Annotated in this window: 50 protein-coding genes and 1 pseudogene (2 of these 51 cut by a window edge); 24 read left to right on the top strand and 27 right to left on the bottom strand. The window is 70.9% G+C overall.

Features of this window, described 5'->3' with window-relative positions:
- Positions 1-877: the 5' portion of a LacI family DNA-binding transcriptional regulator gene (locus tag ABIC70_RS23775; RefSeq protein WP_043347788.1), read on the bottom strand. It extends 131 nt beyond the left edge of the window; only the first 877 of its 1,008 coding nucleotides appear in the window; its start codon is at positions 875-877; the stop codon falls past the left edge of the window.
- A 354-nt stretch (positions 878-1,231) separates the two neighbouring features.
- Between ABIC70_RS23775 and ABIC70_RS23770 the strand changes: the two genes are divergently transcribed.
- The 5 genes from ABIC70_RS23770 to denD all read left to right on the top strand — a co-directional run bounded on the left by ABIC70_RS23770 (position 1,232) and on the right by denD (position 6,960).
- Complete coding sequence (locus ABIC70_RS23770; RefSeq protein ID WP_053609192.1) at positions 1,232-2,554, top strand: MFS transporter; 1,323 nt, start codon at positions 1,232-1,234, stop codon at positions 2,552-2,554.
- A 270-nt stretch (positions 2,555-2,824) separates the two neighbouring features.
- A complete protein-coding gene (gene ltnD, locus ABIC70_RS23765) occupies positions 2,825-3,733 on the top strand; it encodes an L-threonate dehydrogenase (protein ID WP_354441419.1) in 909 nt (302 codons plus the stop codon).
- Between the two features lie 167 nt (positions 3,734-3,900).
- Positions 3,901-4,683, top strand: coding sequence for a 2-oxo-tetronate isomerase (otnI, locus tag ABIC70_RS23760; RefSeq protein ID WP_354441417.1), 783 nt, complete (start codon positions 3,901-3,903; stop codon positions 4,681-4,683).
- Complete coding sequence (gene otnK / locus ABIC70_RS23755; protein ID WP_354441415.1) at positions 4,680-5,954, top strand: 3-oxo-tetronate kinase; 1,275 nt, start codon at positions 4,680-4,682, stop codon at positions 5,952-5,954. Before otnI ends, otnK begins: the two co-directional genes overlap by 4 nt.
- Before the next feature lie 28 nt (positions 5,955-5,982).
- Positions 5,983-6,960: a D-erythronate dehydrogenase gene (gene denD / locus ABIC70_RS23750; protein ID WP_354441413.1), complete on the top strand. Its 978-nt coding sequence runs from the start codon at positions 5,983-5,985 to the stop codon at positions 6,958-6,960.
- Positions 6,961-6,964: 4 nt separating this feature from the next.
- On the opposite strand, the gene ABIC70_RS23745 is transcribed toward denD, so the two are convergent.
- Together ABIC70_RS23745 and ABIC70_RS23740 are read right to left on the bottom strand one after the other, a co-directional pair.
- Positions 6,965-7,303 carry a type II toxin-antitoxin system VapC family toxin gene (locus ABIC70_RS23745; protein ID WP_354441411.1) on the bottom strand — a complete coding sequence of 113 codons (339 nt, stop codon included), beginning with the start codon at positions 7,301-7,303 and terminating at the stop codon, positions 6,965-6,967.
- A gap of 61 nt (positions 7,304-7,364) precedes the next feature.
- Positions 7,365-7,604 (bottom strand): type II toxin-antitoxin system VapB family antitoxin, encoded by a 240-nt coding sequence (locus ABIC70_RS23740; protein WP_053609188.1) that lies wholly within the window; start codon positions 7,602-7,604, stop codon positions 7,365-7,367.
- Between the two features lie 83 nt (positions 7,605-7,687).
- Here ABIC70_RS23740 and recQ point away from each other — a divergent pair, with 83 nt between their 5' ends.
- From recQ to grxD, 5 genes are all read left to right on the top strand, one after another.
- A complete protein-coding gene (recQ, locus tag ABIC70_RS23735; RefSeq protein WP_179698415.1) occupies positions 7,688-9,529 on the top strand; it encodes a DNA helicase RecQ in 1,842 nt (613 codons plus the stop codon).
- A 155-nt stretch (positions 9,530-9,684) separates the two neighbouring features.
- Entirely contained in the window at positions 9,685-11,910 is a 2,226-nt protein-coding gene (purL, locus tag ABIC70_RS23730; protein ID WP_345821148.1) for a phosphoribosylformylglycinamidine synthase subunit PurL, read from the top strand.
- Between the two features lie 26 nt (positions 11,911-11,936).
- Positions 11,937-12,173, top strand: coding sequence for a BolA family protein (locus tag ABIC70_RS23725; protein WP_007568343.1), 237 nt, complete (start codon positions 11,937-11,939; stop codon positions 12,171-12,173).
- A 23-nt stretch (positions 12,174-12,196) separates the two neighbouring features.
- The gene (locus tag ABIC70_RS23720; protein ID WP_083935986.1) at positions 12,197-12,700 is read left to right on the top strand and encodes a DUF29 domain-containing protein; all 504 of its coding nucleotides are present in this window, start codon (positions 12,197-12,199) and stop codon (positions 12,698-12,700) included.
- Positions 12,701-12,746: 46 nt separating this feature from the next.
- Entirely contained in the window at positions 12,747-13,085 is a 339-nt protein-coding gene (gene grxD / locus ABIC70_RS23715; RefSeq protein ID WP_043347809.1) for a Grx4 family monothiol glutaredoxin, read from the top strand.
- Positions 13,086-13,157: 72 nt separating this feature from the next.
- Here grxD and ABIC70_RS23710 read toward each other — a convergent pair whose 3' ends face one another.
- The gene (locus ABIC70_RS23710; RefSeq protein WP_354441408.1) at positions 13,158-13,814 is read right to left on the bottom strand and encodes a class I SAM-dependent methyltransferase; all 657 of its coding nucleotides are present in this window, start codon (positions 13,812-13,814) and stop codon (positions 13,158-13,160) included.
- 99 nt (positions 13,815-13,913) lie between these two features.
- Between ABIC70_RS23710 and rlmN the strand changes: the two genes are divergently transcribed.
- Complete coding sequence (gene rlmN, locus ABIC70_RS23705) at positions 13,914-15,188, top strand: dual-specificity RNA methyltransferase RlmN (protein WP_043347814.1); 1,275 nt, start codon at positions 13,914-13,916, stop codon at positions 15,186-15,188.
- A 181-nt stretch (positions 15,189-15,369) separates the two neighbouring features.
- On the opposite strand, the gene ABIC70_RS23700 is transcribed toward rlmN, so the two are convergent.
- The 4 genes and pseudogenes from ABIC70_RS23700 to ABIC70_RS23685 form a co-directional block, all read right to left on the bottom strand.
- On the bottom strand, positions 15,370-16,494 hold the full coding sequence (locus tag ABIC70_RS23700; protein ID WP_274928997.1) for a mechanosensitive ion channel family protein: 1,125 nt from the start codon (positions 16,492-16,494) through the stop codon (positions 15,370-15,372).
- Positions 16,495-16,773: 279 nt separating this feature from the next.
- Positions 16,774-22,062: an alpha-2-macroglobulin family protein gene (locus ABIC70_RS23695; protein ID WP_354441405.1), complete on the bottom strand. Its 5,289-nt coding sequence runs from the start codon at positions 22,060-22,062 to the stop codon at positions 16,774-16,776.
- A 146-nt stretch (positions 22,063-22,208) separates the two neighbouring features.
- Positions 22,209-22,508: an antibiotic biosynthesis monooxygenase family protein gene (locus tag ABIC70_RS23690; protein ID WP_043347845.1), complete on the bottom strand. Its 300-nt coding sequence runs from the start codon at positions 22,506-22,508 to the stop codon at positions 22,209-22,211.
- A gap of 17 nt (positions 22,509-22,525) precedes the next feature.
- A pseudogene (locus ABIC70_RS23685) lies at positions 22,526-22,927 on the bottom strand (Kdo hydroxylase family protein); the annotation flags it as partial.
- Between the two features lie 277 nt (positions 22,928-23,204).
- On the opposite strand from ABIC70_RS23685, the gene ABIC70_RS23680 reads away from it, so the two are divergent.
- Complete coding sequence (locus ABIC70_RS23680; protein ID WP_043347847.1) at positions 23,205-23,654, top strand: DNA-directed RNA polymerase sigma-70 factor; 450 nt, start codon at positions 23,205-23,207, stop codon at positions 23,652-23,654.
- A 188-nt stretch (positions 23,655-23,842) separates the two neighbouring features.
- Here the strand turns inward: ABIC70_RS23680 and olsB are convergent, their stop codons facing one another.
- Both olsB and ABIC70_RS23670 read right to left on the bottom strand, forming a co-directional pair.
- Complete coding sequence (gene olsB / locus ABIC70_RS23675) at positions 23,843-24,841, bottom strand: l-ornithine N(alpha)-acyltransferase (protein WP_179698982.1); 999 nt, start codon at positions 24,839-24,841, stop codon at positions 23,843-23,845.
- A gap of 150 nt (positions 24,842-24,991) precedes the next feature.
- A complete protein-coding gene (locus ABIC70_RS23670) occupies positions 24,992-25,474 on the bottom strand; it encodes an Hsp20 family protein (protein WP_043347852.1) in 483 nt (160 codons plus the stop codon).
- 205 nt (positions 25,475-25,679) lie between these two features.
- Here ABIC70_RS23670 and ABIC70_RS23665 point away from each other — a divergent pair, with 205 nt between their 5' ends.
- Positions 25,680-26,714, top strand: coding sequence for an alpha/beta fold hydrolase (locus ABIC70_RS23665; RefSeq protein ID WP_051044692.1), 1,035 nt, complete (start codon positions 25,680-25,682; stop codon positions 26,712-26,714).
- Between the two features lie 4 nt (positions 26,715-26,718).
- On the opposite strand, the gene ABIC70_RS23660 is transcribed toward ABIC70_RS23665, so the two are convergent.
- Entirely contained in the window at positions 26,719-27,243 is a 525-nt protein-coding gene (locus tag ABIC70_RS23660; protein WP_354441402.1) for a SixA phosphatase family protein, read from the bottom strand.
- 230 nt (positions 27,244-27,473) lie between these two features.
- Between ABIC70_RS23660 and ABIC70_RS23655 the strand changes: the two genes are divergently transcribed.
- Positions 27,474-28,397, top strand: coding sequence for a class I fructose-bisphosphate aldolase (locus tag ABIC70_RS23655; protein ID WP_354441400.1), 924 nt, complete (start codon positions 27,474-27,476; stop codon positions 28,395-28,397).
- Positions 28,398-28,412: 15 nt separating this feature from the next.
- On the opposite strand, the gene ABIC70_RS23650 is transcribed toward ABIC70_RS23655, so the two are convergent.
- The 4 genes from ABIC70_RS23650 to ABIC70_RS23635 form a co-directional block, all read right to left on the bottom strand.
- The gene (locus tag ABIC70_RS23650) at positions 28,413-29,348 is read right to left on the bottom strand and encodes an NAD-dependent epimerase/dehydratase family protein (RefSeq protein ID WP_274929001.1); all 936 of its coding nucleotides are present in this window, start codon (positions 29,346-29,348) and stop codon (positions 28,413-28,415) included.
- On the bottom strand, positions 29,345-30,382 hold the full coding sequence (locus ABIC70_RS23645; protein WP_354441398.1) for an MraY family glycosyltransferase: 1,038 nt from the start codon (positions 30,380-30,382) through the stop codon (positions 29,345-29,347). Before ABIC70_RS23645 ends, ABIC70_RS23650 begins: the two co-directional genes overlap by 4 nt.
- Before the next feature lie 81 nt (positions 30,383-30,463).
- On the bottom strand, positions 30,464-32,149 hold the full coding sequence (locus ABIC70_RS23640) for a methyl-accepting chemotaxis protein (protein ID WP_354441396.1): 1,686 nt from the start codon (positions 32,147-32,149) through the stop codon (positions 30,464-30,466).
- A 110-nt stretch (positions 32,150-32,259) separates the two neighbouring features.
- On the bottom strand, positions 32,260-34,302 hold the full coding sequence (locus ABIC70_RS23635) for an ethylmalonyl-CoA mutase (RefSeq protein WP_043383488.1): 2,043 nt from the start codon (positions 34,300-34,302) through the stop codon (positions 32,260-32,262).
- 613 nt (positions 34,303-34,915) lie between these two features.
- On the opposite strand from ABIC70_RS23635, the gene ccrA reads away from it, so the two are divergent.
- Together ccrA and ABIC70_RS23625 are read left to right on the top strand one after the other, a co-directional pair.
- Positions 34,916-36,202 (top strand): crotonyl-CoA carboxylase/reductase, encoded by a 1,287-nt coding sequence (ccrA, locus tag ABIC70_RS23630; RefSeq protein WP_043347875.1) that lies wholly within the window; start codon positions 34,916-34,918, stop codon positions 36,200-36,202.
- 171 nt (positions 36,203-36,373) lie between these two features.
- Complete coding sequence (locus ABIC70_RS23625; RefSeq protein WP_043347877.1) at positions 36,374-36,670, top strand: alkylphosphonate utilization protein; 297 nt, start codon at positions 36,374-36,376, stop codon at positions 36,668-36,670.
- A gap of 127 nt (positions 36,671-36,797) precedes the next feature.
- On the opposite strand, the gene ABIC70_RS23620 is transcribed toward ABIC70_RS23625, so the two are convergent.
- On the bottom strand, positions 36,798-36,974 hold the full coding sequence (locus ABIC70_RS23620; protein WP_167380409.1) for a hypothetical protein: 177 nt from the start codon (positions 36,972-36,974) through the stop codon (positions 36,798-36,800).
- Between the two features lie 194 nt (positions 36,975-37,168).
- Between ABIC70_RS23620 and ABIC70_RS23615 the strand changes: the two genes are divergently transcribed.
- Positions 37,169-38,650: a S1 family peptidase gene (locus tag ABIC70_RS23615; RefSeq protein WP_502916037.1), complete on the top strand. Its 1,482-nt coding sequence runs from the start codon at positions 37,169-37,171 to the stop codon at positions 38,648-38,650.
- Between the two features lie 117 nt (positions 38,651-38,767).
- Here the strand turns inward: ABIC70_RS23615 and ABIC70_RS23610 are convergent, their stop codons facing one another.
- The 7 genes from ABIC70_RS23610 to ABIC70_RS23580 all read right to left on the bottom strand — a co-directional run bounded on the left by ABIC70_RS23610 (position 38,768) and on the right by ABIC70_RS23580 (position 44,540).
- Complete coding sequence (locus tag ABIC70_RS23610; RefSeq protein WP_085987623.1) at positions 38,768-38,923, bottom strand: DUF3309 domain-containing protein; 156 nt, start codon at positions 38,921-38,923, stop codon at positions 38,768-38,770.
- A gap of 122 nt (positions 38,924-39,045) precedes the next feature.
- Positions 39,046-40,095, bottom strand: a complete 1,050-nt coding sequence (locus ABIC70_RS23605; RefSeq protein ID WP_354441391.1) for a cysteine synthase A — start codon at positions 40,093-40,095, stop codon at positions 39,046-39,048.
- Positions 40,096-40,134: 39 nt separating this feature from the next.
- Positions 40,135-41,118, bottom strand: coding sequence for a sulfate/molybdate ABC transporter ATP-binding protein (locus ABIC70_RS23600; RefSeq protein ID WP_043347886.1), 984 nt, complete (start codon positions 41,116-41,118; stop codon positions 40,135-40,137).
- Between the two features lie 58 nt (positions 41,119-41,176).
- Positions 41,177-42,058, bottom strand: a complete 882-nt coding sequence (gene cysW / locus ABIC70_RS23595) for a sulfate ABC transporter permease subunit CysW (RefSeq protein ID WP_043347889.1) — start codon at positions 42,056-42,058, stop codon at positions 41,177-41,179.
- The gene (gene cysT / locus ABIC70_RS23590; RefSeq protein WP_043347891.1) at positions 42,051-42,905 is read right to left on the bottom strand and encodes a sulfate ABC transporter permease subunit CysT; all 855 of its coding nucleotides are present in this window, start codon (positions 42,903-42,905) and stop codon (positions 42,051-42,053) included. Before cysT ends, cysW begins: the two co-directional genes overlap by 8 nt.
- A gap of 10 nt (positions 42,906-42,915) precedes the next feature.
- On the bottom strand, positions 42,916-43,953 hold the full coding sequence (locus ABIC70_RS23585; protein ID WP_043347916.1) for a sulfate ABC transporter substrate-binding protein: 1,038 nt from the start codon (positions 43,951-43,953) through the stop codon (positions 42,916-42,918).
- Positions 43,954-44,354: 401 nt separating this feature from the next.
- On the bottom strand, positions 44,355-44,540 hold the full coding sequence (locus ABIC70_RS23580; RefSeq protein WP_043347894.1) for a NepR family anti-sigma factor: 186 nt from the start codon (positions 44,538-44,540) through the stop codon (positions 44,355-44,357).
- 191 nt (positions 44,541-44,731) lie between these two features.
- On the opposite strand from ABIC70_RS23580, the gene ABIC70_RS23575 reads away from it, so the two are divergent.
- The 5 genes from ABIC70_RS23575 (at position 44,732) to fdhE (ending at position 51,296) form a co-directional block, all read left to right on the top strand.
- The gene (locus ABIC70_RS23575; RefSeq protein WP_053609177.1) at positions 44,732-45,073 is read left to right on the top strand and encodes a hypothetical protein; all 342 of its coding nucleotides are present in this window, start codon (positions 44,732-44,734) and stop codon (positions 45,071-45,073) included.
- Between the two features lie 156 nt (positions 45,074-45,229).
- Complete coding sequence (gene fdnG / locus ABIC70_RS23570) at positions 45,230-48,310, top strand: formate dehydrogenase-N subunit alpha (RefSeq protein WP_078947084.1); 3,081 nt, start codon at positions 45,230-45,232, stop codon at positions 48,308-48,310.
- Between the two features lie 13 nt (positions 48,311-48,323).
- Positions 48,324-49,259, top strand: coding sequence for a formate dehydrogenase subunit beta (fdxH, locus tag ABIC70_RS23565; protein ID WP_043756175.1), 936 nt, complete (start codon positions 48,324-48,326; stop codon positions 49,257-49,259).
- 315 nt (positions 49,260-49,574) lie between these two features.
- The gene (locus ABIC70_RS23560; protein ID WP_075379820.1) at positions 49,575-50,297 is read left to right on the top strand and encodes a formate dehydrogenase subunit gamma; all 723 of its coding nucleotides are present in this window, start codon (positions 49,575-49,577) and stop codon (positions 50,295-50,297) included.
- 3 nt (positions 50,298-50,300) lie between these two features.
- Positions 50,301-51,296 carry a formate dehydrogenase accessory protein FdhE gene (gene fdhE, locus ABIC70_RS23555; RefSeq protein WP_354441386.1) on the top strand — a complete coding sequence of 332 codons (996 nt, stop codon included), beginning with the start codon at positions 50,301-50,303 and terminating at the stop codon, positions 51,294-51,296.
- 255 nt (positions 51,297-51,551) lie between these two features.
- Here the strand turns inward: fdhE and ABIC70_RS23550 are convergent, their stop codons facing one another.
- From ABIC70_RS23550 to ABIC70_RS23535, 4 genes are all read right to left on the bottom strand, one after another.
- Positions 51,552-51,896 (bottom strand): hypothetical protein, encoded by a 345-nt coding sequence (locus ABIC70_RS23550; protein WP_081948680.1) that lies wholly within the window; start codon positions 51,894-51,896, stop codon positions 51,552-51,554.
- A 197-nt stretch (positions 51,897-52,093) separates the two neighbouring features.
- Positions 52,094-52,579, bottom strand: coding sequence for an SRPBCC family protein (locus ABIC70_RS23545; RefSeq protein ID WP_043347923.1), 486 nt, complete (start codon positions 52,577-52,579; stop codon positions 52,094-52,096).
- A gap of 152 nt (positions 52,580-52,731) precedes the next feature.
- Positions 52,732-53,367, bottom strand: a complete 636-nt coding sequence (locus ABIC70_RS23540; RefSeq protein WP_354441383.1) for a L,D-transpeptidase — start codon at positions 53,365-53,367, stop codon at positions 52,732-52,734.
- Positions 53,368-53,477: 110 nt separating this feature from the next.
- On the bottom strand, positions 53,478-54,461 hold the full coding sequence (locus ABIC70_RS23535) for an NAD(P)H-dependent flavin oxidoreductase (RefSeq protein WP_075379819.1): 984 nt from the start codon (positions 54,459-54,461) through the stop codon (positions 53,478-53,480).
- Between the two features lie 136 nt (positions 54,462-54,597).
- On the opposite strand from ABIC70_RS23535, the gene ABIC70_RS23530 reads away from it, so the two are divergent.
- Both ABIC70_RS23530 and ABIC70_RS23525 read left to right on the top strand, forming a co-directional pair.
- Positions 54,598-55,482 (top strand): LysR family transcriptional regulator, encoded by an 885-nt coding sequence (locus ABIC70_RS23530; RefSeq protein ID WP_043383468.1) that lies wholly within the window; start codon positions 54,598-54,600, stop codon positions 55,480-55,482.
- An 86-nt stretch (positions 55,483-55,568) separates the two neighbouring features.
- Positions 55,569-56,631, top strand: partial view of an ArgE/DapE family deacylase gene (locus tag ABIC70_RS23525; RefSeq protein WP_043347915.1) — the 5' portion only. It continues 230 nt past the right edge of the window; only the first 1,063 of its 1,293 coding nucleotides appear in the window; its start codon is at positions 55,569-55,571; its stop codon lies off the right edge, out of view.

The following is a 56,631-nucleotide window of genomic DNA, read 5'->3' as shown; positions in this document are numbered from 1 at the left end:
TCGCCGCCGCGAAGTCGAGCCCGTTGAAGCCGAACAGCGCGATCCGTCCCGGGACCGCGAGCCCCGCCGCCAGGCAGGCGAAGTAGCCGCCGAGCGCCATGTCGTCGTTGGAGAAGTAGACGGCATCGAGATCCGGGTGGCGCGCCAGCAGCGCCTCCAGCCCCGCCCGCCCCGAGGCCGGCGAGGACGGCCCCGACCGGATCTCCTGGGCCTGGAGCGCCAGCCCGGCCTCCGCCAGGGCTTCCTCGAACCCGGCCAGCCGCTTGCCCGCCCGCACGTCTATGCGCAAGTCGTGGCCGAGATAGGCGATGCGGCGGTAGCCTCGCGCGACGAGGTGGCGGGCGCTCGCCGCCCCCACGGCCCGGTTGGAGAACCCGACCACCGTGTCGATCCCGTCGCCATCCGTGTCGATCATCTCGACGACGCGCACGCCCCCGGCCCTGGCGAGGGCCACCGTCCCGGGATTGTGCTCCAGCCCGGTGAGCAGCAGCGCCGCCGGCCGCCAGGACAGGAGCGCGGCGGCCAGCGCCTCCTCCCGGTCCGGATCGTACTCGCTCACCCCGATCACGCAGGGGATGCCCTCGGCGTCGAGCGCCGATGTCAGGCCGCGCAGCAGGTCGGGGAAGACCACGTTGGCGAGCGACGGGATGACGACGCCCACGAGCCGCGCGCTCGCGCCCTGGCCGGCGAGGCTGCCGGCGAGGCGGTTCGGCACGTAGCCGAGCCGGGCCACCGCCTCAGCCACCCGCGCGCCGGCGCGCTTGGAATAGGAGCCGTGGTTGCGCAGGACCCGCGAGACCGTGCTCTCGCCGACCCCGGCCTCACGGGCCACGTCGGTGAGCGTCACGAGCCGCCCCGGCGGCTGGAATTCGTCCATGGCCCCGCTTCTCCCGGCGCGGTCTCTGATGACGTCCGTCGCATCGCCCATCCGCACCCTCATCGCGCGATGCCCGCGCGACCGGGCCCCGAAGGAGAAGGTCTCCAGAGGGCGCTGCGATCCCTGGAGGGCTCCTTCGAGACCTCCGCTGCGCTGCGCCACCGCGGGATGAGGGTGCAATTGGGAAGACCGTCCTCAGCGATCCGGCCCCTGACATAGCGGCCTGCATTATGTCGCACAACCGGATTGGCAGCGCTGCCAAAAGGCGATATGGCACCGCCCCAGCGCCGCCCGACGAGCGGTGAAGACCATGATCCGCCCATCCGCGCGAGCGTATGGGCGAGGGAGAACGCCATGCCGGTCCAAGCCGCTCCGCTGGGGGGCGCCACCGCGCCCGCGGACGAAAAGTCCTTCGCCGACCGCACCTACGCGAAGGTGTTCTGGCGCCTCGTGCCGTTCCTGATGCTCTGCTACGTGGTGGCGTATCTCGACCGGGTGAATGTCGGCTTCGCCAAGCTCCAGATGTCCCAGGAGCTGAAGTTCTCCGAGACGGTCTATGGCCTCGGTGCCGGGATCTTCTTCCTCGGCTACTTCCTGTTCGAGGTGCCCTCGAACGTGATCCTGCACCGGGTCGGCGCGCGGGTGTGGATCGCCCGGATCATGATCACCTGGGGAATCATCTCCGGCGCGTTCCTGTTCGTGAACTCCGAGTGGAGCTTCTACGGGATGCGCTTCCTGCTCGGGCTGGCCGAGGCCGGCTTCTATCCGGGCGTGATCCTCTACACGACGTCGTGGTTCCCGGCCCATCGCCGCGCCAAGGTGATCGCGGTGTTCATGGCGGCGATCCCGATCTCGGGGATCTTCGGCAACCCGCTCTCCGGCTGGATCATGGACGCGTTCAACGGCGCCCAGGGCCTGTCCGGCTGGCAGTGGATGTTCCTGATCGAGGCGGTGCCGGCGGTGCTCATCGGACTCGCCGTGTTCTTCTACCTCGACAACCGCCCGGCCGAGGCGAAGTGGCTGAGCGACGCCGAGAAGCAGCTCCTGGAGCGCGACATCGCCGCCGACAACCGGGGCAAGGAATCGAGCCCGCACTCCATCGCCACCGTGTTCCGCAACGGCCGCGTGTGGTTCATGAGCCTGATCTACTTCGCCTTCGTGACCGGGCAGTACGGCCTCACCTTCTGGATGCCCACGATCGTCAAGGCGTCGGGCGTGCAGGGCAATCTCAACATCGGCCTGATCAGCGCGATCCCGTTCCTGTGCGCGGCCATCGTGATGGTTCTGTTCGGGCTCAGCGCCGACCGGATGCGCGAGCGCCGCTGGCACCTGATCGTCCCGGCCCTGCTCGGCGCCGTCGGCTTCGTGGTCTCGGCGAGCGCGGGCTCGACCACCATCGCGGTGGCGGCCCTCTCGGTGGCGGCGGCCGGCGTGCTGACCTGCTCGCCCCTGTTCTGGTCGTTGCCCACGGCGTTCCTCAGCGGCGCCGGCGCGGCGGCCGGCATCGCCCTGATCAACTCGGTGGGCAATCTTGCCGGCTTCGTCAGCCCCTACGTGATCGGGGCGCTGCGCGACGCCACCGGCAGCACCGCCGCCGGCATGTACGCGCTCGCCGCGATGCTGGTGGTCGGCTCGGTCTGCGTGTTCGTCACGCCGGCCCGGATGGTCAACCGCTGAGGCTTCGAGCCGAGCGCTCCGGTCTCCCTCCCCCCTCTGCGGGGGAGGGTGGCCCCTGCGTCAGCAGGGGTCGGGAGAGGGGAGCCCGGTTTCAGGAAAGGGTGCGACCTCCACGGAGGCTGACGCTCCCTTCTGCACTGTCGCTCCCCTCTCCCGACCCCCTTCGGGGGCCACCCTCCCCCGCAGAGGGGGGAGGGAGACGCGCGGCTCCGGATGCACCCTACGCGACGTAACGAACCCCCTTCCCAGTCCATGCAGGAGCCGCCCCCAATGACCAAAGCAACACACCGCGCCGCGGTGATCGGCCTGGGCTCCATGGGCTCCGGCATGGCCGGCTCGCTCCTGCGGGCGGGCTTCTCGGTCGCCGCCTGCGACGTGAACCCGGAGGCGGTGGCGCGCTTCGCCGCCGCCGGCGGCCGGGGCGCCGCGAACCCCGCCGAGGCGGCGCGGGATGCCGACGTGGTGGTGAGCGTGGTGGTCAACGCCGCCCAGACCGAGGCGGTGCTGTTCGGCGAGAACGGGTCTGCCGCCGCGATGCCGGAGGGCGCGGTGTTCGTCTCCTCCGCCACCATGGATCCGGCCGTCGCGCGCGCGCTCGCCGCCCGGCTGGAGGCCACCGGCCGCCACTATCTCGACGCCCCGATGAGCGGGGGCGCCGCCCGCGCGGCCGACGGCGGCCTGACCTTCCTGGCCTCGGGCTCGGCGGCGGCCTTCGCGAAGGCGCGGCCCGCCCTCGATGCCATGGCGGGCACGCTCTACGAGCTCGGCGACGCGGCCGGCCAGGGCGCGGCCTTCAAGATGATCAACCAGCTGCTGGCCGGGGTGCATATCGCCGCCGCCTGCGAGGCGATGGCCTTCGCGGCCAAGCAGGGCCTCGATCTCCGGCGCGTCTACGAGGTGATCACCAAGTCGGCCGGCAATTCCTGGATGTTCGAGAACCGGGTGCCCCACATCCTCGACGCGGATTACAGCCCGAAGAGCGCGGTCGACATCTTCGTCAAGGATCTCGGCATCGTGCAGGACATGGCCCGGGCGGAGAAGTACCCGGTCCCGGTGGCGGCCGCGGCGCTCCAGATGTTCCTGATGGCGTCCGGCGCCGGCATGGGCCGCGACGACGACGCCTCCGTGGCGCGGCTCTACGCGCAGGTCTCGGGGGCGAAGCTGCCGGGGACGGCCTGAGGAGGCCTGATCCCACCCGCTTCCTCATCCTGAGGTGCCCGCGCCAGCGGGCCGCCTTCGCGGCCTCCGCTGCGCTCCGGCACCTCAGGATGCGGGGATTGGGTTGGATCGTGGTCCGCTGAGCGGATCGTCGCGTTTCTAAGGATCGGGCAGGGAGTCCCAAAAGAATGCCGCGCTTTGCCGCCAACCTCAGCCTGATGTTCAACGAGGTGCCGTTCCTCGACCGGTTCGAGGCTGCGGCCCGCGCCGGGTTCGACGCCGTGGAGTTCCTGTTCCCCTACGAGCATCCGCCCGAGGCCATCGGCGCGCGGCTCCGGGCGAATGGCCTGACCCAGGCGCTGTTCAACCTGCCGCCGGGCGACTTCGCCGGGGGCGAGCGCGGGATCGCCGCCTTCCCCGAGCGGTTCGACGAGCTGAAGGCGGGTGTCGAGACGGCGCTCCGCTACGCCGAGGCGACGGGCGTGGGCCGGCTTCACCTCATGGCGGGCCTCGCCCCCTGGGACGATCCCGAGGCCGCCGAATCCTATCGCCGGGCCGTGACCTGGACGGCCGAGCGGCTTGCCCACGCCGGCCTCGACCTCGTCCTGGAGCCGATCAACGGCCGGAACATGCCGGGCTACTTCCTCAACGATTTCGGCCGCGCCGCGGACCTGATCCGTGAGCTGGCTTTGCCGAACCTGAAGCTGCAGTTCGACCTCTACCATTGCCAGATCCTGCACGGCGACGTGACCATGCGGCTGCGCGCCCTGATGCCGATCATCGGCCACGTCCAGACGGCGAGCGTGCCCGAGCGCCACGAACCCGGTACCGGCGAGATGAACGACTTCTTCCTGTTCGACGAGCTGGACCGGCTCGGCTACCGCGGCTTCGTCGGCTGCGAGTACATCCCGGCCGCCGACACCGTCGCGGGCCTCGGCTGGCTCGCCGCCTACAAGGGGAGCGCCCGATGAGCCTCGCGCTGGGATGCGTCGCCGACGACTATACGGGCGCCTCGGACCTCGCCAACACCCTGACCAAGGCGGGCCTGCGCACGATCCAGACCATCGGGGTGCCTGAGGAGGGCCGCGCCCTGCCGGAGGCCGACGCGGTGGTGGTGGCGCTGAAAAGCCGCTCGATCCCGGCCGACCAGGCCGTGGCCCGCTCCCGCGAGGCGGAAGCCTGGCTGCGGGCCCGGGGCGCGGCCCACGTGATGTTCAAGGTCTGCTCGACCTTCGATTCGACGGATGCGGGCAATATCGGCCCGGTGATGGACGCCCTTCGGGCCGAGGCCGGCGCGGCCATCGCGCTCGTGACCCCGGCGTTCCCGGAGACGGGCCGGAGCGTCTACCAGGGCAACCTGTTCGTCGGATCCGTGCCGCTGAACGAGAGTCCCCTGAAGGACCATCCGCTCAACCCGATGCGCGACGCCAACCTCGTGCGCGTGCTGGGGCGCCAGAGCGCCAGCCCGGTCGGCTTGGTCGACACCGCCACGGTGGCCCGGGGTGCGGAGGCCGTGGCGGCCCGCCTCCAGGCCCTGGCGGCCGAGGGCAAGGGCGCCGCCATCGCGGACGCGATCTTCGACAGCGACCTCGAAACCCTCGGGCGGGCGATCATCGCCGAGAAATTCTCCGTGGGGGCGTCCGGCCTCGGGCTCGGGCTCGCCCGGGCGCTGGTGGCCGACGGGCGCGGCACGCAGGATGCCGCCGGGGCCGCCGTGGGCGAGCCGGTGGGCGGGGCCGCCGCCTGCCTCGCCGGCAGTTGCTCGCAGGCGACCCTCCAGCAGGTCGCCGCGGCGGAGAAGATCATGCCGGTGATGCGCCTCGACCCGGCCCGGCTGCTCGCCGGCGCCGACGTGGTGGCCGAGGCCCTGGCCTTCGCGGCGGAACGGCTCGCCGCAGGCCCGGTGCTGATCGCGTCCTCGGCGCCCCCCGAGGCGGTGCGCGCCCTCCAGGCCGAACACGGGGTCGACGCGACCGGCCATGCCATCGAGGCGGCGCTGGCCGCCATCGCCGAGGGCCTCGTCGCCCGCGGCGTGCGCCGGCTCGTGGTCGCCGGCGGCGAAACCTCGGGGTCGGTGGTCGACCGGCTGGGCCTCACCGCCTTCCTGCTCGGGCCGGAGATCGCCGCGGGCGTACCGGTGCTGCGGACCGCAGGGCGATCGGAGCCGATGCTACTCGCCCTCAAATCCGGCAATTTCGGCGGCCCGGACTTCTTCGGCCGCGCCCTCGACATGATGGCCTGAGGCCGCATACTCCGACGAGAGGTTTCCCATGCACGCCCTGATTCTCGGTGCCGCCGGCATGATCGGCCGCCGCCTCGTGGACGCCCTGGTGAAGGACGGCCAGGTCGGCGGGCAGACGCTCAGCGCCCTCACCCTGCTCGACGTGATTCCGCCCGCGGCGCCGGAAGGCTTCTCCGGCCCGGTGCGGGCCGAGGCCGCCGACCTGACGGCCCCGGGTGCCGCCGAGGCCGCCATCGCCGGGCGGCCGGGGGTGATCTTCCACCTCGCCGCGGTGGTCTCCGGCGAGGCCGAGGCCAACCTGGAACTCGGCTACCGGGTCAATCTCGACGGCACCCGCCTGCTCCTCGACGCGATCCGGGCGGCCAACGCGGCGGACGGCTACCGGCCGAAGCTCGTCTTCACCTCCTCCCTCGCGGTGTTCGGGCCGCCCTTCCCCAAGGTGATCCCGGACGACCACATCCTGCGCCCAGCCTCCTCGTACGGGGTGCAGAAGGCCATGGGCGAGCTGATGCTCGCCGACTACGCACGCCGCGGCTTCCTCGACGGGATCGGTCTGCGCCTGCCGACCATCTGCGTGCGGCCGGGCAAGCCCAACAAGGCGGCCTCGGGCTTCTTCTCCGGCATCATCCGCGAGCCGCTGGCCGGCCAGGAGGCGATCCTGCCGGTGCCCGACACGGTGCAGCACTGGTTCGCCAGCCCCGCCGCGGCGGTCGGCTTCCTCGTCCACGCCGCCGGGCTCGACCTCGCGGCGATCGGCCCCCGGATCAGCCTGACCATGCCGGGCGTCTCCGCCACGGTCGCCGAGGAGATCGAGGCCCTGCGCCGCGCGGCGGGCGACAAGGCCGTGGCGCTGATCCGGCGCGCGCCGGACCCGACCATCGCGCGGATCGTCGGCTCCTGGCCGGAGGCCTTCGAGCCGGAGGCGGCCCTGGCTCTGGGCTTCCGGGCGGATGAATCCTTCGACGCGATCGTGGCCCAGCACGTGGCCGAGTTCCACGGCGGCTGAGGCGTCAGGCCAGGGCGGAGCGGATGTCGGTCTGCGGAAAGGCGTCGCCGACGTAGAGCAGCGGCACGCCGTGCATCCGCGCGCAGGCACAGGCGAAGCAGTCGCCGAGGTTCAGGCGCGCCGGGTGGCGGCCCTTGCCGTGGCGGGCGTGGGCCGCGAGGGCGAGTCGCGTCTCCGCTTCGGCGATCGGGACCCGCGTGACGCCTGTGGCGGCCAGAAAATCGTCCACGATCTCTTCGGCGACTTCGGGCGGGACGGCCTTGAGCCGGGTGATGGCGAGCACCGCCTCATACACGGCAACGCCGCTCGTGAGCCGCACGGGACTGTCGCGCAACCGATCCATCAGCGCAGAATGTCCCGGCTCGCCGGCGACGATCGCATGATGGCGGACGCGTCGACGAACATCACGCGTCGTTCAGGCTGTCGTAGAAGGCCTTATCCGCCTTGAGGCCCGTCGACGGGTTGGATGCCAACCTGTCCTGGATCGGCTTGACCTGCTCCAGGAAAGTCTCGCGCTCCGCGTTCTGCCGCGCCAGTCCGTTCTTGAGCGCGGGTCGCACCGCCTCGGTCTTGCTCACGCCCGTCCGCGATGCCAGCTTCTCGGCGCGCTGATTCACCTCTTCGCTGCGGATGTTGAGCGGCATGGCAGCCCCCGTGTAGACGCACGGAAGCCAGTGTCTAAACACCCCTGCCGCAAGGGCGGCCAGAACCCCGATCAAGGATCCCGATGACCCGCCTCGACGAGGCCCGCGCCGCGCTCAAGAAGACCTTCGGCTACGAGGATTTCCGGCCCGGGCAGGACGAGGTGATCGGCGCGGTGCTGGACGGCGCCGACGTGTTCGCCGTGATGCCCACCGGCTCCGGCAAGTCGATGACCTACCAGCTCCCCGCCCTGGTCGAGCCCGGTCTGACAGTCGTGGTCTCGCCGCTGATCGCGCTGATGCACGATCAGGTGCAGCAGATGAAGAGCGTCGGCATCGAGGCCGCCACACTCAACTCGACGGTGGCGGAGACGGAGTCCCGCGAGACCTGGCGGTCCCTGCGCTCGGGCGACCTCCGTCTCCTGTTCGTGTCCCCCGAGCGCCTGCTGATGGAGGGCTGCATCGAGGCCCTGCGCGGGGCCGGGGTCCGGCGGCTCGCGGTGGACGAGGCGCACTGCGTCTCGCAATGGGGCCACGATTTCCGGCCCGAGTACCGGGAGATCGCCCGGGCCCGGGTGGCGCTGGGCAACATCCAGACCCTGGCGCTCACCGCCACCGCCGATGCCGCGACCCGCGCGGAGATCGCCGAGCGGCTGTTCCCGCAGGACCGGCCCCCGAAGATCTTCGTCCACTCCTTCGACCGGCCGAACATCCGGCTGACCTTCCAGCCCAAGGACAACCCGGCCCGGCAGATCGAGCGGTTCCTGAAGCATCGGCGGGCGGAGAGCGGGATCATCTACTGCTCGTCGCGCAAGCGCGTCGAGCAACTGGCCGAGACCCTGAGGAAGGACGGGTTCGACGCCCTGCCCTACCATGCCGGCCTCGACCAGGGCACGCGCATGCGCAACCAGGACCGGTTCCTGCAGGAGGACGGGGTGGTGATGACCGCCACCATCGCCTTCGGCATGGGCATCAACAAGCCCGACGTGCGCTTCGTCTGCCACGCCGACATGCCCAACAACGTCGAGGGCTACTACCAGGAGATCGGCCGCGCCGGCCGCGACGGGCTGCCGGCCGACACGCTGACCCTCTACGGCCTCGACGACATGGCGCTCCGCCGCCGCCAGATCGACGAGAAGGAGATCTCCGACGAGCGCCGCCGGGTCGAGCGGCGCAAGCTCGAGGCGATGATCACCCTGTGCGAGGGCGCCACCTGCCGCCGCCAGTCGCTGCTCGCCTATTTCGGCGAGGCGAGCGGCCCTTGCGGCCGCTGCGACCTGTGCCGCGGCGGCGTCACCCTCGTGGACGGGACGGTCTCGGCGCAGAAGATCCTCTCGGCCGTCGTGCGCACCGGCCAGCGCTTCGGCGCGGCCTATATCTGCGACGTGGTCCACGGGAAGGAGAGCGAGCAGATCCGCCGCAACGGCCACGCGAGCCTCAAGACCTTCGGGGTCGGCGCCGACAAGCCGGTGGCCGCGTGGCGGGCGATCCTGCGCCAGCTCTTCGCGGCCGGGGCGATCGCCGAGAACGCCGACGGCTTCGGCGGCCTGTCCATGACCGAGAAGGGCGAGGCGATCCTGTTCGGCCGGGAGCCGGTCCAACTCCGGCCCGATCCGGAGCCGAAGGCCGAATCCCGCGAGCGACGCCGGCCTGCATCCCGCGAGGACGGCGAGATCGCCCTCTCGGAGGCCGACGAGGCGCTGTTCCAGCACCTGCGCGGCCTGCGCGCCACGTTGGCCCGGGCCGAGGGCATCGCGGCCTTCATGGTCTTCCCCGATCGAACGCTGATCGAGATGGCCCGCCAGAAGCCCGTCGACCTCTGGGCTCTACGCACGGTCCACGGGGTCGGCGAGCGCAAGCGCGAGGCCTACGGCGACAAGTTCGTGGCGGCGATCGCCGATTTCCTGGCCCATCCGCCGGCCGCGTGACCGGGCTTCATCCACGGTGGCGTCAGACGGCGTATTGCAACGCGGTGGGAGAACGCACTAATCCGTCACCGTCGCCGCACGCTGCCCGGTTCGGGTCGCTTATCGGGTCGGGGGTCCTGTCGGGGCTCCCGGACCGCCCTCGTCGAGGCTGCCCCATGTTCCGCAACGACGTTCCGATCACCCCCGACCTCGTGGCCCAGCACGGCCTGACGCCGGACGAGTACGAGCGCTTTCGCGGCTTGATCGGGCGCGACCCGACGCTGACCGAACTCGGCATCGTCTCGGCCATGTGGAACGAGCACTGTTCCTACAAGTCCTCCCGCAAGCACCTGCGCGGGCTGCCGACCTCGGCGCCGTGGGTGATCCAGGGACCGGGCGAGAACGCCGGCGTGATCGACATCGGCGACGGGCTCGCCTGCGTGTTCAAGATGGAGAGCCACAACCACCCGAGCTACATCGAGCCCTATCAGGGCGCGGCGACCGGTGTCGGCGGCATCCTGCGCGACGTGTTCACCATGGGCGCTCGGCCGATCGCGGCGCTCAACGCCCTGCGCTTCGGCTCCCCCGACCATCCGCGCACCCGCAGCCTCGTCTCCGGCGTGGTCGCGGGCGTGGGCGGCTACGGCAACTCCTTCGGCGTGCCCACCGTCGGCGGCCTGACCGGTTTCCACAAGCGCTACGACGGCAACATCCTGGTCAACGCCATGGCGGTGGGCCTCGCCCGCACCGACGGGATCTTCTACGCGGCCGCCGCCGGAATCGGGAACCCGATCGTCTATCTCGGCTCCAAGACCGGCCGCGACGGCATCCACGGCGCCACCATGGCCTCGGCCGAGTTCGACGAGGCCTCCGAGTCGAAGCGTCCGACCGTGCAGGTCGGCGATCCCTTCGCCGAGAAGCTGCTGCTCGAAGCCTGCCTGGAGCTGATGGCCTCGGGGGCGGTGATCGCCATCCAGGACATGGGCGCCGCCGGCCTCACCTGCTCGGCCGTTGAGATGGGCGCCAAGGGCGACCTCGGCGTCGAACTCGACATCGACAAGGTGCCGGCCCGCGAAGAGGGTATGACCCCCTACGAGATGATGCTCTCCGAGAGCCAGGAGCGCATGCTCATGGTGCTCAAGCCCGGCATGGAGGCGGAGGCGGAAGCCATCTTCGTGAAGTGGGGGCTCGACTTCGCGGTGATCGGCCGGACCACCGACACGCTGCGCTTCGTGATCAAGTGGCACGGGGAGACCGTGGCCGACCTGCCGATCAAGGAACTCGGCGACGAGGCGCCGCTCTACGACCGGCCGCACCTGTCCAACACGCACCTGCCGGTGCTCGCGGCCTCCGAGGTTCCGGCCCCGGCCTCGCTCACCGACGCGCTCAAGCGCCTCGTCGGCTCCCCGGACCTCTCGTCCAAGCGGTGGGTCTTCGAGCAGTACGACCACTTCATCCTGGGCAACACCGTCCAGAAGCCCGGCGGCGACGCCGCCATCGTGCGGGTCGAGGACGGGCCGAAGGGGCTGGCGTTGACCTGCGACGTCACCCCGCGCTATTGCGAGGCCGACCCGGTCGAGGGCGGCCGTCAGGCCGTGGCCGAGGCGTGGCGCAACATCACGGCGGTCGGCGCCAAGCCGCTCGCCATCACCGACAACCTGAACTTCGGCAATCCCGAGAAGCCCGAGGTGATGGGCCAGCTCGTCGGCTGCCTGCAGGGCATCGGCGAGGCCTGCCGGGCGCTGGACTTCCCGGTCGTGTCCGGCAACGTCTCGCTCTACAACGAGACCAACGGCGTCGGCATCCTGCCGACCCCGACCATCGGCGGCGTCGGCGTGCTCGACGACGTGGCGCGCCACGCCACCATCGCCCTCAAGCGCGAGGGTGACGTGCTGGTGCTGATCGGCTCCGGCGAGGGCTGGCTTGGCCAATCCGCCTACCTGTCGGTGATCGAGGGCCGCGAGGAGGGCGCGCCGCCGCCGGTGGATCTCGCCCTGGAGCGCCGCAACGGCGACTTCGTCCGCACCCTGATCCAGTCGGGCGCCGTCGACACGGTCCACGACCTTTCCGACGGCGGCCTCGCGGTGGCCCTCGCCGAGATGGCGATGGCCGGCGGCATCGGCGCTGCCCTGCCCGAGGTGCCGGTGGATCTCGCCCCCCACGCCTACCTGTTCGGCGAGGACCAGGGCCGCTACCTGCTGGCGATCGATCCGGAAGCTGCCAGCGACCTCCTCTACAGCGCCTCGGCGCAGGGGATCGACGCGGCGGTGGTCGGCGTCACCGGCTCCGACCGTTTGACCCTGCCGGGCGGCGAGACCATATCGCTGGCCGACCTGTCCACGGCGCACGAGGGCTGGCTGCCCGCCTACATGGCGAGCCAGCCGGCCGCTCCCGCCGCCTGAACCCCCTTACGCCCAGGAGTTTGCCGATGCCGATGGATGCGGGCGAGATCGAGCGCATGATCCGCGAAGCGTTGCCGGACGCGCAGGTGGAGATCCGCGACCTCGCGGGCGATGGCGACCACTACGCCGCCACCGTCCTGTCGGCGGCCTTCAAGGGCAAGACACGGGTGGCGCAGCACCAGATGGTCTACGGCGCCCTTCAGGGCCGGATGGGCGGCGTCCTCCACGCCCTTGCGCTGACCACGGGTGTCCCGCAGGATTAGTCGTTCTCGCGGTAGCTCTCCCGATGGATCGACCGAGTCTCTACGATGACGACATCGTGACCTGGGCCGAGGAGCAGGCTGCGGCTCTGCGCGCGCTCGGAGCCCGCAGCGACCTGTCGAATGCGGTCGACTGGGAGAATGTCGCCGAGGAGATCGAGAGCGTAGGACGGTCTCAACTTCGAGCCGTTGAGGGTTTGCTGGTCCAGGCTCTCGCCCATATGCTGAAGCGCCTGTCGGCGCCGGATCTGCCCGTCACCCGCCCCTGGCGTGAGGAGACGCTGACGTTCCAAATCGCCGCGCGCAACAGGTTCGAGCGATCGATGCGGCAGCGTTTGGATTGGGACCGGATCTGGAAATCCGCACGCGAAACCGCCAACTTGGGTCTTACGCCATACGGTGATGGCCTTCTGCCCAACCTGCCGGATAGCTGTCCGGTTGATCCGGACGAGCTTCTTTCGGCACGCTTTGATATGGACGCGATACTGCTGCAAATCGCGGAATCAAGGAAGCATACGCCAAGCTTATAAGCTTGCTGCACGATAAACCGTCACAGGACGAACGAGGACTAACGCGATGACCGACGCCAACACGACCATCCAGAACGAGATCGCCTCCCAGGACGTGGTGGTGTTCATGAAGGGCACGCCGCAGATGCCGCAATGCGGCTTCTCGGGGCAGGTGGTGCAGATCCTCAACTACCTCGGCGTGCCGTTCAAGGGCGTGAACGTGCTGGCCGATCAGGGCATCCGCGAGGGCATCAAGGCCTTCTCGAACTGGCCGACCATCCCGCAGATCTACGTGAAGGGCGAGTTCGTCGGCGGCTGCGACATCACCCGCGAGATGTTCCAGTCGGGCGAGCTGCAGACCTTCCTGGCCGAGAAGGGTGTGCCGGTGAAGACCGCAGCCGCCTGATTTTTTGGGACTGGCCGAACGGATCAGGGCGCCTGCGGGCGCCCTTTTTTGTGTGCGCGGGCCGTGGCCGGGTCAGCGGGGCTCCCGCGCCACGAACAGGGCGACGCAGCCGACGACCGTGATCTCCACCGACCGGAACCGCTGATCGAGGGCCGCGCGCAGGGCCGGTAGCGTGTCGGCGCTGTTCGAGAACACCCCTTTTCGGTTGTAGACTCGCATCAGCGCCCGCGCCGCAGCCGTGGTCGGGACGCCCCCCGACAGGATCGTGGCGCCGAACACCACCCCGTCGTCCCGCAGGCACGGTCGCACCGTGTCGAAGGCCTTCGCCTTGGCGGCGATGTCGCCCGGCAGGCAGTGGAGCAGGTAGGTCATCCCGATCGAGTCGAACGGCGCGATGCCGGTGGCCGGGGCGCCGAGCACGTCGACCCGGTAGGTCTCGGGCCGGTAGCGCGCGATCCGGTCGGCCGCGAAGGCGAGGCTGTCGGCGTTGAGGTCCATCAGGCCGATGCGCGGCGCAGGCGCGGGGAAGCGGCAGCGGTCGAGATACCAGCCGGTCCCGACCCCGACGTCGCAATGCGCCGAGCCCGCGTGCCGGTCGTAGAGATCCAGGATCCGCGCCGTGGGGCAGCGCCAGATCAGCGGGTTCGACAGGCGCAGCACGACGAGGTCGTAGATCTGCAGCGTCCGCGGATTGTAGATCGCCTGCCCGGCCTGCGTGTCGGTCGTCATGGCTCTCCGTGGGGTCAGCCGTCGCCAGCGCGCATTCGCATTCGCCGGCGCGATCGCCTATATCAGACCCTTTCCAATCGTATGGATTGTTTGAACGCCATGGCGACGCCGTCGCTCGACAGCGCCCGCGCGGCCGATGCCGCGATCGAGAAGGCGCCGGATCTCCTCCCCGAGGCGCTGCCCGGCCGCCGCCCATCGCTGGTCGGCCTGACCCGCGACGCCCTCAAGGCGCAGCTCGTCGGCATGGGCGTGCCCGAGCGCGAGAGCCGGATGCGCGCCGGCCAGGTCTGGCACTGGGTCAATTTCCGCGGGGCGTCCGACTTCGCCGAGATGACCAATGTCGGCAAGGCCTTGAAGGCGCAGCTCGCCGAGCACTTCACCCTGGAGCGGCCCGAGGTGGCCAGCCGGCAGGTCTCCCGGGACGGCACCCGCAAATGGCTGCTCCGCATGGCGCCGACCAACCGGCAGGAGCACAATCGCGGCGCCGAGATCGAGTGCGTCTACATTCCCGGCCCGGACCGGGGCACGCTCTGCGTGTCCTCCCAGGTCGGCTGCACCCTGACCTGCTCGTTCTGCCACACCGGCACGCAGCGCCTCGTGCGCAACCTCTCGGCCGCCGAGATCGTGCAGCAGCTCGTCACCGCTCGGGACGAGCTCGGCGACTGGCCCGGCCAGATGCCGAGCCGCGACGCCGGCGGCTCCGGCGAGGTCGGCCGGCTCGTGACCAACATCGTGTTCATGGGCATGGGCGAGCCCCTCTACAATCTCGACGCCGTGGTGGACGCGGTGGGGGTGATGTCGGACCAGGAGGGGCTCGGCCTGTCCCGGCGGCGCATCACGGTCTCGACCTCGGGGGTCGTGCCGCAGATCCCGCGCCTCGGCGAGCAGGCCAACGCCATGCTGGCGATCTCGCTCCACGCCGTGCGCGACGACCTGCGCGACGAGCTGGTGCCGCTCAACCGGAAATACCCGATCGCCGAGCTGCTCGCCGCCTGCCGGGCCTATCCGGGCCTGAGCAACGCCCGCCGGATCACCTTCGAGTACGTGATGCTGAAGGGCGTCAACGATTCTGACGCGGACGCGCGGGAGCTGGTCCGCCTGCTCAAGGGCATCCCGGCCAAGATCAACCTGATCCCGTTCAACCCCTGGCCGGGCAGCCGCTACGAATGCTCCGACTGGGACCGGATCGAGCGCTTCTCCGAGATCGTGTTCAACGCCGGCTACGCCTCGCCGGTGCGCACGCCCCGGGGCCGGGACATCCTGGCGGCCTGCGGCCAGCTCAAGAGCGAGACCGAGAAGCTGCGCGCCCGCGCCCGGCTGATGCAGGAGGAGGGCATCGGCGTGGAGAGTTTTTACGCCGGCGCCGACGACTGAGCGACGGTCCATCGGAAGACATCCGACCCGCGCCCTCATCCTGAGGTGCGGCGAAGCCGCCTCGAAGGAGCCCTCCAGAAGCCGCTGCGATTCCTGGAGCCCTCCTTCGAGGCCTCCGTTGCGCTTCGGCACCTCAGGATGAGGGCGTGGCTGGGAATCCCGCAACACTGAACGCTGTGCCTCACGCCGCGAACCGCCGAGCCTCCGCCCGGCGCAGGGCCGGCTCCTCGGCGCCGACCCATTCCGTCCGGTGCCGCGGCAGGGCCTCCGGGTGCTCGGCCTGGAGCCACGTGATCATCGCCTCGCGGACCACGCAGCGCAGGTCCCAGGCCTGGGGCGCGTTGCGGGCGCTCACCAGCATCCGGATCTCGATCGTCGATTCCTTCGCGTCCGAGACCTGGAGGTTCACCACCTTGCCGTCCCACAGGGGCGTGGCCCTGGCGATCTCGGCGAGCTTCTCGCGCATCGCCGCGACGGGCGCCCGGTGGTCGACGTAGACGAACACGCTGCCGATCAGCGAGGCGCCGTCGCGGGTCCAGTTCTGAAACGGCTTCTGGATGAAGTAGGTCAGCGGCAGGACCAGCCGGCGCCAGTCCCAGAGGCGGACCACCACGTAGGTGGCGGTGATCTCCTCCACCCAGCCCCACTCGTTCTCGACGATGATCGCGTCCTCGATCCGGATCGGCTGGGTGATGGCGATCTGGATGCCGGCCACGAGGTTCGACAGGACCGGCTGCATGGCCAGCCCGAGGACGAGGCCCGCCGCGCCCGCCGAGGCCAACAGGCTGACCCCGTACTGGCGCACCGGCTCGAAGGTCATCAGCGCCACCGAGAGGGTGATCAGCGCCACCAGCGTCACGCCGGCCCGCTCCAGGATGCGCATCTGGGTGAAGTGCTTGCGCGCCAGCAGGTTGTCCTCGGCGTCGAGCTTGAACCGTCGGAGGTAGATGACAGTGGCGATGTGGAGCGCGGTGGCGCAGCACCAGCCGGTCAGCGTCACGAAGGCCACCAGCAGGATCTGGTTGAGGGCGATCCGCACCTCCCAGGACAGATGTACGGTAGTCGAGGCGAGGCTGATCGCCACCACGATCAGGCCGAGGCGGCTCGGCCCGCGGGTACGTGACACCAGCGAGCGCCAGAACAGGCTCTTGCCCGAGACCGCCCGCTTCATCGCCCGGTAGACGACCCCGTGCAGGGGCATCACCACGGCGCAGCAGGCGACGATGAGGATCAGGCTCTCGGCCCACCACGGCAGGTAGGCCAGCGCGCGGGCTGCGGAGCCGGCGAGCGCGTCGAGGTCCGGCATCGGGCATCGCTCCACGGGTTCCGAACGGGACCTGTGGGAATGGACGGGCGATTATGGGGGTTCCGCGACGCACCATGTGCCTGCCGCAACGCAGCGGCCCGGCCTGGCGGGTTGCGCCGTCGCGTCCGAGGCGGGTCCGGACGAGGGCTTCAGCACCGACGTCCTTGCGAGCGCAGCGAAGCCATCCAGGGCAGCGCCACGCGCACCGATGGCGCGCTGCCCCGGGTCGTTTCGCTGCGCTCGCGATGACCGGAGCGCAGTGCTCGAACGCCGCCCGCCCTACTTTACAGTTCCGACCGTCACGCTGCCCGAGGCGGTCCGGCCGAACCGGGCGGGCCGGTACATGTCCTCCACGGTGGCGCCCGGATGGACGTAGGTCCCGGGGGAGACCGCCCGCACCGTGTAGGCCACGATGAAGAAGGCCGACTGGCTCGGGTCACGGTCATAGGCGGCCACGAACCGGTCGTCTCGGAACTCGGTGTGGACCGGCTGCACGTCCGACTTGGCGAAGGCGAGCCCCTGGAGCGCGTCGGCGTCCAGCAGCTTCGGATTGTCGATCTCCAGCCCCGCCGGCAGCGGATCGACCAGCAGGAGCCGCGCCGCCTCCGCCTTGGCCTCCGTGACCTTGAGCACCACCACGAGCCGGTCGTTCTGGCGCAGGCCGCTCGCCGGGTCGACGGTGCTGCCGTCGAGGCGGCGGAAGCTGCGCTCGATCGTGTAGCCCTGCTGCGCCGCCGGCTCCGGTACCAGGGGGCTGCCGTTGACGGTCACGGCCACCTGCACAGGCGCGCGGCCGGTATTGGTGAGCTGAACGCCCCGGTCGGCCAGGGCCGCCTCCCGGTAGACCCGGGTCAGCATTCCGGTCTGCGGGGCGCCGTCCACGGTGAACGACAGGGCGCCCGCCTCGTTCGACAGGCTCTCGGCGGCGAGCACCATCCAGGCATTCTCCTGCGTGCTCGTCGAGCGCTCGGCCTGCTGCTCCTCGCCGAGCACGGAAGCGGCGGGGCCCAGCGCCCCCTGCGCCAGCCCGCTCTCGGCGGCGAGCGTGATCAGCCCGGCCCCGTCGCGCAGGCGGGAGCCGTAATCGGCGCGGTACAGGCCCTTGTCGCGGTCGGCGCGCAGCAGGGTGAGCGCCGAGTCCATCGTCTTGGCGGCCCGTCCGCGGTCGCCCAGGAGCGCCAGGGCGGCGGCGAGCTGCGCCCGCCCGAGGGCGGAGGAGAAGTCGCCGATCTTGGTGTCGGCGAGGTAGCGCAGGTCGCCCATCACCGGCCGGCCGTTCCGGGCAAGCACGTAGGCCGCGTAGGCGAGGTCGGCGCCGCCGTTGCGCACCTCGGTGGCGTTGGCCACGGCGTTGCGCAGGTAGTCCAACGCCTGGGCGAAGGCCTTCTGCGGCACCGCGAAGTTGCGCTCGCGGGCGCGGGTGAGGAAGTCGGTCACGTAGGCGTCGAGCCAGAGGTCGCTCGATCCCTGCGCCGACCAGAGGCCGAAATCGCCGCTCGAATCCTGGCGGGCGAGCAGGCGCTCGATCGATTCGCGCACCCGATCGTCGGCGCCGTTGTCGAGGGCGAGCTTCTCCAGGGCCGCGAGCTTGTTGACGTAGAGCAGCGGCATCGCCCGGCTCACCACCTGCTCGGAGCAGCCGTAGGGGTAGCGGTCGAGCGCCCGGAGCAGCGCCGCCACATCGACCCCCGGCAGAGCCGTGGCCGAGAGCGAAACGCTGCCGGTCCCCGGCTGCAGGTCGGCGAGGAGGTCCGATGTCAGCGTCAGCCCCGCCCCGGGGGCGAGGCTGCGCACCGAGCGGCGCAGCAGCGCGCCGGTCCCCGGCGAGATCCCCAGGGCGAAGCTCTGGTTCAGGGTGGACGGGAGCCCGGGCCCCGACAAGGCGAGGTCGAGGCGGGCCGTGCCCGGTCCTGCGGCCGTGAGCGGGATCGCGAACTGGCCCTTGGCGCCGGCCTCCAGCCGCAGCGTCTGGCGCAGCGCGCTGGCGCCGACCACGACCGGTCCGGTCGGGCTCAGGTCGACCGTGTACTCGCCCGCCTGCCCCTCGACATTGTCGAGGGCTACGAACAGGCGCGAGCGGTCGCCGGTGTCGAGGAAGCGCGGTAGCGTGGCGCTGAGCACGACCGGATCGCGGATGATCACGTCGGCCTGGGCCTGCCCGACCCGGTCGCCGCTCCAGGCGGTGACCATGACGCGGCCGGTGCCGTTGAAGGCCGGGATCGGGAAGGTGACGCTGGCCGCGCCGTCCGGCCCCACGGTCACGACGCCGGAATAGAGCGCCAGCGGCGCCTGGGTCGGCGGGGAATCGGCGAGCTCGCCGCCGCCCGCGTCGCCGCCGGAGCGGATCGCACCGGCCGAGCCCTGCATGCCGTCGATCAGGTAACCGTAGAGATCGCGGACCTCCGGCCCGAGCGCCTTCTGGCCGAGGAAGTACTGGGTCGGATCCGGCGCCGCGTAGCGGGTCAGGTTGAGGATGCCGACATCGACGAGGGCCACGGTGATCCGCGCCGGCGCGCCGGATTTCAGGCCCGTGAGCTGGACCGGCAGGGTCAGGTCCTGGCGCGGGCGCGCCCGCTCCGGCGCCTTCAGGGCGACCCCGAGGCTGCGCCGCTCCCGGTCCACCGAGAACCACGCCAGACCCAGCGCCCGGCCCGGAAGGCGCTTGGCCGCCTGGTCGAGGGGCCGGTAGGCGGTGGCCACCAGGTAGGCGCCGGCGCCCCACTCGGCCTTCACCGGGATGCTGACCGTGGTGCCGCCCTCCGGCACGCTGACCTCCAGGGTCTGGTGCACGCGGTCGCTGACGACCATCAGGCTGGCCTGACCCTTGAACGTCGGGCTGAGCTTGGCCCGCAGCGTGTCGCCGGCCGCGTAGGCGGCCTTGTCGAGGGTCAGGTCGAGGAGGTCGGGCGCCTCCGCGGTCTCGGAGCCGCCCCAGCCCACCTCGAAGCCGAGGCTCGCGGTCGCCTCCGGGGCACCCGCGGCCGAGACCTCCAGCCGATAGCGGCCGAGGCCGACCGGCGCCTCGATCCGGCTCGGACCGGCGGCCGTGAGGTCGACGGTGCCGCTGGCGATGCGCCGGGCGGACTTGACCGCCTCGAACGACCAGCGCCCGTCCGCCCGATACCACTGGTAGGAGGAATCGATCCGCGACAGGGTCCAGCTCACGCCCGGCCGGGCGAGGAGCGCCCCGTCGGGCCGCGCGAACACCACGTCGAAGCCCGCGACCCCGCCCTCCTTCAGGTCGGTGAAGCCCTTGCGCAGGGCGAGGACCGGGCCGGCCGGGAGGATCGGCAGGGTCAGGCTGCGCGACAGCGCCCGGCCGCCGGGCTCGCCGACCGCCAGCGTGATCTTCGCCTCCAGGGCGCGCGGGGCCGCGACCTGCGGCACCGGCACCGTGACGGTGGCACCGCCCTGCGCGTTCGTGGTGGCATGCTCCTGCAGTTCCTGCGTCACCGGCTCCACGGCCTCGTCGTCGAGACCGATGGCGTAGGCCTCGAGCCCCTTGATGCCGCTGGTGGCGGCCGCCTGCACGGTGACGCTGCCCGACACGTCGAGGTCCGCCCCCGGGGCGCCGTAGAGGTAGCGGGCGGCGACGTCGACCTGCGCGGCCTCGCCCCGGTTCAGGGCCGCCTGCCGGGCCTTGAGGGTCACCTCCAGCCGCTCGGGGACGTAATCCTCCACGAGGAAGCTGGTCTCGCCGATCGCGGGCGCCTTCGGGTCCGTGAAGGCCGAAACCCGCCACGTCCCGTGCATCGCCCCCGACAGGAGCGGCAGCGGCAGGGCGCGGCCGCCGAGCCCCTGGTCGGGCACCGAGACGCGCCGGTACTCGACGCCGTCCGGCCGCTTGACCACCAGGGTCAGCGGCAGGTCCGGCACGGCGGCGCCGCGGGGATCGCGCAGCAGGGCGGTGAGCTGGACGGTCTCGCCCGTGCGGTAGACCCCGCGCTCCGGGAACAGGTAGGCGTCGAGGCCGCCGGTCTCGGGCCGCCCCTTCACGCCGCGGTCGGTGAGGTCGAAGGCGCCGAGGTTGAGGTCGAGGAAGCCGTAATCGCCGCCGGCCTGCGCCACCACGAGGCTCGGCGCCAGGCCGCCCTCCCCGCGGGCGAGACCCGGATCGAAGGCGACATGCCCCTGCGAATCCGTGGTCCGCGTGCCCAGCACCTCGTTGTTGCGGGCGATCAGCCGGATCTCGGCGCCCGCCATCACCTGCGCGGAGGCCAGCGAGCGCAGGACCACGGTGACCCCGTCCCGGCCCTTGGTGGCGGTGAGTCCCAGGTCGGAGACCACGAACCACTGGGTCGCCTGCGTATCGTATTCCTCGTCGGAGGCGGCCGAGCCCGAGGGGCGGGCCAGCATCACGTAGAGGCCGGGCTCCAGCTTGCCCACGGCCTGCAGCACCGGGAAGGCGGTGACGGCCTCCTGATTGATCTCGGCTTTGGCGGTGTCGAGGGTGCCCTTCCAGACGCGCTGGCCCTTCTCGGAGGCGATCGTCCGGGCGGTGGAGCCGCTGAGCTGGCCCAGGAAGTCCTCCGACCGCAGGGTCGGCAGCAGGCTGCGGTCGCCGATGCGCAGCACCTCGACGTCGAGCTTCGGCGCGTTCACCGAGACGAGGGGCACGCCCGCCTGCCCGGTCCGGGGCAGGACGTAGTTGCGCCCGGTGAAGCGCACCTGCGGGGCGCGGTCGCGGACGTAGATCTCGTAATCGGCGGCCTTGAGCAGGCTCTCGCCGACGGCCGACGGCAGGCCGGGGCGGACCACGATGGCGTAGCGGCCGCCGTGCTTGAGCCCGTCGACGCAGACCTGGGAGCCCTCCCCGGTCACCGCGGCCGCGCTGCTGCCCGAGACGGCGACGAAGGGGGCGTAGTCGGTCTTGGGCTTGATCGCCTCCGAGAAGGTGAAGCAGGCCCGCGGGGCGGCCGCGTCGGAATCGACCTTGTAGTCGAGGATGCGGAAGCCGTGCTGCGCCCGCAGGGTCTCGTAGGTCTCCCGGACCGGACCGGTCTCGGCCAGGGCGAGGCTCGCCGCGTAGGCGTCCAGCGCCGGGCGCCAGGATTCCTGCTCGGCCTCTGCCGCCCCCAGGGCCGCCAGCGACGCCGCGGCGTCGGCGGCCGTGCCGGCGCGCTCGTAGGCGCGGTAAGCGGCGGCCGTCACCCGACCGCGCAGGCGCGACCGGCCCTGATAGTCGTTGTCCTCGAGCGCGCCCAGGGCCGCCGCGGCCCCGCGCGCATAGGCCTGCCAGTTGCGCGCGTCGGCCGGGTCGGCCGCCACCGCGGCGGCGAGAGGCGCCAGCGCTTCGTCCGGCTTGTCGGCGGTGAGCAGGGCCAGCCCGGCGGCGCGGGACTGGCCGGCCGGCCGCAGCGGTCCGCCGGCTTCCGCCTTCAGCGCGGTTTCAAGGCGGACCGCCGCGCTGGCGAGGTCGGCCCGGACGAAGCTCTTCGCGAACGACGCCGATGCGGCCGACACCGGCCGTGCGGTCGTGCGGGCCGCCGGCGCGGTCTGGGCAAGGGCCAGCCCCGCGATCCATCCGAGGAGCGCCAGGGCACCCGCGAGCTGTCCGAGCCGCGCCATCAGCCTGTTCCCCAGCCTGGTTCCCGCCTGCCGCGCCCCCGATGATTCGCTTCGGGTTCGCTCATGCGGGAGCCTAGCACCGGAGGCGCGCGCCGCAACGCGTCGCCCCTCTGGCGGGCGCCGTCCGGGGCGCAGCGCGGCGGCGCTCAGAACGCCTTCAGAACCTGCTCGGTATGCTCGACGGCCACCGGTCCGGCGAAGCAGTGGGAGACCAGGGCGCGATACTCCTGCCAGGGCTGCGAGCCGGTGAAGTCCTTGGTGTGGGCCTCCAGCGTGTCCCAGTGGATCAGCAGCCGGTAGCGCTGCGGATGCTCGACGGAGCGCCGCACCTCGAAGGCCCGGCAGCCCTTGGCCGCCTTGAAGATCGCCGAGGCTTCGGTGATGCCTGCCTCGAACTCGGCCTCCATGCCGGGCTTGATCTCGATCTGCGCGATCTCGAGGATCATGGTCTGATGTCCTTGTCTCAGGTGCGGAGGACGCGGCCGAGCTTGGCCGCCAGGAAGCGATGCGGGCTTGAAGAGGGGTCGGCCTGCGCCGAGACCGGCAGATAGACGGTCTGCTCCAGCATGGAACGGCCGCCCATGGCCCCGTGCATCACGAGGTCCGAGAAAGTGCCCCAGGTCTCGCCGGGTTGGAAGTCCACGTCGGCCTGGGGCGACTCGGCCTAAGAGGTCTCGTCCCGCTTCAGTGCGTCGTGCAGGTGCGGCATCAGGTGGTCGTATCCCGGGCGCTTGGCCTTGGTGACGCGCAGGGCCGCGAGCAGCCGCGCCTTGAGCGGCGCGTAGCCCGGCAGCCGCGGCATAAACCCCTCCGCCATCGACCTGAAATCCTCGCCGATCCGCCAGCGGCGCGGCTCGCCCGTCGCCCCGCCTCCAGCGCCCGGACGAGGAAGCCGGGCGCCTCGCCGGAGGCGATCCTGCGGATCGGGGTGATCATCGTCGGCGGACTGACGGCCGTCCTGGTCTCCGGCCCCTGGCGCCGAGCCGCCGGGGGAGGCCAGGGCCGCGCATTTCCGGTGGATGACACCCGCCGTCCACCGACACGGCGCGACCCCCCTCGCCCCTCGGCTTGCGCAACCGCTTCGTTCCCGGCACGTTCCCCCGCGAGTAACCGGCCCGAGAGCCCGGCGGAGGTTGGCGCCGATGGCGACGTTGAAGGAATTCGAAGAGGCCCTGCGCGAGCACGGCATGAACATGGCGTTGGCGCTTCTGGAGCGCCTGCGCGAGCGCGACCGCGCGACCCGCACGGTGAAGCCCGCCCGGCGCCTGACGGGTCAGAAGATGACCCCGGAGCTCGCCCGGGCGATCCTCGACCTGCACGCCACGACCGGCATGACCCAGCAGGAGATCGCCTTCAAGGTCGGGGTCAACCAGGGCCGCGTGAACGAGGTGATCAAGCGCGGCAAGTGGCTGACCGACGATCCCACGGCCCCGGAGGCCGTGGCCCGCGACAAGGCGGTCGCCCGGATGCGCGGCGACCCGAAGCCCAAGAAGCCGCCCGTTGCCCGCGCCGCCTCCGCACGGGCCAAGGAGCGTAAGGCCGCGCCGCCGAAGGCGCGCAACCAGGGTCAGCTGGCGCTGGGGGATCTGTAGGGACGGGGCCGAAGGGTTCGTTGCTCCCGACAGGTCCTCTCATCCTGAGGTGACCGCGAAGCGGGCCCGAAGGCGGGCTCCAGGGATCGCGCGGCTGGCTGGACGTCTCCTTCGAGGCGGCCGCTGCGCGCCCGCACCTCAGGATGAGGAGGGATGGCTGGATGACGGCCTCGGGCCGCGCCGGCCCCTCACCCGGCCGGCGCGAAATGGCCCCGGTAGCGCGCGCCGATCACCTCCACCGGCAGCGTCACGAACACGTCCGTCGTGCCGAACTGGTGGTCGATCACCGCGCCGTCGCCGAAGGTCGCGCCGAGGCGCAAGTAGCCCTTGATCAGCGGCGGCAGGGCGTGAAGCGCGGCCTTCGTGTCCACGGTCTCCTTCGGCATCCGGTCCATCGCCACGGCACGCTTCGGCAGCGCCCGGGCCCGCCAGCCCTCCGGCGCGCGGGCATGGTGGTGCAGGAAGGCGAGCGGCAGGGCCAGCCGGTCCGGATCGGTGCCCTCCAGGCTGGCGCAGCCGATCAGCGCGTCGATCTTGTGGTGCAGGACGTAGGCGTAGATCCCCTGCCAGAGCAGCTCGACAGTGCGCTTGCTCCGGTACGGCTTGAGCACGCAGGAACGGCCGAGTTCCAGGAGCCGCCGATGCCCCTGGGCGGCCAGCAGCGGTGCGAGGTCGTACTCGCTCTCGGAATAGAAGCCGGTATGCCGCTCGGCCACCGCGCCGCGCAGCAACCGGTAGGTGCCGACGACCTTCGGACGCGGCTCGACGAAGGGCTTCTTCCGCTTCGGGGCGGCATGGTCGAGGACGAGGAGGTGATCGCAGACCGCGTCGTAGCTGTCGACGTCGCGCCGGGACAGGGCGGCAAGCCCGGAGGGCACCGCCGACATCTCCTCGTAGAAGACCTTGTAGCGCAGCCGCTGCGCCCGCCGGATCTCGGATTTTCGCGTCGCCAGCCGCACCTCCAGGCTGCCGATGCGGCCGAGGCTGCGCCCCTCGAAGGGCTCCGGCAGGCGGATCGCCCGCTCGGCCGAAAGGAGATCGGCGATTCCGTTCGCCCCCTCGACGCCCGGGAGCGGCATCGACCGGCGGCGCAGCTTCGCGATCGGCGCGCCGACTCCCCATTGCACGCCCTTGTGCCAGCCGGCTCCGAGCGCGCTGTAGGCTCCGCGGGCGAGATTGGCGACCATGGTCGGGTTCACTCCGGGTGCGCGTCCGTGCACCGTCGAATCCGACACAGAGCACGAAGGGCACACGCCATTATGACAGCCCACGCAAGAAAGCGCCCCGGCCGGGGCCGGGGCGCTCCATCAACCTGACGGTTCCGCGCGGGCGCGGGATCAGGCGGCCTGCGGGACCGCGTCCTTGCGGACATCGCCCTCGATCACCGGGGCGCTCGGGCGCGCCGCCGTGGCGATCTCGATGCGGCGGGGCTTCTTCGCCTCCGGAACCTCGCGGACGAGGTCGATGTGGAGGAGGCCGTTCTCGAGCGCCGCACCCGTCACCTGGACGTGGTCGGCGAGCTGGAACCGGCGCTCGAAGGCGCGGGCCGCGATGCCCTGGTGCAGGAACTCCGCCTTGCCCTCGGCCTTGCGCTCGCCCTTCAGCGTGAGGGCGTTCTCCCGCACCTCGATCGACAGGTCGGACTCGGTGAAGCCGGCGACCGCGACGGTGATGCGGTAGGCGTTCTCGCCAGTCCGCTCGATGTTGTAGGGCGGATAGGTCGGGGCCGCCTCGGCGCTCGCGAACTGGTCGAGGGCGGAGAACAGGCGGTCGAAGCCGACGGTGGAACGGTACAGGGGAGCGAGATCGAACTGACGCATGACATATCCTCGTGTGAGCAACATGCAATTCCGGTCCGCCCGATGGGCCGGACCCGTCTTTCGTGCCGCCTGACGGCCGGCACAGACGAGATATCGGAGGGGGAAAATCGCCCTTCAAGACCCCGGGCGATGGCAGGAATCGCAATTTTTTCGCTACGGTCCGCGGGTGCAGCGGGCGGTGCACGGACGCGCTGAGGTGAGGCCAGTGAGACGCTTCGACGGTGGTACCGGGCGCGAGCCGCCGCTCCTGACCCTGCGCAGCACGCCCGACAATCCGGTCCCGCCGGGCGGCACGCTGATCGCGGTCGGCACGCGCGACGATTGCACCCTGCGGGCGGCCTACTGGCAGACGACGGCGCGCACCTGCCGGGGTACGGTCTGCCTGCTCCAGGGCCGGGCCGAGTTCATCGAGAAGTACTACGAGACGATCCACGAGCTGCGGGCGCGGGGCTTCGCGGTCGTCGCCTTCGACTGGCGCGGCCAGGGCGAATCGGACCGGCGGGTGGACAATCCCCACAAGGGCCACGTCGCCCGGTTCGACGATTACCGCCTCGACCTGCGGGCCGTGGCCGAGACCGTCCTGGTGCCCCTGATGCCCGAGCCCCATGTCGGCCTCGCGCATTCCATGGGCGGATGCGTCGCTCTCCTGGGCGCCCTGGACGGCTGGCTGCCGTTCCGGCGGCTGGTGACCGTGGCCCCGATGCTGTCGATCCGGATGATCCGCTGGCCGGCCGGCGCCGCGCTGCTGTCGCAGGGCCTGCACCGTCTGGGCCTCGGGAGCCGGTACATCCCGCTCGGCAAGCCGGTCTCGATCGCCACCAACCCCTTCGCCGGCAACAGGCTGTCGCGGGATCCGGTCCGCTACGCCCGCAATGCCGCGGCGGCCCGGGAGGTCGGCGCCGGCGCGGTCGGCGATCCGACGATCGCGTGGCTCGCCGAGGCGTTCCGCGCGATGGCGCGCCTGCGCGACCCGCGGGCGGCGCCGCGGATCACGCTGCCGACCCTGATCGTCGCGGCGGGGGCCGACCCGGTTTGCGGCACGCCGGACACCGAGCGCTTCGCGGCCCGGCTGAAGGCCGGCCATATCCTGGTCCTGCCGGATTCCCGGCACGAGATCCTCACCGAGCGGGACGCGATCCGGCAGGATTTCTGGGCGGCCTTCGAGGCCTTCGTGCCGGGCTCGCCCCTGCCGAGCCACGCCGAGGTCGAGGCGCACGCCGTCGCGGTGCCGGTCGCCTGAGGCGTCAGCCGGCCAGATCCGGGTCGATGTCCCGCGGGCGCACGAACCGCTCCAGGCGTCCCCGGCCCGGCGCGATCTCGGCCCAGAGGTCGCCCGCGAAATCGATCACCGCGTAGGCCGCGGTCGGGAATTCCAGGGCGAGGCGGTCCCGCGCCGCCCGCGGCCCCGCCCCCGCCAGACCCGCCGCGAGGTCGCCGAGTCCCGGATTGTGGCCGACGACGATCACCGTGCCGGCGGTGTCGGGCGCCTCCCGGATCACCGCGAGGATCCGCTGCGCCGGCGCCTCGTAGATCTCGGGCCGCCAGCGCGTCTCGGGATTGCCGAGCGTGGCCGCCATCGCCTCCCAGGTCTCGCGCGTCCGTGCAGCGGTCGAGACCAGGGCGAGATCCGGGCAGAGGCCTTCCCGCGCGAGGTGGGCGCCCACCGCCGGGGCCGCCCGCCGGCCGCGGGCATTGAGCGGGCGCTCGTGGTCCGCCACGCCCGGCGGACGGTCGGACTTCGCGTGCCGCAACAGGATCAGCCTGCGCATGAGCGAACCTCTGATGCGAATCTCTGGGCCGATCCCGGGGCTTTGAGCCACCGGATTCCTGGCGCCCATCTCCCCATCCGGTTAGCCGAAAGCGCCGCGTGCGGGAACCTCGGTTTTCCCCGCCCCGTTCCGAAGGCGGGCCGTCCGCGCACGGCACGGCATGGCACGGCGTGGCAGGGCATGCGGCGTACGGCCTGCGGCGCGACGGTCTCCGACCAGGAGGCTGCCCGATGGACCGATCCCCCCGCGTCACCGAGATCCTGTCGTGGTACGGGGCCGACAGCCCCGGGACGCTCGCCAACCTCGCCCGGATGCTGGAGCACGGAAAGCTCGGCGGCACCGGCAAGATGCTGATCCTGCCGGTGGACCAGGGTTTCGAGCACGGCCCCGCCCGGAGCTTCGGCTCGAATCCGCCAGCCTACGACCCGCTGTACCATTTCGAGCTGGCCCTGGCGGCGGGGTGCAACGCCTACGCGGCGCCGCTCGGCTTCCTGGAGGCGGGGGCGCGGGACTATGCGGGGCGCATCCCCTTGATCCTCAAGCTCAACGACCACGACCTCCTGGCCGACGAGGACGATCCCGAGCAGGCGATCACCGGCTCGGTGGCGGACGCCCTGCGGCTCGGCGCCTGCGCCGTCGGCTTCACGATCTATCCGGGCTCCGCCCACCGCAACGCCATGTACGGCCAGATTCGGGCGATCGCCGAAGAGGCCAAGAGCGTCGGGCTCGCCGTGGTGATCTGGTCCTACGCCCGCGGCTCGGCCCTGTCGAAGGCGGGCGAGACCGCCATCGACGTCATCGGCTACGCGGCGCAGATCGCCGCGCAGCTCGGCGCGCACATCATCAAGGTGAAGCTGCCCACCGCCCATATCGAGCAGCCGGCAGCCAAGAAGGTCTACGAAGCCACCGGCATCCCGATCGGCACCGCGGCCGAGCGCGTCCGCCACGTGGTGCAATGCGCCTTCAACGGCCGGCGGATCGTGATCTTCTCCGGCGGTGCCCACGCCGAGGAGGGCCCCTTCCTCGACGAGATCCGCGCCATCCAGGCGGGCGGCGGCTTCGGATCGATCGTGGGCCGCAACGCCTTCCAGCGCTCGAAGGCGGACGCCCTGTCGCTGCTCGGCACGATCACCGACATCTACGCGGGCGTCTGAGCTTGGCCCGCGCCGTCAGCCGCCGTCGCGGGCCAGCCGGGCGAGTCCGTCGCGGGTCGGCCCGGCCGGCCTCCAGCCGAGGGCCGCGAGGCCGTCGGCGCGGGCGACGAGCCCCTCGGCGACGCGGGCGAACTGCGTGTCCCGGCCGGTCAGCCGGCAGGCCAGCTTGATGAGCCCGGCCGGCACCGGGACGAGGCCCGGGCCGCGGCCGAGGCCCTGGCGGAGGGACGCGATCATCTCGGGCAGGCTGAGCGGATCCGGGTCGGCGGCGATGAGGGCGCGGTTCAGGGGGCCGGGCGCTGCCAGCGCCGCGTCCACGGCGCCCGACAGGCTCTCCAGGGAGATCAGCGAGCGCCGCGCCGCGAGGCCGCCCAGCGGCAGCGGATAGGGGCTGCGCGCCAGCCGCAGCAGGGCGGCCATGTTGCCCTTCACGCCCGCCCCGTAGACGAGGACCGGGCGCAGGGCGACCCAGTCCAGCCCGGTCTCGGCGAGCGCTCGTTCGGCCTCCAGCTTGGAGCGGCCGTAGGCGTCGGTGGGCCGGGGCGGATCGCCCTCCCCGACCACGCCCGGTGCGCTCGCCCCGACCTGGGCGCGGATCGAGGACAGGAACACGAAGCGGCGCACCTTCGCGCGCGCCGCCGCCTCCGCGAGCTTGCGCGTCGCCTCGGTGTTGAGCGTCCGGTAATCGTCCTCCGGGGCGCCCGACGGCGTCGGGCCGAGGTTGGCGTGGGCGAGGCCCGCCGAGTGCACCACCGCGTCGACGCCGCTGAGGGCCGCCGCCATGTTGATCGGGCGCGTCAGGTCGCCGACCACCGCGCTCGCGGCGCCCTCCGGCACGCTCGTCGGCCGGCGCAGCAGCACGCGGACCCGGTAGCCGCGCGCGGTGAGGTCGGCGAGCAGATGGCGGCCGATGAAGCCGGTCGCCCCGGTGAGCGCGATGAGTCCGGTCACGGCTGAGCGGCACCTTCGGCTGGGGCCGGCGCCGGGGCGCGGGCGAAGCGGCGGAGCAGGGCGGCGACCAGGGCGAGCCCGGCTGCCAGGGCGGCGAGCGTGACCGGCCAGGACGGCCAAAGCAAGGTCGCGGCGGCGAGCGCCGCCAGGGCGAGATTGGCCGCAAACACCCGGCCCACCACGCCGGGGACGCTGAGCCCGTTGACGGTGGCCCGCTGGTAATGGTGACCGCGATGGGCTTCCCAGACCCGCTCGCCCCGCGCCGCCCGGGCGCCGAGGGTCAGGCTGGCATCGGCGAGATAGACGAGCGGCAGCAGCAGGGCCGCGGCGAGGCCGCCCGCCAGGGCCAGCTGGCACAGCAGCCAGGCGGTGACGAGCCCGATCGGCAGCGAGCCGACATCCCCGAGGAAGAGCTTTGCGACCGGCCGGTTGAACGGCGCGAAGCCGAGCACCGCCCCCAGGAGGCTCGCCGCAACCAGCGTCGGCAGCGGCGGCAGGCGCCCGGCGAGGCCGAACAGTAGGAGCGCGCCCGCCACCGGGACGATCTCCGCCACCGTCATCCAGTCGAGCCCGTCCATGAAGTTCGTCAGGTTGACGAACCACAGGCCCGCCAGCAGCGCGAGGCCGCGCTCCAGCCAGAGCGGCAGACCGGGCAGCAAGCGCCCGTCCACGTGCCAGATCAGCAGGCCGACCACCAGAGCCTGCACGGCGAGCCGCAGCGCGGCCGGCAGCGGCCGGATGTCGTCCACCGCACCAAGGAGCGCCAGGGCCAGGGCGCAGCCGGAAAGCCAGATCCAATCCGGACGGCCTCCGATCTCCGGCGCCGCGATCAGCAGGCCCGAGATCGTGACGAACGCCGTGACCACGGCGATTCCGCCCCCCTGCGGGGTCGGCACGGTGTGGCTCGAGCGGGCATTCGGCCGGGCCAGGGCGTAGCGCTGCAGCAGCGGGCGCAGGCGCAGGATCAGGCCCGCCGAGAGGGCGGCGGCGAGGGGCACCGCCAGCAGCAGGATCGTGGGCAGGGCGGACGGCATCGCGGACGGTATCTCGGACGGCATTTCGGACGGCATGGCGCCGTCCTACGCGATCTGCCGCCCAACCGTCAGGGGGGCGCCCTAGGCCGCCCGCACCGTGGCGAGGAAGCGCGCGACCTCGGCCCCCAGATGCTCAGACTGACGCGACATCTCGCTTGCGGCCCCGAGAACCTGGGCGGCGGCCGCACCGGTCTCTTCGGCGGAGTGGGCAAGGCTCGCGATCGTCCCGGTCACCGCGCCGGTGCCGACCGCGGCCTCGGCGACGTTGCGGACGATCTCCTGGGTGGCCGCACCCTGCTGCTCCACGGCTGCCGCGATGCTCGAGGCCACGTCGTCGATCTCGCGGATCCGTCGGCCGATCCCGTCGATCGCCGACGCGGCCTGCCCGGTGGAGGACTGGATCCGCCCGATCTGGCCGGTGATCTCCTCGGTGGCCCGGGCGGTCTGTTCGGCGAGCGCCTTCACCTCGGACGCCACCACCGCGAAGCCGCGTCCGGCGGTGCCGGCCCGGGCGGCCTCGATCGTGGCGTTGAGCGCCAGAAGGTTGGTCTGGGCGGCGATCCCGGAGATCAGCGCCACCACGTCGCCGACCTTCGCGGCCGCCGCGCTGAGATCGTGCACCAGCGCCACCGTGCTGGTCGCCTCCGCGACGGCGACCCGCGCCAGTTCCGCCGAGCCGCTGACCTGACGGCTGATCTCCTGCACGGACGAGCCCAGTTCCTCGGCGGCCGCCGCGACGGTGTTGACGTTGGCGGCGGCCTCGCTGGCGGCGGCCGCGACGGTGCCGGACTGCCCGGCGGCATCCGACGCGCTACCGGTCAGCGACCGGGCGGTGGCCTCCAGCTCGGTGGCCGCCGCCGACACGCCGCCGACGATGCCGCCCACCGCCTGCTCGAAGGCGTCGGCCATGGCACGGGTCGCGGTCCGGCGCTGCGTCTCGGCATCCGCGCGGGCCAGCGCCGTCTCCGCCTCCAGGGCGCGCGAGCGGACGAGGTTGTCGCGGAACACCAGCACGGAGCCGGCCAGGGCTCCGATCTCGTCCCGCCGGCCCTGGCCCGGGATCCCCACTTCCGCGTCGCCCGCGGCGAGGCGCTGGGTCGCCGCCGCGATCGCCCGCAGCGGCCGGCTGACGCCGCGCAGCACCAGCACCATGGCGCCCAGCGCGACGAACAGCGCGAGCGCGGCGAGCACCAGCATGTTCCGGTTGGCGGCCGCGTAGGTCGCCTCGATCCGCGCGCCGCTCGCCTGCGAGCCGGCGGCGTTCAGGTCGACCAGCCGGTCCCATTCGGCCAGAACCCCATTGATGCCGGTCGACATCGTGGTGTTGTAGATCCGCTGGCCTCCGGCGACGTCGCCGGAGGCAGCCTTGTCCAGGGCTTCCGTCTGCAACGCCCTGTAGGCGTCCAGCTGGCGCCGGAGGGCCGCGTAGGCGTCGCGCTCAGCCTGCGTGAGCGGCTGCGCCTCGTAGCGGGCGAACTGAGCGGCGAGCTGTCCGTCGCGTTTGGCGATCGTGGCCGCGACCTCGGTCCGCAACTCCGGCGTGTCGGCGGTGATCAACCGCCCGCCGTTGACCCGCTGCCGCATGATGATGACGCCGATCCGGCCGAGCGCGTCGGTCGCCGGCACGCGCACGTCGCGGAGTTCCGCCGCGGTGGCGTTGACGCTGCGCAGTTCCGTCAGGGAGAGGCCGCTCGTCGCGGCGATCAGGACAGCCAGTGCGGCGAGGCAGAATCCGAGTTTGGCCGCGATCGAGATGCCAGGGCGCATGTCGCTTCTTCCTCGGTCCCGAAAGGGGGACCGAGGACATCATGATGCGGAAACGGTTAAACTTGTTTGAGATATGGCAGCTGTGGATTCAACTTTAATGCCGCCGCGTCTCAGTAGACTTGTGCCTCCGCGCGCGGCTGGTCCGATGGGCCGTCCCGGCGCTCCAGACCCTTCTCCACGACCTTGGCGAGCCCGACCATGATCTGGTCGATGGCGTAGTCCTTGGGCGTGTAGACGGCGCGGACGCCCATGTTCTTGAGAACCAGCTCATCCTCGGGCGAGATGATGCCGCCGACCACCACCGGGATGTGGTCGAGCCCTGCCTCGCGCATCTTGGCACGGACCTCCCGCACCAGCGGCACGTGGGAGCCCGACAGGATCGACAGGCCGACCACGTGGGCACCGGTCTCCTTGGCCTTCGCGACGATCTCGGCCGGCGTCTGGCGGATGCCGTCATAGGTGACGTCGAAGCCGACATCCCGGGCGCGGAGCGCGATCTGCTCGGCGCCGTTGGAGTGCCCGTCGAGGCCGGGCTTGCCGACGACGAGCTTGGGCGTCTCGCCGAGGCGCTCGCCGAGATCGGCGATCAGGAGCTTGGCGTCCTCGGCCGCGCCGCTGGAGACCGTCTCAAGGGTGACGCCGGTGGGCGCCCGGTACTCGCCGAAGACGTCCCGCAGGCGCGCGCCCCATTCGCCGGTGGTCACGCCGGCCTTCGCGGCCTCGATGGAGGGGGGCATGATGTTGGCGCCGGAGCGCGCCGCCTGCTCCAGGGCGTCGAGGGCCTGACCGACCGCGTTCGCGTCGCGGCGACCGCGCCATTCGCGGATGCGGGTCTGGGCCTCCATCTCCACGGTCTCGGAGACGGAGAAGATCGCCCCCTCCCCGGCGGTGAGCGGCGAGGGCTCGCCCTGCTGCCACTTGTTGACGCCGACCACGATCTGCTCGCCGGCCTCGATGGCCGAGATCCGCCGGGCGTTCGATTCGACCAGCGCGCGCTTGAGCGCGCCGGTCTCCACCGCCGCGACCGCGCCGCCGATCCCGCCGATCCGCTCCAGCTCGGCCCGGGTCTGCGCCTTCAGCGCCTCGACCTTGGCCTCGATCACGTGGCTGCCGTCGAAGATGTCGTCGTATTCCAGCAGGTCGGTCTCGAAGGCCAGGATCTGCTGCATGCGCATGGACCATTGCTGGTCCCAGGGGCGCGGCAGGCCGAGGGCCTCGTTCCAGGCCGGGAGCTGCACCGCGCGGGCGCGGGCGCGCTTCGAGAGCGTCACCGCCAGCATCTCGATCAGGATGCGGTGGACGTTGTTCTCCGGCTGCTGCTCGGTGAGCCCGAGGGAGTTCACCTGTACGCCGTAGCGGAAGATGCGCTTCTTCGGGTCGTCGATGCCGTAGCGCTCCTGGGCGATCTCGTCCCAGAGTTCCGAGAACGCCCGCATCTTGCAGATCTCGGTGACGAACCGGAGCCCTGCATTCACGAAGAACGAGATCCGTCCGAAGACGTCGGAGAAACTCGCGGCGTCGAATTCGGGATCGTCCCGCACGGTGTCGAGCACGGCGATGGCGATGGCCAGCGCGTAGGACAGCTCCTGGACCGGCGTCGCCCCCGCCTCCTGCAGGTGGTAGGAGCAGACGTTCATCGGGTTCCACTTCGGCACGTTCTTGGTCGTGAACAGGATCACGTCCTTGGTGAGCCGGAGGGACGGTGCGGGCGGGAACACGTAGGTCCCGCGCGACAGGTATTCCTTGATGATGTCGTTCTGGGTCGTGCCCTGGAGAGCGGCGAGCGGCGCCCCCTGCTCCTCGGCCACCGCGAGGTAGAGCGCCAGCAGCCACGGGGCCGTGGCGTTGATGGTCATCGAGGTGTTCATCTGGGCGAGCGGGATGTCCTGGAACAGGGTCCGCATGTCGCCGAGATGCGCGATCGAGACGCCGACCTTGCCGACCTCGCCGCGGGAGAGTTCGTGGTCGGGGTCGTAGCCGGTCTGGGTCGGCAGGTCGAAGGCCACCGACAGGCCGGTCTGGCCCTTGGCGAGGTTGCCCCGATAGAGCTTGTTGGATTCCGCCGCGGTCGAGTGCCCCGCATAGGTGCGGATGATCCAGGGCTTGTCGCGGCTCGACTTGTCGCTCTTGGTCTCGGCGACGCTCGCGCCCATTCCTCGCCTCCGTGTCATCTTTGTATCCGCGCTGGACGCGGCCTTGCGGACACCGTAGCGAAGGCTTGGGCACGCGTCATCCGGGACGGAAGTGCAAGACGCCCCCCGCGGGCCTCCGCGGTCCATGAAAAAACTTGCCCGCCGGAACAGCGGGATTTGAAGGCGGCGACGCGGGATCTCCCCGCAGGACCCTGTCCCATCCGGTCACGGATGGCATCCCGCGCCGATCCCGATCAGCATCGTCGCTGCTGGTATAAAGTCTACCTGAACTGTTCTTCGCAGGAGCGGCCTTTGGTCTGGCGCGAGAGAACGCGTCAGAACAATGACTTAGAGCTGGCGAGGCTTGCGGGGCGCCCGGGAGCAGCACAGGCCCGCGGTGGCGCCGCCGCGCAAGGTCTCGGGACCGGCGCCGTCATGGCGAGGGGCGAATAATACTTGGTCTGCCGGAAAGCCGATTTTGAATACGTGGCTGCCCGCCCTGTGCCGACGCCTTTTTCGTGTCGGAAACCATCGGGTTTCGACTTTCGGCCCACTTGGACGCCTCCGGCATCACCGCTATAGCGCGATGGAGAACCGCGGCCGTGAGAAACACGCGGGACGAGAGGAGAGCGAGATGGCGGCGAGCGCTGCGATCAGTCCGACGGGCGGGGAGGTCAAGGACCTCTACGAGATGGGTGAAATCCCGCCGCTGGGTCATGTGCCGGCCAAGATGTATGCCTGGGCGATCCGGCGCGAGCGGCACGGGCCGCCGGAACAGTCCCACCAGCTCGAAGTGCTGCCGGTCTGGGAGATCGGCGACGACGAGGTGCTGGTCTACGTCATGGCCGCGGGCGTGAACTACAACGGCGTCTGGGCCGGCCTCGGCGAGCCGATCTCGCCCTTCGACGTGCACAAGGGCGAGTACCACATCGCCGGTTCGGACGCCTCCGGCATCGTCTGGAAGGTCGGCGCCAAGGTGAAGCGCTGGAAGGTCGGCGACGAGGTCATCGTCCACTGCAACCAGGACGACGGCGACGACGAGGAGTGCAACGGCGGCGACCCGATGTTCTCGCCGACCCAGCGGATCTGGGGCTACGAGACCGGGGACGGCTCCTTCGCGCAGTTCTGCCGGGTGCAGTCGCGCCAGCTGATGCACCGGCCGAAGCACCTCACCTGGGAGGAGGCGGCCTGCTACACGCTCACGCTGGCCACCGCCTACCGCATGCTGTTCGGCCACGCACCGCACACGGTCCGGCCGGGCCAGAACGTGCTGATCTGGGGCGCCTCGGGCGGTCTCGGCGTGTTCGGCGTGCAGCTCTGCGCGGCGTCGGGCGCCAACGCCATCGCGGTGATCTCGGACGAGTCGAAGCGCGACTACGTGATGAGCCTCGGCGCCAAGGGGGTCATCAACCGCAAGGACTTCGACTGCTGGGGGCAGCTGCCGAAGGTGAACAGCCCCGAGTTCCACGCCTGGACCAAGGAGGCGCGGAAGTTCGGCAAGGCGATCTGGGACATCACCGGCAAGCAGGATGTCGACATCGTGTTCGAGCATCCCGGCGAGGCGACCTTCCCGGTCTCGGCGCTGGTGGTGAAGCGCGGCGGCATGGTGGTGTTCTGCGCCGGCACGACCGGCTTCAACATCACCTTCGACGCCCGCTACGTGTGGATGCGGCAGAAGCGCATCCAGGGCTCGCACTTCGCCCACCTCAAGCAGGCTTCGGCGGCGAACCAGTTCGTGCTCGACCAGCGGATCGACCCGTGCATGAGCGAGGTCTTCCCCTGGGACAAGATCCCCCAGGCCCACACCAAGATGTGGAAGAACCAGCACCCGCCGGGCAACATGGCCTGCCTCGTCAACTCCCCGCGCGCCGGCTTGCGCACGGTCGAGGACGTGATCGAGGCCGGCCCGCTGAAGCGGTAAGGCACTCCGTCGGGCCGGCCCGCCGCTCTCGCGCGGGGCCGGCCCGATCGGATAAGCTCGCGGCGTCCCGCGCCGATTCGGCGACCGGTTCGGTGTGCCGGGACGCGCGCGGATGACGGGCCCACGAGATCCTGACAGGACCCGGCCCCGATCCGAACCCGGGGTACGGCTGTGAACGACGACGAGGCCTACGTCTACGACGCGGCGACGGGCGAATGGCTCCCGCCCGGGTCCGCGGCCGCGCCCCCCGAGAAGGCGGCGGTCCGCGACGCGGCCGGCAACGCCCTCGCCGACGGCGATTCGGTCACGCTGATCAAGGATCTGAAGGTCAAGGGCGCGAACCAGACCCTCAAGCAGGGCACGGTCATCCGGTCGATCCGGCTCACGGACGATCCGCACGAGATCGATTGCCGCCACGACACCATCAAGGGCTTGGTCCTGCGCACCGAATTCGTGCGCAAGCGCTGAATGGACGGCCTTACCGGGTCGGTCGGCGGCTGCCGGTGCGGCCTGGATCCGGCGTCTGAGCCGGACGCCCCGCTATCGCCCGCCCGGACGAATCGCGGCGACGCCGCATTCCTGGGCCGGCCTCCGGTTACCGGCGGCGCGTCTCATCCTGCGGCAGGTGGCGGCCATAGACTTCCTGTTTCTCCGCGCGCTCCTGGATCAGGTCGGCATAGGCCTGCCGCATCTCCGGAGAGACGCTGATGCTCTTGCCCTTGGCGGCCTTGCGCTTGGGCGCCTTCTTGAAGGTGGTGTTCGTGTCGCTCATGCCGGGCTCCGCGTCGAACCGTGACGGCATCGCATGGCCGGACGACCGATCCGGGAATCCGGCCGCCGCCCAGGACCGGACATCTGCCCTTTAGCGCATCGTCGCCCCGGACGCACGGTGGCCGGAGACGGATTGGTCTGGCCTGCCGCTGCGGCCTCTGCCAGGATCGCGACGACGGGGGTCGGGGGGCGGCGATGGATTCGGGTGATGCGTCGCGGTGTCGGCTCCCGGGCGCCTCGCGCGGCCGCTCCCGGCGCGTGACACCGCTCGCGATCCTGATCGCCCTCGGCCTTGGGCCGGTTCAGGCTCAGGACCGGCCGGTCCCGGCCCGCACCGCGCCGAGGCCGGCGCCCGTTGCCGGGGCTCCCGCCGATCCCGCCTTCGAGGCGGCGAAGGCGACCTTCGAGGCCCTGCCGGAGGCCGACCGCAAGGCGGTCCAGGACGCCCTGGTCTGGACCGGCGACTTCAACGCCGTGGTGTCGGGAGCCTTCGGGCGCCGGACCTTCGAGGCGCTCAACGCCTACGGCGTCCGGACCGGGGGAGCCGATCCCCTCGATCCCCACGGCCGGCCCGCGCTGCTGGCTGCCGGTGCCGCCGCGCGGAACGCGGCGCGCTTCCGCGTCGCGGTCGATTCCGGGAGCGGCGCCCTGTTGGGGGTGCCGGAGCGCCTGCTGGCGAAGCGCACCGCCCTCCCCGCCGGAACCCGCTGGCAGAGCCAGGACGGGCGCGTGACCCTGGAATCCCGCACCTTCCCGCCCGGGACCGAGACCCTGGATTCCCTCTTCGAGAAGGCCACCGCGCCGCTCCCCGGCCACAAGGTGACCTACAAGCTGCGGCGGCCGGACACCGTGGTGGTCACCGCCGAGACCGGGCCGGGATTGTCCTATATCCGCTATGCGTCCGGTCCGGAGGGAGTCCGCGGCTTCCTGTTCGGCTATGACCGCACCCTCGCGCCGGAGGTCGGCCGGCTCGTCATCGCCGTGGCGAATGCCTTCGTGCCGTTTCCGGACCCCGCCGCAGCGCCGGCCGCGCAGATGCCGGCAAGCCCCGGGACGCCAGCGGGGACCACCCGCGCCGCCGGCAATCCGGTGCCCCAGCCGCAGGCCCCCGCGCCCCTGAGGCCGGCGAGCCTGTCGTCCGCTCCGGCTTCGGGCGCCGGCCTCGTGGTGGCGCCAGGACGCGTGCTGACCGCCGCTGCCGTGCTGGATGGGTGCGCCCAGCCCCAGATCGGGTCGGCGCCGGCGCGTGTGCTCGCCACCGATCCGGCCGGCCTCGCGCTTCTCGAGGTGCAAGGCGCCCCCGCCCCGTTCCGGCCCGCAATCCGGACCGAACCCGTCGCCGGCGAGGACAACCTGATCGCCCTCGCGCCGAGTCCCGATGGGATCCTGGCCGCTCCCGGCGAGGCGCGCGGGGACGATGTGATCGCGGCGCTCCAGCCGGGCTCCGGCGGCGCGCCTGTGCTCGACCGCGCGGGCAGGCTCGTCGGTCTCGTGGCCCGCTATCCCTCGGCCCCGCGCCGCGTTGCCGGGGTGGTCCCGCCCGCGCGCCTGCCGCTGGTGCCGGCGCGGGCGGTGGCGGCCTTCCTGGCCGCGCAAGGTCTTCCCGCGGCTGCACCGCGGCCGGAGAGCGGACCGGCCGCGGCCGCGCCGGCGGTGGTGGCGATCACCTGCCGCTAGCCGGCGCGCTGCCGGGACGGCCGCCGTGCCGGCTGACGGACCTGCGCCCGCCCGATGGCCTGAGCGGACGAAGCGTCGGCAGGCCGGCGCGCGTCCGTCCAGGCGGAGAGGGCCGCCTTACAGCCGCCCGGTCGCCAGCAGGACGATCAGCACGATCAGGAGGATGCCGCCCAGGCCGAAGCCGGGTCCGCGATACGCACCGCCGCCGAGGAAGCCGCCGCCGCCGAAGGCCAGGATGATCAGGATGATGAGCAGAATGGTGACGAGGGACATCGGTCGCGTTCTCCGGACGGTCGCGCTGGTGCGAGCGTGACCGTTCAAACGCTGCGACATTCCGTTCCGTTCAACGCCAAGCTACGCTTTTATGCGGAAAAGTCCGGATGCGGTCCCGCGGCTCAGGCGTGCCAGTCCGGCAGGGGATCCTGCGGGGCGTCGAGCCAGCCCGGTACCGGCAGATTGCGCTCGGTGAGGAAGGCCGGGTTGAACAGCTTCGAGGCGTAACGGGCCGCCCCGTCGCACAGGATCGTCACGATGGTGTGGCCGGGCCCGAGTTCCCGGGCCAGCCGGATCGCCCCGGCGACGTTGATGCCCGACGAGCCGCCCAGCGACAGCCCCTCCTCCCGCATCAGCCCGAAGACGATGTCGAGGGCTTCGCGGTCCGGGATCCGGAAGGCGTGATCGGGGGTGAAGCCTTCGAGGTTCCGGGTGATGCGCCCCTGGCCGATCCCCTCGGTGATCGAGCTGCCCTCGGCCTTCAGGGTCCCGGTCGTGTAATGCGCGTAGAGGGCCGAACCCTCCGGATCGGACAGCGCGATCCGCACCTGCGGGTTGCGAGCGCGCAGGGCCTCCGCGGTGCCGGCCAGCGTGCCGCCGGTCCCGGCCGCGCAGACGAAGCCGTCGACCCGGCCGCCGGTCTGCGCCCAGATTTCCGGGCCGGTGCCCTCCACATGGGCCTGCCGGTTGGCGACGTTGTCGAACTGGTCGGCGAAGAAGGCGCCCGCCGGCTCGGTGGCGGCGAGTCTTTCGGCCAGCCGCCGTGCGACATGGACGTAATTGTTCGGATTGGCGAAGGGCACGGCCGGGACTTCCACCAGCCGGGCACCCGCGAGCCGCAGGGTCTGCTTCTTCTCCTCGGACTGCGTGACCGGGATGACGATCAGGGTCCGATAGCCGCGCACGGAAGCCACCAGGGCGAGGCCGATGCCGGTATTGCCGGCGGTTCCCTCCACGATGGTGCCGCCCGGCCGGATCAGGCCCTTCGCCTCCGCGTCCTGCACGATGGAGAGCGCCGCGCGGTCCTTCACCGACAGGCCGGGATTGAGGAACTCGGCCTTGCCGTAGATGTCGCAGCCGGTCGCCTCGGAGGCCCGGCGCAGGCGGATCAGCGGTGTCTGGCCGATGGCGGCCAGGACATCGGGTGCGGGATCGCGACTCGGTACGGTCATGGTCGGGAGCCTAGGATGCTGCGTTGCCGCTGGCGAGCGTCACCCGAACACGTGGCCGCCGTTGATCCGCAGGCCCACCGGGTGCCCGGCCGCGTAGCGGACCCCGTCGAAATCCTCCACCGCGAGCACGCGCCCCTCGGCATCGACCACCTCGATCCGCTGACGCCCCTGCGTCCTGTACGAGCTGCGCACGGTGCCGGAGAGATGCGCGGCCTCGGGCTCGGCGAGCTGCAACTGCCAGGGCCGGACGTAGAGCTTGACCGGACCGATGGTCCCGGCCGGCGCCGCAACCGGCGTCTCCCGGCCCCGGACCAGCACGCGGCCGCCCTCGGCGATGGCCTCCACCTCGACGGAATCGCCGAGGAACTTCATCACGGTGGCGGAGGCCGGGTTCTCCTGCACCTCGTCGGGAGTGCCCACCTGCTCCAGCCGCCCGCGGTCGAGCACCGCCACGCGGTCCGACAGCTCCAGGGCCTCGTCCTGGTCGTGGGTGACGAAGATCGTGGTCTGGCCGGTGCGGTCGTGGATCTCGCGCAGCCAGCGGCGCAGGTCCTTGCGGACCTGGGCATCCAGGGCGCCGAAGGGCTCGTCCAGCAGGAGGACCCGCGGCTCGACGGCGAGCGCCCGGGCGAGCGCCACCCGCTGGCGCTGGCCGCCGGAGAGCTGCGACGGGTAGCGGTCGCCGAAGCCCGAGAGCCGGATCAGGTCGAGGAGGTCGCCGACCCGGCGCTTGATCTCGGCCTTGGCCGGCCGGTCGGCCCGGCGGCGCGCGTTCAGGCCGTAGGCGATGTTGTCGGCCACGCTCATGTGCTTGAACAGGGCGTAGTGCTGGAACACGAAGCCCACCGCGCGCTCCTGCACGGCGAGCCCGGTCGCGTCGTCGTCCCCGAACAGGATGCGTCCTCTGTCCGGCGCGTCGAGGCCGGCGATGATCCGCAGCAGCGTCGTCTTGCCCGAGCCCGAGGGGCCCAGCAATCCGATCAGCTCGCCCGCCCGCACGTCGAGGGAGAGGTCGTGCAGCACCGCCGCGGTGTCGAAGGTCTTCGAGACGTTCTCGACCCGGATGGCCGTGGAGGGCCGGTCAATGAGACCGGCCGCCCGCGAGCTCCCCCGCGAAGCGCCATTCGAGGACGGATTTGAGGACGAGGGTGATGAGGGCAAGGACGGCGAGGAGCGAAGCGACGGCGAATGCGGCGACGAAGTTGTACTCATTATAGAGGATCTCCACGTGGAGTGGGATGGTGTTGGTCAGGCCGCGGATGTGGCCCGACACCACCGACACCGCGCCGAATTCGCCCATCGCCCGGGCATTGCAGAGGAGCACGCTGTAGAGCAGGCCCCAGCGGATATTGGGCAGCGTCACCGTGCGGAACGCGTGCAGGCCCGAGGCGCCGAGCGTCAGCGCCGCCTCTTCCTCGGCGGTGCCCTGCTCCTGCATCAGCGGGATCAGCTCGCGGGCGACGAACGGGAAGGTCACGAACACCGTGGCGAGCACGATCCCCGGCAGCGCGAACAGGATCTGGATGCCGTGATCGATCAGCCAGGAGCCGAACAGGCCCTGCGAGCCGAACAGCAGCACGTAGATCATCCCCGAGACCACTGGCGAGACCGAGAACGGCAGGTCGATCAGGGTGATCAGCAGCGATTTGCCGGGGAACTCGAACTTGGCGATCGCCCAGGAGGCCGCCAGCCCGAACACCACGTTGAACGGCACCGCGATCGCCGCCACCGTGAGCGTCAGGCGGATCGCGCTCCAGGCGTCGGGCTCGCGGAACGCGTCCAGGAAGGCTCCGAGCCCCTTCGAGAAGGCCTGGATGAAGACCGCGAACAGCGGCAGAACCAGGAACAGCGCCAGGAACGCCACCGCGATCCCGATCAGGACCGTGCGGGTCGCGGCTCCCTCGGAGGCGACCGGACCCTGCTTGGTGGCCGGCACGAAGGCGGGCGAGAAGATCTCAGACATAGCCGAACCGCCTCCGTGACCAAGCCTGGATCAGGTTGATGGCCAGCAGCGTCAGGAACGAGATCCCGAGCATGATCGTGGCGATGGCCGCCGCGCCCCCGTAATCGAACTCGGAGAGCTTGATGACGATCAGCAGCGGCGCGATCTCCGACACGTAGGGCAGGTTGCCGGCGATGAAGATGATCGAGCCGTACTCGCCGACGCCCCGGGCGAAGGCCAGGGCGAAGCCAGTGAGCACGGCGGGAATCAGCGGCGGCAGCACGACCCTGGTCAGGGTGGCGAACCGCGTCGCCCCGAGGGTCGCGGAGGCCTCTTCGATCTCCTTGTCGATCTCGGCGATCAGCGGCTGGACGGTCCGCACGGCGAAGGGCAGGCCGATGAACACCATGGCGATGAAGATGCCCAACGGCGTGTAGGCCGCCTGGATGCCGAGGCGTGCGAGGGGCGCGCCGAGCAGCCCGTCCGGCGCGTAGAGCGAGGCGAGCGCGATACCGGCGACCGCGGTCGGCAGCGCGAAGGGCAGGTCGACCGCCGCGTCGACCAGCTTGCGGCCGGGGAAGCGGTAGCGGGTCAGAACCCAGGCCACGAGGAAGCCGAAGGTCGAGGCCACGAGGGCCGCAAGCGCGGAGACGCCGAAGCTGATCCGCAGGGCGCTCGCCACCCGCGGGTCGGTGGCGACGTCCCAGATACCGGACAGGCCCAGCCCCGACGCCTTCACCACCAGCCCGGCGAGCGGCAGGAGCACGATCAGCCCAAGGCAGGTCAGGGTGTAGCCGAAGCTGATCCCGAAGCCCGGGATCACGCTCGGCCGACGGAATGTCCATCGGGGGCGGTGCGTCTCGACCATGATGCGCCCTTCAGCGGCCGGCCCGGCTCAGCCGATCGAACAGACCTCCGGCATCGAAGTTCCGCTTCTGGATCTCGTCCCAGGAGCCCTGGAGATCCTCGATCTTGAACAGCTTGATGTCGGGCAGCTGTGCGAGGTCGGCCTGGGCGGCCGCCTCCCGGCGGATCGGCCGGTAATGGTGCTTGGCGAAGATCGCCTGGGCGCGGTCGGTGTAGAGGAAGTCGAGATAGGCCTGCGCGGCCTTGGTGGTGCCCTTCCGCTCGGCGTTGACCGCCACGAGGGCCACCGGCGGCTCGGCGTAGATCGAGCTCGGCGGCGAGACGATGTCGAACTTGTCGGCCCCGAATTCCTGGAGCACGAGGTAGGCCTCGTTCTCCCAGGTGGGGAGCACGTCGCCGAGCCCGCGCTGGGCGAAGGTCACGGTCGAGCCGCGGGCGCCGGTGTCGAGCACCGGGACGTTCTTGTAGACCTGCCCGACGAAGGCGTCGGCCTTGGCGGCGTCCTTGTCGGTCCCGTAGGCGTAGCCCCAGGCGGCGAGGAAGTTCCAGCGCCCGCCGGCGGACGTCTTCGGGTTCGGGGTGATCACCTTGACGTCGGGCTTGATCAGGTCGGCCCAGTCCTTGATGCCCTTCGGGTTGCCCTTGCGGACGAGGAACACCACCGTCGAGGTGTAGGGCGTGGCGGTGTTGGGCAGCTTGCTGCGCCAATCCTCCGGGATCTTGTGCGTGAGCTTGGCGATCGCGTCGATGTCGGACGGGATGCCGAGGGTGACCACGTCGGCGTCGACGCCGTCGATCACCGTGCGCGCCTGCGCCCCCGACCCGCCATGCGAGGCCCGTATCGTGATCGCTTCGCCGGTCTTCGCCTTCCACTCCTCCGCGAAGGCGGCGTTGATCTCCCGATAGAGCTCGCGGGTCGGATCGTACGAGACGTTGAGGAGCGCGGTCTCGGCCGCGGCCGGCAGCACGCAGGCCCACAGGCCGGCACCGGCCAGCAGGGAGAACCCGATCGCCCGGGCCATCCGGCCGCGACCTGCAGCGTTCTTCATCACGTCCGATCCCCCGCCATGCGCGATTGCGATCCAGGGGACCTGCATCCCCGGACGCCGGAAATCGTTCTTTTTACCGAACGAAGTCAAGCCTAGGACGCGGACACGCGGGATGGCATCGCTCGCTCAGGAACGGCGTCGTCGGCCGGAATGCAAGTCGGATCAGCGCAGTAGGCCGCCAGAACGCATGGATCTTCTCCGGATCTTCGCGGCGAGAGAAGAATCGCAATGCCGGATCGGGTTTCTCAGAACGAACAATCTTATGTGCGCTGGCGCACTTGAGTGGGCCTCGGTCCGGTGGGGCGCTGGCGCTGGCGCTGGCGCTGGCGCTGGCGGTGCGACGCGAGGTCCCTGCCCTGTCCCATCCGGATGTCCGGCGATCGCGCCGGTGGCGGGTTGCGTCAGCGCTTCGGCTTGCTGAGCTGGGCGATCAGGGCCTTGAGGCGCTCGTCGACGGGGGCCGAGAGCGTATCGGTATAGAGTGTGCGCAACGTCTGGCCGAGATGGCGGCGGACGCCGGGGGGGAGCGGCGCTGCGTCTGGAATCTGTTCGAGTTCGGAGGCGCGCTCCGGATGCGGCTTCGACATGATGGGGCGATCCTCGCACCTGCCAGCACGCAGCGTTGCAGGGCGTGGTTAAGGAGCCGTCACCGACGCCGGCGCATCGACGGGTCGTCCGATCCGGCGGCCTCTCGGAGGGGCGGTGTCGCAGGCCGGAACTGGGGCGGTGCAGGGCACGTTGCCCGCGCATCCCCCTGCCCGTTCCCCGGAGACGTCCCTTGCCTCGCTCGATCCCCCTGATGATGCTGGTGCTCTTCGGGGCGGTGACGGTCGGCACCCCGTGCCTCGCGCAGACCAAGCCGGGCGAGATCAAGGGGGTCGACGCGATGGGCGACAAATCCCGCAGCGCCCAGGACGGCTGGAGCCAGGCGCCGGTTCCCCGCGAGCAATCGGCCGCCAAGGATGCGCCCGACCCGGGCGGCCAATCGACCAAGGAAAACGCCAACCGCCCGGTTCCGCAGGCCAATCCCGGCGGCTCGTCCGCCACGGAGCCGCAGGCTCCGCTGGAGCACCGCACGGCGAGCCCCTCGGGGATGAATCCGGCGATCCCCAGCAAGTAAAGAAATCGTTTCTCGGCAGGATGATACCGGCTCGGACGAACGTGGTGCTTCGTCCGAGACACAGGGACTTGCTGTGTCACGCAACCGCACTTGCCTCGCGCGGGCTTTTTTGGGACACCCTGGAATTATACCAGATCGCTTTTCTGTGAGGCGGAGATGACTGTCCAGGTCTCAAGGCGTGGCCTGCTCAAGGGGGCCGGCGCCGGCCTCGCGGGCGGCTCGCTGGGTGCCCTCGGGTTCGGGGGACTCGAGCCCGCTATGGCCGCCGCGGTGCGGCCCTTCAAGCTCGCGCAGATGCGCGAGACCCGCAACACGTGCCCGTATTGCTCGGTCGCGTGTGGCGTCATCCTGTACAGCCTGGGCGATCGCTCCAAGAACGCGCGCTCCTCGGTGATGCACATCGAGGGTGACCCCGATCATCCGATCAACCGCGGCACGCTCTGCCCCAAGGGCTCGGCGCTCCTCGACTTCGTGCACGCCGAGACCCGGACCAAGTACCCGCTCCATCGCGCCCCGGGCTCCTCGGAGTTCAAGCGCGTCTCCTGGGACTTCGCCCTCGACCGGATCGCGAAGCTCATGAAGGAGGACCGCGACAAGAACTTCGTGGCCAAGAACGGCGATCTCACGGTCAACCGCTGGACCACGACCGGATTCCTGGCGGCCTCGGCCACGACCAACGAGACGGCGTGGCTGACCTACAAGACCGTCCGAAGCATGGGGGCCCTGGTCTTCGACAATCAGGCCAGGGTTTGACACGGTCCGTCGGTCGCCAGTTTGGCGCCCTCCTTCGGACGCGGTGCGATGACCAACCTCTGGATGGACATCAAGCACGCGGACGTGATCACCGTGATGGGCGGCAATGCCGCCGAGGCTCACCCCTGCGGCTTCAAGTGGGTCGTCGAGGCGAAGGCCCATAACAACGCCAAGCTGATCGTCGTCGATCCGCGCTTCACCCGCACGGCGTCGGTGGCCGATCTCTACTGCCCGATCCGGCAGGGGACCGACATCGCGTTCCTGTCGGGCGTGGCCAAGTACCTGCTCGACAACGACAAGCTGCAGCACCGCTACGTCTCCGCCTACACCAACGCCGGGTACGTGGTCCGCGAGGGCTACGACTTCAGCGAGGGTCTGTTCGCGGGCTACGACGCGGACAAGCGCGACTACGACAAGACCACCTGGGACTACGAGATCGGTCCCGACGGCTACGCCGTGGTCGACGAGACGCTGCAGCACCCGCGCTGCGTCATGCAGCTCCTGAAGAAGCACGTGGCGCTCTACACGCCCGAGATGGTGGAGAAAATCTGCGGCTCGCCCAAGGAGACCTTCCTCAAGGTCTGCGAGCTGATCGCCACGACGGCCGCGCCCGACCGGGTGATGACGTCGCTCTACGCGCTCGGCTGGACGCACCATTCCAAGGGCTCGCAGAACATCCGCTCGATGTGCATCGTGCAGACGCTGCTGGGCAACATCGGCATGCTGGGCGGTGGCATGAACGCCCTGCGCGGCCACTCCAACATCCAGGGGCTGACCGATATCGGGCTGATGAGCAATCTCATCCCCGGCTATCTGAACATCCCCGTGGAGAAGGAGCCCGACTACGCGAGCTACATCGCCAAGCGGCAGTTCAAGCCGCTGCGCCCGGGGCAGACGAGCTACTGGCAGAACTACAACAAGTTCTTCGTCTCGTTCCAGAAGGCGATGTGGGGCGACAAGGCCCAGAAGGAGAACGACTGGGCCTACGACTACCTGCCCAAGCTCGACGTGCCGACCTACGACGTGCTGCGTGGGTTCGAGCTCGCCAAGCAGGGCAAGATGACCGGCTACGTCATCCAGGGCTTCAACCCCCTGCTGTCGTTCCCGAACCGCGCCAAGATGACGGAAGCCTTCTCCAAGATGAAATTCTTGGTGGTGATGGATCCGCTCAAGACCGAGACGGCGCGGTTCTGGGAGAACCACGGCGAGTACAACGACGTCGATCCGACCAAGATCCAGACCGAGGTGTTCGAACTGCCGACCACCCTGTTCGTGGAGGAGGAAGGCTCGCTGTCGAACTCCAGCCGGTGGCTGCAATGGCACTGGCAGGCCCAGGACGCGCCGGGGGAGTGCCGCTCCGACATCGAGATCATGTCGGAGATCTTCCTGCGCATCCGCGGAGCTTACAAGAAGGACGGCGGGGCCTTCTCCGACCCGATCGTCAATCTGAAGTGGGACTACGCGATCGCCGAGTCGCCGACGCCCACGGAGCTCGCCCGCGAGCTCAACGGCTACACGCTCGCGCCGACGCCGGATCTCAACGGGACCGTCATCCCGGCGGGCAAGCAGGTCGACGGCTTCGCCCAGCTCAAGGACGACGGCACCACGGCCTGCGGCTGCTGGATCTACTCGGGCTGCTACACCGAGAAGGGCAACATGATGGCCCGCCGGGACAACACCGATCCCGGCGATCGCGGCATCGCGCCCAACTGGGCCTTCGCGTGGCCGGCCAACCGGCGCGTGCTCTACAACCGCGCCTCGTGCGACCCCGAGGGTCGTCCGTGGTCGGAGAAGAAGAAGCTCATCGAGTGGAACGGCAAGCAGTGGATCGGCTTCGACGTGCCGGATTACGGCGTCACCGTCGCCCCCGATAAGGGCGTCGGTCCGTTCATCCTCAACCAGGAGGGCGTCGCCCGCCTGTGGACCCGCGGACTCATGCGCGACGGGCCGTTCCCGACGCACTACGAGCCCTTCGAGTCCCCGGTGCAGAACGTCGCCTTCCCGAAGATCAAGGGCGCGCCCGCGGCCCGCATCTTCAAGGACGACCTGGCCGATCTCGGCGACGCGAAGGACTTCCCCTACGCGGCGACGAGCTACCGCCTGACCGAGCACTTCCACGGCTGGACCAAGCACGCCCGGATCAACGCGATCCTCCAGCCGGAGGCCTTCGTGGAGATCTCGGAGGAACTCGCCAAGGAGAAGGGCATCGCCAAGGGCGGCTGGGTCCGCGTCTGGTCGAAGCGCGGCTCCCTGAAGGCGAAGGCCGTGGTGACGAAGCGCATCAAGCCGCTGATCTGCGACGGCAAGCCGGTCCACGTCGTCGGCATCCCGCAGCACTGGGGCTTCATGGGCCACACCAAGAAAGGATGGCACCCGAACTCGCTCACGCCGGTCGTGGGCGACGCGAACACCGAGACGCCGGAGTTCAAGGCTTGGCTCGTGAATATCGAGCCGACCACGCCTCCGTCCGATGCCGTCGCGTAAGGGGAGCTGAATCATGGCCGACTACAGCTCCCTCGACATCCGCCAGCGTTCCGCCTCCACGGAGACGCCGCCGGAGATCCGCCGCCAGGTGGAGGTCGCCAAGCTCATCGACGTGTCGAAGTGCATCGGCTGCAAGGCCTGCCAATCGGCCTGCGAGGAGTGGAACGACCTCCGCGACGATATCGGCGTCAACACGGGCACGTATCAGAACCCCCACGACCTCACCCCGAAGTCGTGGACCCTGATGCGGTTCACCGAATACGAGAACCCCGAGACCCAGAACCTCGAATGGCTGATCCGCAAGGACGGCTGCATGCACTGCACCGAGCCGGGCTGCCTGAAGGCCTGCCCGTCCCCCGGCGCCATCGTGCAGTACTCCAACGGCATCGTCGACTTCATCGAGGAGAACTGCATCGGCTGCGGCTATTGCGTGAAGGGTTGCCCGTTCAACATCCCGCGCATCAGCCAGACCGACCACAAGGCGTACAAGTGCACCCTGTGCTCGGACCGGGTGGCGGTGGGTCAGGCTCCGGCCTGCGCCAAGGCCTGCCCGACCGGCTCGATCATGTTCGGCACCAAGCAGGCCATGATCGACCAGGCGCATGACCGCGTCGAGGATCTGAAGTCGCGCGGCTTCGCGCATGCCGGCCTCTACGACCCGGCCGGCGTCGGCGGCACGCACGTCATGTACGTGCTGCACCACGCCGACCAGCCGAGCCTCTACGCCGGTCTGCCGAACGATCCGAAGATCTCGCCGCTCGTCGCCTTCTGGAAGGGCGGAGCGAAGGTGTTCGGTCTCGCCGCCATGGGCTTCGCCGCGGTGGCGGGCTTCTTCCACTACGTGACGGCCGGCCCCAACGAGGTCGTGCCCGAAGAGGAGGAAGAGGCGGTCGAATACGACGAGGCCAAGCGCCGGGAGACCGGCGGCGGCGAGGCCCGGCCGCATTGATCGGCATCCCGGGCTGCCAATGCAGCCCGGGAGACGCGACGCGCCCCCTCTCCCGTGCGGGAGAGGGTTGGGGTGAGGGTCGAGAAGGTTCAGGATCGAGCACGTCGTCGACGTGGGATCGGGTTGCGCCTTCTCCGGATCGTCCTCATCCCTCACCCTGTCCCTCTCCCGAACGGGAGAGGGGACCCGCGATCCCTTCGGAAACGGGCGGGATCGGATAACCGAAGACGGCGGGGCCCAGAGGCCCTATCCTGAATTTCAGAGCCCCCTCCGCCGAGGCGCAGGGCCGGCGCCGCATCAGGCGAGTGAAGGTCGATGACGATCCACCGCGACATCCGGGACGGCGATCCCCGCCCCCTGCACCACGCCAAGTCCGAGGCGACGGAGGTTCTGTACGTCCCGCGCTACACCGGCGTGCAGCGCGTGAACCACTGGATCACCGCGATCCTGTTCACGCTGCTGACCCTGTCGGGCCTGGCGATGTTCACGCCCTACCTGTTCTCTCTCACCGGCCTGTTCGGCGGCGGGCAGGCGACCCGGGCGATCCATCCCTGGTTCGGCGTGGCGCTGGCGGTCAGCTTCTTCTTCCTGTTCGTGCGCTTCTGGAAGCTCAACATCCCCAACAAGGACGATGTCGAGTGGACGAAGCATATCGGCGACGTGGTCACCAACCGTGAGGACCGGCTCCCGGAGCTCGGCAAGTACAATGCCGGACAGAAGGGCGTGTTCTGGGGGCAGACCGCGCTGATCGGCGTGATGTTCGTCACCGGGCTCGTGATCTGGAACACCTATTTCGGCGGCCTCACCTCCATCGAGACCCAGCGCTGGGCGCTTCTGGCCCACTCCCTCGCCGCGGTGATCGCCATCGCGATCATCGTGGTGCACATCTACGCCGGCATCTGGGTCCGCGGCACCGGCCGGGCGATGGTCCGCGGCACGGTCACGGGCGGCTGGGCCTACCGCCATCACCGCAAGTGGTTCCGTCAGATGGCCGGCGGCACGGGCCGCCGGGGTTCGGTGGACAAGCGCGGATCCTGAGCCTTGGCCCGTTTCTTCAAGCGGAAATCCGCGGCTCCGGCCGCGGACGAGACGCCGACCGCAGCACCCGCGACGAGCCCCCGCCGCCGGGATTTCAGCGAGCTGAAGCCCGATCCCGACAAGATCGGGATCTCCGGGTCGGTGCCCTTCGTCCGCCTGCCCGATCCCGCACGGCTGTTCGCCGACCGGTCCGCGCGCCTTCTCGAGGCGGCCCCCGGGCATCCGATGGAGGCCTATCTCCGGTTCGTCGCCGAGGTCGCCCGGGCTCAGGCCGTGATCCAGGCGAAGGGGCCGCCGGCATCGCTTCCGGAGGCCTCCGATCTGGCGCTGCGGAGCGAGCACGGCATGCCGCCCCTATCGCGGCATAGCCTCGAGGCGGACCGGGGGTTCGACGACGGGCTCCTGGCGCTGCTCGCCGAACTCGACCTCACGACGGCGCCTGAGGCCTCGGTCGCGGCGCGCGAGAGCCTGCGTGCGGCGTCCCGGGAGGATCGCCTCGATCTGGCCCTCCAGGTCTTCGAGGGGGCGCTGCCGGTGGACCGGATCGCCGAATGCGTGTTCGTCTCGGCGGTCCTGCAGGTCCGTCTTGCCGAGCAGGCTGCGCGGCTCGACACGAAGACCCTGAAGCCCGTAGCCGACGGGGTTTGCCCCTGCTGCGGCGGCGCGCCTGTGGCGAGCGTCATCGTCGCCTGGACCCCGGCCGACAAGGCGCGTTACCTGAGCTGCTCGCTCTGCGGCACGTATTGGAATCACGTCCGGATCCGCTGCACCGCCTGCGGCGACGGCGAGGGCGTCAGCTATTACGGCCTCGACGAGGTCTCGAAGGACGTCCAGGTCGAGACCTGCACGACCTGCCACAGCTACATCAAGCACCTGCACCAGCACCGGGCGCCGACCCTCGACCCGGTCGCGGACGACATCGCGTCCTATGGGCTCGATTTGAAGATCGCCGAGGAAGGGTTTCGGCGCGCCGGACTGAACCTGCTGTTCGTGATCTAGCCGGACTCTGGCATCCGCTCCGGCGCGGTTTACGTCCCGGACCGCACCCCCGTGCGAACACACCCGCATCCACGGCCGCGGCGGCGGCCTGCAGAAAGCGGCGCGGCCGGCTGGACGGCCCTTCGTGCAGGCTCGGCAACGCTCCGCCGCTTCCGGATGGGGGCGGGTCGGAACCGCTCGGGATGTCGCAAAGCTCAGCCCGTCAAGGGGATGCGGCCGATCCTGCGCGAGCGGGTCGGACCGGCCGCGGTCCGCTCAGCGATAGCCATACCGGCTCTTGGCGGCGGCGAGCAGGTGCAGGGCTTCGCCGGACTTGCCGGCCGCGCATTCCGCCGCAGCCTGGGCGAGGTCGGCGCCGAAGCGGTCGCCCACGGGCTTGTTGAGATTGCCGGTGGCCACGTCGCTGTCGACGATCGCCTTGGTCCGGGCGATCTCAGGGCCGCAGCCGCTGCCCGTCGGCAGGACGATCGGGGCCGGAATGACGGGCGAGGGCTCGGAGACCGCGGGCGCAGCGCGCTGCTGACAGGCGCCCAACGCCGCGACGGCGAGGGCGGCGAGGCTGAGACGCATCGATCGACGGGACGCGGGCACGGCTGTCATCCTGTTGGGGCGCACGGGCTGCGCCGCCGGGGTTGTGAGCCGAGCTTGGCAGTGGGTCAATCGCCCCGGCCGCAGGCCGATCGGGCGCGGCGGGCGGACGGTCAGGGTCGAGACCGCGAAACAGGCTGTCTTCAGAAGAGGTTGGCGCGCGCTGCCGACGACCGGGTCCGGCAGCGCGCTCCGAATCGTGACGGAGCCTACTTCGCTTTCTCGGAGATCGCCTTCAGGCCGGAATCGTAGATGCCCTGGATCGCGTCCTTGGCGACCGTGTCCGGCGCGCCCTTGGCGTTGAAGGTTCCGGTCCAGGTTACCTTGGAGCCGGATTCCGCGGGGGCGACCGAGAGCGTGGACTTGTAGTCCGAGACCGGCAGCGGGCTCTCCAGGATCGTGTAGGTGTAGCTCATCACCTTGTCGTCCCGGGAGACCTGCTCCTCCTTGATGGTGCCGCCGCCCTTCAGGCTGAGGGTGCGGACCTTCATGCCGTCCTTGTCGGAGAGGACGCACTTCTCGATGGCGGGATGCCAGTCGCCGATGCCGCAGAACTCGCCGATGGTCTGCCAGACCTTGGCCGGGGGCGCGGCGATGTCGGCCGAGCGCGTCACCTCGAGGGCATAACCCGGCACGGTGGCCGCCGCGAGCGCCAGGGCGGCAAAGGGGAGGGAGCGGCAGAAAGCGAAGGGCATCTTGGGGGTGTCTCCGTCCGTCTGAAATCGCAGCATCGGCCGCGAGAGGCTCTGATGGCCGCGCAGGAGCTAGGCCGGCATCACGCTCTCGGCAATGGGTCGCGGCGGCCGCGCATGACGATCGTGCCTGGACGATGCCGTCCGAGGCCGGGCTACCAGCCGTCCATCTCGTCGGTCTCGGCCGGGTATCCGTAGACGGTAGCCGGCGCGTAGCCGGACCCGGCGGGACGATAATACGCCGGCAGGGACCGGCGGCCCATCTGATCGTTGTCCGCCAGCAGATCGTCCGGCTGATAGGGGTTGCGGCGCCGGGCGACGCGCGTCCCCCGCTGGCCCCGATCCGCCATCGGGACGTCCGCGCCCTCGATCACGACCCGCGTCCGACCGACGCCCTCGGCCTTGACGAGGTTGAACAGGGTCGCGGCGTTGCGCACCGACAGGCGCACGCAGCCATGCGAGGCCGCACGCCCCAGGCTGCGGACATGATTGGTGCCGTGAATGGCGTGGCCCTGGGTGGTGAAGAACATCGCGAAGGGCATGGGGGCGTCGTCCCACTCCTTCGAGAAATGCGTCCGCTCCATCCGGAAGGGCCGGTAGGAGCCGGACGGGGTGTCGTAGCTCGCGACGCCGGTGGAAACGGGCCAGGAATAACGCGGCTGGCCGTTGACCGAAACCTCCATGCGCTGGGTGGTCTTGTCGACGTTCACGACCACATCCGCGCGGGCTGCGCCTGGGGTCGCGCTCCACAGGAGCAGGCCGGACAGGACCGAGATCAGACCGATACGCATGGACGACTCCGGCGTGAACAACCGCGGCGGTTTGCCGTCACGCTAAGCCGTTGGCAACGCCGAGGTTCCGGCCGGCTCCGGCCCTGCGTAGTCACGCTTTGCCGAGGCCGTCACGGCGCCGCCATGTGGCCGGCGCTGCGGCGGATCGCGGCCTCCGCCTCGTCGGCGATCCGCCGCACCACGTCGCCGGCCCCGGGCAGATCCTCGATCAGCCCGACGGCCTCCCCGACCGTGACGTTGGCGACATCGTAATCGCCCGCCGCGTCGGCCTCCTCCACGTCCCGTCGCCGCTCGGCGGCGGCCGCGTGAAGCGCGTCCTCGCGGCCGTGCCAGGTGTCGATGAAGGCGTTGCGCAGGAGCCGGCCGGTATAGGATGCCGGCCAGGGCCGCTGCCGGGCGATGTCGTAGACCCGCGTGCGCACCGTGTCGTCGCCGGTCGCGGCGAGCACCCGCTGCTTCGCGGCCGGGTGGATCAGGGCTTCCCGGGTCGCCCAGAACCGCGTGCCCACGAGCACGCCGTCGGCCCCGAGGGCCAGGGCTGCGGCGAGACCGCGGCCATCGGCGATGCCGCCCGCCGCCAGCAGCAGGGTCTCCGGGTGCTCCCGGGCGATCAGATCGGCGACGACGGGCACGAAGGCCATCGTCCCGCGCGCGGCGAGCCCGTGGCCGCCAGCCTCCGTCCCCTGGGCGACCACGACGGCCGCACCGACCTCCAGGGCGCGCCGGGCATGCGCGAGGGTGTGAACCTGGCAGATCAGGGGCACGCCGGCCGCCCGGATCCGCGCGGCGAAGGGGGCGGGATCGGCGAAGGAGAGCATCAGGGCGGCGGGGGCGCGGGCGAGCACCGCGTCGAGGAGCGACGGGTCCCGGGCCATGGACCACGTGATGAAGCCGCAGCCGACCCGTTGGTTGCCGGCGGCGGCGAACTCCCGCTGGAGCCGGTCGTGATCGCCGTAGCCGCCGCCGATCAGCCCGAGTCCGCCGGCCGCGCTCACGGCCGCAGCCAGGGCCCCGCCCGATGCCGGGTCCATGGGGGCCAGCACGACCGGATGGCGCAGCCCGAAGGCCTCGGTGAGTCGTGTCCTCAGAGCCATGGTCCCTCCCCGCTTCGCATCCGGCTCGACCCTCCGTCGCGCACGCGGCGCCGCCGACGGGATCTCAGGCTTATCGACCCGCTTGACGCAGAAAAAATGATTCCTTCAGAAGGATGTCATCGCGAAAGCAGATGGCATGAACAGCACCGACCTGATGTTCTTCGCCGCCGTCGCCGAGACCGGCGGCATCGGGCGCGCGGCGGCCCGGCTCAACACCGTGCAGTCGAACGTCACCGGGCGGATCCGGGCGCTGGAGCAGGCCCTTCAGGTGCCGCTCTTCCACCGCGGCAGCCGTGGGGTGACGCTGACCCGGGCCGGAGAGCGGCTCCTGCCCTACGCGATCCAGGTCGGGCGGCTGCTGTCGGAGGCGCGGCATGCGCTGCTCTCCGAGGGCGAGCCGCGCGGACCGCTGCGGATCGGCGCCATGGAGACGACCGCGGCCCTGCGCCTGCCCGGTCCGCTCGCCGCCTTCGCCGCCCGCCACCCGGAGGTGGACATCGAGCTGGAGACCGGCCCGACGGAGCAGCTGATCGCCCGGGTTCTCGACAGGGTCCTCGAAGGGGCTTTCGTCGCCGGTCCGGTCATGCAGGCCGACCTCGTCGCGATCCCGGTGCTCACGGAGGACCTGGTGCTTGTGGCGCATCCGGCCGTCGGCGACCCGGCGGCGCTGCTCGACCGGCTGGGCCGCGCGCGGGAGGCGAAGGTGCTCGTGTTCCGGGCCGGCTGCACGTACCGGAGGCGCCTGGAGGACTTTCTGGCCCGGCAGGGCCTCGTGCATGTCCGCCGCATGGAATTCGGGACCCTCGACGGCATCCTCGGCTGCGTGGCCGCCGGATTGGGCGTGACGTTGATCCCGCGCGTCGTCGCGGAGCCCGCCCGCCGCGCCGGGCGCGTATCGGTCCACCCGCTTCCGGATGGCGACGGACATGCCCAGACCCTGCTGGTCCACCGCAGGGACAGCCAGCCGAGCGCGGCGTTCATGCGGTTTGCCGAGCAGATCCGCGCGGCCTTCCCGGCCTGACGGCACGGACCATGCCTCACCGACCGCCGGTTGACAGTGGCCCGAGCCCGGGGGCCTCCTTCGGCCACAGACGGTTCGGAGTTCCCATGGCCCTCGACCCCACCCTCGCCGCCGAGATCGAAGCGTCCGTGGCGGAGGGCTTTGCCGATCAGGTCGCCCACACGCAGGCTCTGGTCCGGTTCGCCTCCCTGCGGGGCGCGGAGCATGCCTGCCAGGATTACGTCTTCGCGCAATTCCGCGCCCGGGGCTACGCGACCGAGCGCTTCGCCATGGACCGCCCCGCCATCGCGGCGCATCCGGGGGGCTCCAAGATCGATGACGCCCTCCATTCGGACGCGCCGATCGTCGTCTGCCACCACCGCCCGAACACCGAGACCGGGCGCTCGCTGATCCTGCAGGCGCATGTCGACGTGGTGCCGACCGGCCCGCTCGATCTCTGGACCCATCGGCCCTTCGACCCGGTAGTCGAGGGCGACTGGCTATACGGCCGCGGGGCCGGCGACATGAAGGCGGGACACGCCGCGAACCTGTTCGCCCTCGACGCCCTGGCCCGCCTCGGCCTGCAGCCGGCGGCCTCCGTGACGGTGCAGTCGGTGGTCGAGGAGGAATCGACCGGCAACGGCGCGCTGATGACCCATCTGCGCGGCTACCGGGCCGACGCCGTGCTGATCCCCGAGCCCGAGGACGAGAAGCTCGTGCGCGCCAATACCGGCGTGCTCTGGTTCGCCGTGGAGGTCCGGGGCGTGCCGGTCCACGTCCGCGAGATGGGGGCGGGCGCCAACGCCATCGACGCCACCTACCGGGTGATCGGCGCGCTCCGGGAGGTCGAGGCCCGCTGGAACGCCGAGACGAGCGCGCACCCACATTTCGAGAACGAGGACCACCCGATCAATCTCAATATCGGCAAGATCGAGGGCGGCGACTGGGCCTCCTCGGTCCCGGCCTGGTGCCGGATTCACTGCCGCATCGCGCTCTATCCGGGCGTGACCGCCGCCCAGGCCGCCGCCGAGATCGAGGCGGCGGTGTCGCGCTTCGCCCGTAGCGACCCGTTCCTGGCCAACAATCCGCCGCGCGTGGTCTTCAACGGCTTCTTCGTCGAGGGCTACGTGCTGGAGGCGGGCTCCGAGGCCGAGGCTGTGCTCGGCCGCG

The organism is Methylobacterium sp. 1973 (assembly GCF_040545035.1).
Classification (GTDB): Bacteria; Pseudomonadota; Alphaproteobacteria; order Rhizobiales; family Beijerinckiaceae; genus Methylobacterium; species Methylobacterium fujisawaense.
This window is presented reverse-complemented; position numbering and strand designations above follow the sequence as displayed.

Coding starts and splice junctions, on each gene's coding strand:
- ABIC70_RS23770 (WP_053609192.1), top strand. CDS start 1,232: ATGCCGGTCCAAGCCGCTCCGCTGGGGGGCGCCACCGCGCCCGCGGAC.
- ltnD (WP_354441419.1), top strand. CDS start 2,825: ATGACCAAAGCAACACACCGCGCCGCGGTGATCGGCCTGGGCTCCATG.
- otnI (WP_354441417.1), top strand. CDS start 3,901: ATGCCGCGCTTTGCCGCCAACCTCAGCCTGATGTTCAACGAGGTGCCG.
- otnK (WP_354441415.1), top strand. CDS start 4,680: ATGAGCCTCGCGCTGGGATGCGTCGCCGACGACTATACGGGCGCCTCG.
- denD (WP_354441413.1), top strand. CDS start 5,983: ATGCACGCCCTGATTCTCGGTGCCGCCGGCATGATCGGCCGCCGCCTC.
- ABIC70_RS23745 (WP_354441411.1), bottom strand. CDS start 7,303: ATGGATCGGTTGCGCGACAGTCCCGTGCGGCTCACGAGCGGCGTTGCC.
- ABIC70_RS23740 (WP_053609188.1), bottom strand. CDS start 7,604: ATGCCGCTCAACATCCGCAGCGAAGAGGTGAATCAGCGCGCCGAGAAG.
- recQ (WP_179698415.1), top strand. CDS start 7,688: ATGACCCGCCTCGACGAGGCCCGCGCCGCGCTCAAGAAGACCTTCGGC.
- purL (WP_345821148.1), top strand. CDS start 9,685: ATGTTCCGCAACGACGTTCCGATCACCCCCGACCTCGTGGCCCAGCAC.
- ABIC70_RS23725 (WP_007568343.1), top strand. CDS start 11,937: ATGCCGATGGATGCGGGCGAGATCGAGCGCATGATCCGCGAAGCGTTG.
- ABIC70_RS23720 (WP_083935986.1), top strand. CDS start 12,197: ATGGATCGACCGAGTCTCTACGATGACGACATCGTGACCTGGGCCGAG.
- grxD (WP_043347809.1), top strand. CDS start 12,747: ATGACCGACGCCAACACGACCATCCAGAACGAGATCGCCTCCCAGGAC.
- ABIC70_RS23710 (WP_354441408.1), bottom strand. CDS start 13,814: ATGACGACCGACACGCAGGCCGGGCAGGCGATCTACAATCCGCGGACG.
- rlmN (WP_043347814.1), top strand. CDS start 13,914: ATGGCGACGCCGTCGCTCGACAGCGCCCGCGCGGCCGATGCCGCGATC.
- ABIC70_RS23700 (WP_274928997.1), bottom strand. CDS start 16,494: ATGCCGGACCTCGACGCGCTCGCCGGCTCCGCAGCCCGCGCGCTGGCC.
- ABIC70_RS23695 (WP_354441405.1), bottom strand. CDS start 22,062: ATGGCGCGGCTCGGACAGCTCGCGGGTGCCCTGGCGCTCCTCGGATGG.
- ABIC70_RS23690 (WP_043347845.1), bottom strand. CDS start 22,508: ATGATCCTCGAGATCGCGCAGATCGAGATCAAGCCCGGCATGGAGGCC.
- ABIC70_RS23680 (WP_043347847.1), top strand. CDS start 23,205: ATGGCGACGTTGAAGGAATTCGAAGAGGCCCTGCGCGAGCACGGCATG.
- olsB (WP_179698982.1), bottom strand. CDS start 24,841: ATGGTCGCCAATCTCGCCCGCGGAGCCTACAGCGCGCTCGGAGCCGGC.
- ABIC70_RS23670 (WP_043347852.1), bottom strand. CDS start 25,474: ATGCGTCAGTTCGATCTCGCTCCCCTGTACCGTTCCACCGTCGGCTTC.
- ABIC70_RS23660 (WP_354441402.1), bottom strand. CDS start 27,243: ATGCGCAGGCTGATCCTGTTGCGGCACGCGAAGTCCGACCGTCCGCCG.
- ABIC70_RS23655 (WP_354441400.1), top strand. CDS start 27,474: ATGGACCGATCCCCCCGCGTCACCGAGATCCTGTCGTGGTACGGGGCC.
- ABIC70_RS23645 (WP_354441398.1), bottom strand. CDS start 30,382: ATGCCGTCCGCCCTGCCCACGATCCTGCTGCTGGCGGTGCCCCTCGCC.
- ABIC70_RS23640 (WP_354441396.1), bottom strand. CDS start 32,149: ATGCGCCCTGGCATCTCGATCGCGGCCAAACTCGGATTCTGCCTCGCC.
- ABIC70_RS23635 (WP_043383488.1), bottom strand. CDS start 34,302: ATGGGCGCGAGCGTCGCCGAGACCAAGAGCGACAAGTCGAGCCGCGAC.
- ccrA (WP_043347875.1), top strand. CDS start 34,916: ATGGCGGCGAGCGCTGCGATCAGTCCGACGGGCGGGGAGGTCAAGGAC.
- ABIC70_RS23620 (WP_167380409.1), bottom strand. CDS start 36,974: ATGAGCGACACGAACACCACCTTCAAGAAGGCGCCCAAGCGCAAGGCC.
- ABIC70_RS23615 (WP_502916037.1), top strand. CDS start 37,169: ATGGATTCGGGTGATGCGTCGCGGTGTCGGCTCCCGGGCGCCTCGCGC.
- ABIC70_RS23610 (WP_085987623.1), bottom strand. CDS start 38,923: ATGTCCCTCGTCACCATTCTGCTCATCATCCTGATCATCCTGGCCTTC.
- ABIC70_RS23605 (WP_354441391.1), bottom strand. CDS start 40,095: ATGACCGTACCGAGTCGCGATCCCGCACCCGATGTCCTGGCCGCCATC.
- cysW (WP_043347889.1), bottom strand. CDS start 42,058: ATGTCTGAGATCTTCTCGCCCGCCTTCGTGCCGGCCACCAAGCAGGGT.
- cysT (WP_043347891.1), bottom strand. CDS start 42,905: ATGGTCGAGACGCACCGCCCCCGATGGACATTCCGTCGGCCGAGCGTG.
- ABIC70_RS23585 (WP_043347916.1), bottom strand. CDS start 43,953: ATGAAGAACGCTGCAGGTCGCGGCCGGATGGCCCGGGCGATCGGGTTC.
- ABIC70_RS23580 (WP_043347894.1), bottom strand. CDS start 44,540: ATGTCGAAGCCGCATCCGGAGCGCGCCTCCGAACTCGAACAGATTCCA.
- fdxH (WP_043756175.1), top strand. CDS start 48,324: ATGGCCGACTACAGCTCCCTCGACATCCGCCAGCGTTCCGCCTCCACG.
- ABIC70_RS23560 (WP_075379820.1), top strand. CDS start 49,575: ATGACGATCCACCGCGACATCCGGGACGGCGATCCCCGCCCCCTGCAC.
- ABIC70_RS23550 (WP_081948680.1), bottom strand. CDS start 51,896: ATGACAGCCGTGCCCGCGTCCCGTCGATCGATGCGTCTCAGCCTCGCC.
- ABIC70_RS23545 (WP_043347923.1), bottom strand. CDS start 52,579: ATGCCCTTCGCTTTCTGCCGCTCCCTCCCCTTTGCCGCCCTGGCGCTC.
- ABIC70_RS23540 (WP_354441383.1), bottom strand. CDS start 53,367: ATGCGTATCGGTCTGATCTCGGTCCTGTCCGGCCTGCTCCTGTGGAGC.
- ABIC70_RS23535 (WP_075379819.1), bottom strand. CDS start 54,461: ATGGCTCTGAGGACACGACTCACCGAGGCCTTCGGGCTGCGCCATCCG.
- ABIC70_RS23530 (WP_043383468.1), top strand. CDS start 54,598: ATGAACAGCACCGACCTGATGTTCTTCGCCGCCGTCGCCGAGACCGGC.